43 protein-coding genes (1 of these 43 cut by a window edge) are annotated in these 57,671 nt (G+C 72.7%); 27 read left to right on the top strand and 16 right to left on the bottom strand.

The window, feature by feature from the left end; translation table 11 throughout:
• The first annotated feature begins 1,426 nt into the window (after positions 1-1,426).
• From uvrC to WME75_RS38190, 3 genes are all read left to right on the top strand, one after another.
• Positions 1,427-3,664 (top strand): excinuclease ABC subunit UvrC, encoded by a 2,238-nt coding sequence (uvrC, locus tag WME75_RS38200; protein WP_437481533.1) that lies wholly within the window; start codon positions 1,427-1,429, stop codon positions 3,662-3,664.
• A gap of 269 nt (positions 3,665-3,933) precedes the next feature.
• The gene (locus tag WME75_RS38195) at positions 3,934-5,256 is read left to right on the top strand and encodes a protein kinase domain-containing protein (protein ID WP_437481532.1); all 1,323 of its coding nucleotides are present in this window, start codon (positions 3,934-3,936) and stop codon (positions 5,254-5,256) included.
• Between the two features lie 65 nt (positions 5,257-5,321).
• Complete coding sequence (locus WME75_RS38190; protein WP_437481531.1) at positions 5,322-7,067, top strand: VanW family protein; 1,746 nt, start codon at positions 5,322-5,324, stop codon at positions 7,065-7,067.
• Positions 7,068-7,130: 63 nt separating this feature from the next.
• Here the strand turns inward: WME75_RS38190 and WME75_RS38185 are convergent, their stop codons facing one another.
• Positions 7,131-8,159, bottom strand: coding sequence for a tryptophan--tRNA ligase (locus WME75_RS38185; RefSeq protein WP_437481530.1), 1,029 nt, complete (start codon positions 8,157-8,159; stop codon positions 7,131-7,133).
• Between the two features lie 154 nt (positions 8,160-8,313).
• Positions 8,314-8,847, bottom strand: a complete 534-nt coding sequence (locus WME75_RS38180; protein ID WP_437481529.1) for a hypothetical protein — start codon at positions 8,845-8,847, stop codon at positions 8,314-8,316.
• A 146-nt stretch (positions 8,848-8,993) separates the two neighbouring features.
• On the opposite strand from WME75_RS38180, the gene coaBC reads away from it, so the two are divergent.
• Both coaBC and WME75_RS38170 read left to right on the top strand, forming a co-directional pair.
• Positions 8,994-10,283: a bifunctional phosphopantothenoylcysteine decarboxylase/phosphopantothenate--cysteine ligase CoaBC gene (gene coaBC, locus WME75_RS38175; RefSeq protein ID WP_437481528.1), complete on the top strand. Its 1,290-nt coding sequence runs from the start codon at positions 8,994-8,996 to the stop codon at positions 10,281-10,283.
• The gene (locus WME75_RS38170; RefSeq protein ID WP_437481527.1) at positions 10,280-11,062 is read left to right on the top strand and encodes a CPBP family intramembrane glutamic endopeptidase; all 783 of its coding nucleotides are present in this window, start codon (positions 10,280-10,282) and stop codon (positions 11,060-11,062) included. The genes coaBC and WME75_RS38170 overlap by 4 nt, the downstream gene beginning before the upstream one ends.
• 22 nt (positions 11,063-11,084) lie before the next feature.
• Here the strand turns inward: WME75_RS38170 and WME75_RS38165 are convergent, their stop codons facing one another.
• The 4 genes from WME75_RS38165 to WME75_RS38150 all read right to left on the bottom strand — a co-directional run bounded on the left by WME75_RS38165 (position 11,085) and on the right by WME75_RS38150 (position 16,000).
• Positions 11,085-11,834: a YebC/PmpR family DNA-binding transcriptional regulator gene (locus WME75_RS38165; protein ID WP_437481526.1), complete on the bottom strand. Its 750-nt coding sequence runs from the start codon at positions 11,832-11,834 to the stop codon at positions 11,085-11,087.
• Positions 11,835-12,143: 309 nt separating this feature from the next.
• Positions 12,144-13,358, bottom strand: coding sequence for an ammonium transporter (locus WME75_RS38160; protein ID WP_437481525.1), 1,215 nt, complete (start codon positions 13,356-13,358; stop codon positions 12,144-12,146).
• 70 nt (positions 13,359-13,428) lie between these two features.
• Positions 13,429-13,875 carry a universal stress protein gene (locus WME75_RS38155; RefSeq protein ID WP_437481524.1) on the bottom strand — a complete coding sequence of 149 codons (447 nt, stop codon included), beginning with the start codon at positions 13,873-13,875 and terminating at the stop codon, positions 13,429-13,431.
• The gene (locus WME75_RS38150; protein WP_437481523.1) at positions 13,850-16,000 is read right to left on the bottom strand and encodes a DUF2079 domain-containing protein; all 2,151 of its coding nucleotides are present in this window, start codon (positions 15,998-16,000) and stop codon (positions 13,850-13,852) included. The genes WME75_RS38155 and WME75_RS38150 overlap by 26 nt, the downstream gene beginning before the upstream one ends.
• 109 nt (positions 16,001-16,109) lie before the next feature.
• On the opposite strand from WME75_RS38150, the gene WME75_RS38145 reads away from it, so the two are divergent.
• A complete protein-coding gene (locus WME75_RS38145) occupies positions 16,110-16,748 on the top strand; it encodes a hypothetical protein (RefSeq protein WP_437481522.1) in 639 nt (212 codons plus the stop codon).
• 35 nt (positions 16,749-16,783) lie between these two features.
• Here the strand turns inward: WME75_RS38145 and WME75_RS38140 are convergent, their stop codons facing one another.
• The 4 genes from WME75_RS38140 to WME75_RS38125 all read right to left on the bottom strand — a co-directional run bounded on the left by WME75_RS38140 (position 16,784) and on the right by WME75_RS38125 (position 20,678).
• On the bottom strand, positions 16,784-17,755 hold the full coding sequence (locus tag WME75_RS38140) for a lysylphosphatidylglycerol synthase transmembrane domain-containing protein (protein WP_437481521.1): 972 nt from the start codon (positions 17,753-17,755) through the stop codon (positions 16,784-16,786).
• Between the two features lie 2 nt (positions 17,756-17,757).
• Complete coding sequence (locus WME75_RS38135; RefSeq protein ID WP_437481520.1) at positions 17,758-18,375, bottom strand: class I SAM-dependent methyltransferase; 618 nt, start codon at positions 18,373-18,375, stop codon at positions 17,758-17,760.
• Positions 18,372-19,337: a glycosyltransferase family 2 protein gene (locus WME75_RS38130; RefSeq protein WP_437481519.1), complete on the bottom strand. Its 966-nt coding sequence runs from the start codon at positions 19,335-19,337 to the stop codon at positions 18,372-18,374. The genes WME75_RS38135 and WME75_RS38130 overlap by 4 nt, the downstream gene beginning before the upstream one ends.
• Positions 19,338-19,859: 522 nt before the next feature.
• Positions 19,860-20,678 carry a hypothetical protein gene (locus tag WME75_RS38125; RefSeq protein ID WP_437481518.1) on the bottom strand — a complete coding sequence of 273 codons (819 nt, stop codon included), beginning with the start codon at positions 20,676-20,678 and terminating at the stop codon, positions 19,860-19,862.
• 310 nt (positions 20,679-20,988) lie between these two features.
• Here WME75_RS38125 and WME75_RS38120 point away from each other — a divergent pair, with 310 nt between their 5' ends.
• From WME75_RS38120 to WME75_RS38070, 11 genes are all read left to right on the top strand, one after another.
• Entirely contained in the window at positions 20,989-22,974 is a 1,986-nt protein-coding gene (locus WME75_RS38120) for a protein kinase domain-containing protein (protein WP_437481517.1), read from the top strand.
• A 56-nt stretch (positions 22,975-23,030) separates the two neighbouring features.
• On the top strand, positions 23,031-23,336 hold the full coding sequence (locus tag WME75_RS38115; RefSeq protein ID WP_437481516.1) for a hypothetical protein: 306 nt from the start codon (positions 23,031-23,033) through the stop codon (positions 23,334-23,336).
• Complete coding sequence (locus tag WME75_RS38110; RefSeq protein ID WP_437481515.1) at positions 23,333-24,136, top strand: sigma-70 family RNA polymerase sigma factor; 804 nt, start codon at positions 23,333-23,335, stop codon at positions 24,134-24,136. The genes WME75_RS38115 and WME75_RS38110 overlap by 4 nt, the downstream gene beginning before the upstream one ends.
• Positions 24,137-24,168: 32 nt before the next feature.
• Entirely contained in the window at positions 24,169-25,164 is a 996-nt protein-coding gene (locus WME75_RS38105) for a hypothetical protein (RefSeq protein ID WP_437481514.1), read from the top strand.
• 32 nt (positions 25,165-25,196) lie between these two features.
• The gene (locus WME75_RS38100) at positions 25,197-26,318 is read left to right on the top strand and encodes a PEGA domain-containing protein (RefSeq protein WP_437481513.1); all 1,122 of its coding nucleotides are present in this window, start codon (positions 25,197-25,199) and stop codon (positions 26,316-26,318) included.
• 14 nt (positions 26,319-26,332) lie between these two features.
• Positions 26,333-27,892: a PGRS family protein gene (locus tag WME75_RS38095; protein ID WP_437481512.1), complete on the top strand. Its 1,560-nt coding sequence runs from the start codon at positions 26,333-26,335 to the stop codon at positions 27,890-27,892.
• Positions 27,893-28,188: 296 nt separating this feature from the next.
• Positions 28,189-29,169, top strand: a complete 981-nt coding sequence (locus WME75_RS38090; protein ID WP_437481511.1) for a PEGA domain-containing protein — start codon at positions 28,189-28,191, stop codon at positions 29,167-29,169.
• 20 nt (positions 29,170-29,189) lie between these two features.
• Positions 29,190-30,779 (top strand): hypothetical protein, encoded by a 1,590-nt coding sequence (locus tag WME75_RS38085; protein WP_437481510.1) that lies wholly within the window; start codon positions 29,190-29,192, stop codon positions 30,777-30,779.
• A gap of 138 nt (positions 30,780-30,917) precedes the next feature.
• Positions 30,918-31,268: a hypothetical protein gene (locus WME75_RS38080; protein ID WP_437481509.1), complete on the top strand. Its 351-nt coding sequence runs from the start codon at positions 30,918-30,920 to the stop codon at positions 31,266-31,268.
• 321 nt (positions 31,269-31,589) lie between these two features.
• Entirely contained in the window at positions 31,590-32,420 is an 831-nt protein-coding gene (locus tag WME75_RS38075; protein WP_437481508.1) for a PP2C family protein-serine/threonine phosphatase, read from the top strand.
• 66 nt (positions 32,421-32,486) lie between these two features.
• On the top strand, positions 32,487-33,347 hold the full coding sequence (locus tag WME75_RS38070; protein WP_437481507.1) for a helix-turn-helix transcriptional regulator: 861 nt from the start codon (positions 32,487-32,489) through the stop codon (positions 33,345-33,347).
• A gap of 479 nt (positions 33,348-33,826) precedes the next feature.
• Here the strand turns inward: WME75_RS38070 and WME75_RS38065 are convergent, their stop codons facing one another.
• Positions 33,827-34,774 (bottom strand): NAD-dependent epimerase/dehydratase family protein, encoded by a 948-nt coding sequence (locus tag WME75_RS38065; RefSeq protein ID WP_437481506.1) that lies wholly within the window; start codon positions 34,772-34,774, stop codon positions 33,827-33,829.
• A gap of 359 nt (positions 34,775-35,133) precedes the next feature.
• Here WME75_RS38065 and WME75_RS38060 point away from each other — a divergent pair, with 359 nt between their 5' ends.
• Together WME75_RS38060 and cysK are read left to right on the top strand one after the other, a co-directional pair.
• Positions 35,134-36,204 carry a sulfate/molybdate ABC transporter ATP-binding protein gene (locus WME75_RS38060; protein ID WP_437481505.1) on the top strand — a complete coding sequence of 357 codons (1,071 nt, stop codon included), beginning with the start codon at positions 35,134-35,136 and terminating at the stop codon, positions 36,202-36,204.
• A gap of 52 nt (positions 36,205-36,256) precedes the next feature.
• Positions 36,257-37,213, top strand: coding sequence for a cysteine synthase A (gene cysK / locus WME75_RS38055; RefSeq protein WP_437481504.1), 957 nt, complete (start codon positions 36,257-36,259; stop codon positions 37,211-37,213).
• 33 nt (positions 37,214-37,246) lie between these two features.
• Here the strand turns inward: cysK and WME75_RS38050 are convergent, their stop codons facing one another.
• Complete coding sequence (locus WME75_RS38050) at positions 37,247-37,792, bottom strand: hypothetical protein (protein WP_437481503.1); 546 nt, start codon at positions 37,790-37,792, stop codon at positions 37,247-37,249.
• 103 nt (positions 37,793-37,895) lie between these two features.
• On the opposite strand from WME75_RS38050, the gene WME75_RS38045 reads away from it, so the two are divergent.
• From WME75_RS38045 to WME75_RS38015, 7 genes are all read left to right on the top strand, one after another.
• Positions 37,896-38,960 (top strand): AAA family ATPase, encoded by a 1,065-nt coding sequence (locus WME75_RS38045; protein WP_437481501.1) that lies wholly within the window; start codon positions 37,896-37,898, stop codon positions 38,958-38,960.
• Positions 38,957-41,077, top strand: a complete 2,121-nt coding sequence (locus WME75_RS38040; RefSeq protein ID WP_437481499.1) for a hypothetical protein — start codon at positions 38,957-38,959, stop codon at positions 41,075-41,077. Before WME75_RS38045 ends, WME75_RS38040 begins: the two co-directional genes overlap by 4 nt.
• Positions 41,074-42,303, top strand: a complete 1,230-nt coding sequence (locus WME75_RS38035) for an ABC transporter ATP-binding protein (protein WP_437481497.1) — start codon at positions 41,074-41,076, stop codon at positions 42,301-42,303. Before WME75_RS38040 ends, WME75_RS38035 begins: the two co-directional genes overlap by 4 nt.
• Positions 42,300-44,048 (top strand): ABC transporter permease, encoded by a 1,749-nt coding sequence (locus WME75_RS38030; protein ID WP_437481495.1) that lies wholly within the window; start codon positions 42,300-42,302, stop codon positions 44,046-44,048. The genes WME75_RS38035 and WME75_RS38030 overlap by 4 nt, the downstream gene beginning before the upstream one ends.
• A 229-nt stretch (positions 44,049-44,277) precedes the next feature.
• Positions 44,278-45,528: a serine/threonine-protein kinase gene (locus WME75_RS38025; RefSeq protein ID WP_437481493.1), complete on the top strand. Its 1,251-nt coding sequence runs from the start codon at positions 44,278-44,280 to the stop codon at positions 45,526-45,528.
• An 823-nt stretch (positions 45,529-46,351) separates the two neighbouring features.
• Positions 46,352-47,563 carry a hypothetical protein gene (locus tag WME75_RS38020; protein WP_437481491.1) on the top strand — a complete coding sequence of 404 codons (1,212 nt, stop codon included), beginning with the start codon at positions 46,352-46,354 and terminating at the stop codon, positions 47,561-47,563.
• A gap of 54 nt (positions 47,564-47,617) precedes the next feature.
• On the top strand, positions 47,618-48,565 hold the full coding sequence (locus WME75_RS38015; protein ID WP_437481489.1) for a hypothetical protein: 948 nt from the start codon (positions 47,618-47,620) through the stop codon (positions 48,563-48,565).
• 27 nt (positions 48,566-48,592) lie between these two features.
• On the opposite strand, the gene WME75_RS38010 is transcribed toward WME75_RS38015, so the two are convergent.
• The 4 genes from WME75_RS38010 to WME75_RS37995 all read right to left on the bottom strand — a co-directional run bounded on the left by WME75_RS38010 (position 48,593) and on the right by WME75_RS37995 (position 56,902).
• Complete coding sequence (locus WME75_RS38010) at positions 48,593-50,440, bottom strand: hypothetical protein (protein ID WP_437481487.1); 1,848 nt, start codon at positions 50,438-50,440, stop codon at positions 48,593-48,595.
• Between the two features lie 102 nt (positions 50,441-50,542).
• A complete protein-coding gene (locus WME75_RS38005; protein WP_437481485.1) occupies positions 50,543-51,055 on the bottom strand; it encodes a hypothetical protein in 513 nt (170 codons plus the stop codon).
• 556 nt (positions 51,056-51,611) lie between these two features.
• Positions 51,612-52,364, bottom strand: a complete 753-nt coding sequence (locus WME75_RS38000; protein WP_437481483.1) for a hypothetical protein — start codon at positions 52,362-52,364, stop codon at positions 51,612-51,614.
• 515 nt (positions 52,365-52,879) lie between these two features.
• Positions 52,880-56,902 carry a protein kinase domain-containing protein gene (locus tag WME75_RS37995; protein ID WP_437481481.1) on the bottom strand — a complete coding sequence of 1,341 codons (4,023 nt, stop codon included), beginning with the start codon at positions 56,900-56,902 and terminating at the stop codon, positions 52,880-52,882.
• A gap of 163 nt (positions 56,903-57,065) precedes the next feature.
• On the opposite strand from WME75_RS37995, the gene WME75_RS37990 reads away from it, so the two are divergent.
• Positions 57,066-57,671, top strand: partial view of a serine/threonine-protein kinase gene (locus WME75_RS37990; RefSeq protein WP_437481479.1) — the 5' end (the start) only. The gene runs 888 nt beyond the window's last position; only the first 606 of its 1,494 coding nucleotides appear in the window; its start codon is at positions 57,066-57,068; its stop codon lies off the right edge, out of view.

Genomic DNA, 57,671 nt, shown 5'->3' with positions numbered 1-57,671 from the left:
CCCACCCATGTTGCTGGCCGAACGCCACCTCGCCTTGGGTCTGGCTGCGTCTTTTTGCGGCTGTGCTGGAGCTGCCCAGCCTCCGGCCGTGTCCCCCAAACCGCTCGCCGCGCCCGCGCCCCGGTCGCCGCCCCGGCAAGCCGGAAGTCTGCCCGCGGGAGGTCACGAGGCCGCCGCTCCTGCTCAGCCGCTCATCCTGATTCAGGCGGTGACACTCGTGCTGGGCACCAGGGTGACGCTCGCCCGCGGCTCGCCCCCGCGAGCGGAGGCAGAGCGCGGCACCGCCGCCGCCGAGGGCGACATCGATCCCCCGAGCGGGGCGGCGGTGATGGACGCTGGTGGACAGTTCGTCACTCCTCGGCTGTTCGATGCACTCCCACCTCGGGGGCCACCCGACACCAGGCGCAGCGGCGCACCTGGACGGCAGCGAACGGGAACCAGAGGTGGGGCCGATGGCGCCGCAGGCTCAGTCCGTCGATGCCTTCTGGCGACAGGACCCGGGAATCGAACGGGCAGTCGCTGGTGGTGTTACGACCATACAAGTCCTTTCGGGTTCAGGCAACCTGATTAGATGGTGCGCGGTAACGATGGAGCCCCGGCCGGGCATCGGCCCCTCCCAGATGCTTCCCAGATGGTCCCCAGACGCGCGTCACCGTGGCGCCCGGCGGGCTGAAAGTGGCTTGCGGGGAGAACCCGAAGCGCAGCTACGGCGAGGACAAGCGGGCACCGTGGGCCGGCCCGGGCAACCTCGCTCTCCAGCGGGCGGCCTTTCTCAAGGCCAAGAAGCTCCAGACGGACTGGGCGCGATGGCGCGACGAGGAGTCGCGCCGGATTGCGACCGAGGCGAAGACGCCGTCGCCCGCGAGGGCACGAAGCACGAACGCGCGACACCGCAGACCTCCTCCTGCGAAGATCTTGCCGCTCGGTCCACTGGCCGATCGACGGCGTGTCTCGCGTCGAGCCGGGCGCGGTGAGGCATCACCGCTGTCCTCTCCGCCGCCCGTCCTACGGGCGATGGCGAGACAGCCGAGGGCGGCGCCACCGTGATCAGGAAGGCGTCGCCGCGGGCGCGGGCAGCGCACCACGCCACCGGGCGCCGCGAGCGTGCCCCAGACAAAGCCGCGCATTCGCCGCGCCGAGCCTGTCGCCGCGCTCACGCGAGTCGAGCGCGACGAGCTCGGCGGCGTGACTGTCGCGCAGGCCACCGCGCATCCACCGTTCGCGCCGTTCGCCGCTCGAGCGGCCGGCGTGAGATCTCGACCTGGGCGTTCCGCCTCTTCCGCCGCGGCGAGCGATGCCGCGCTGCATGACGGCGTTTCCGAGATGTAAAGGAGAGCCGGCGCGGGCCGCGTCGCCCCCCTGTGACGGAAGGGCCGTGATCGGAGCGCTTGCTGCCGGCGCGCGCGACTTCTAGATCGTTCCGGCCGTGGTCAACCCGAGCGCCAAGCAGGATCCCGAAGCCCTCCTCGCAGCCAAGCTCGCCTCGCTCCCGACGAAGCCTGGCTGCTATCTGTTCATCGACAAGACGGGCGCCGTCGTCTACGTCGGCAAGGCGAAGAGCCTGCGCTCGCGCGTCCGCAGCTACTTTCAGGAGAGCGGGAGCGACGACCGGTACTTCATCCCGATACTCCGGAAGATCGTGGCCGATCTGGAGACGGTGGTGACCGCCACCGAGAAGGAGGCGGCCGTACTGGAGAACGAGCTCGTCAAGCAGCACAAGCCGCGGTTCAACGTCAAGCTGCGTGACGACAAGGACTTCCTCTGCCTCAAGCTCGACACGCAGAAGGAGTGGCCGATGCTCGAGACGGTCCGCCGTCCCGCCCCGGACAAGGCCCGCTATTTCGGCCCGTACCACTCGGCGACGAGCGCGCGGCGGACGCTCCACCTGGTCAACAAGCACTTCCAGCTCCGCACCTGCTCCGATGCCGAGATGGCGTCGCGCCGGCGCCCCTGCCTGCAGTACCAGATCAAGCGTTGCCTCGCGCCGTGCGTGATGGATGTGGACCGGGAGCTCTATACGGAGATGGTCCGCTCGGTCGCGCTCTTCCTCGAGGGGCGCCATGACGAGCTCACGGGCGAGCTCACCGCGCGAATGCGGGACGCGTCGCGGGAGCTCGAGTTCGAGCGCGCCGCCATCTACCGCGATCAGCTCCGGGCGGTCGAGACCGTGCGGGAAGCGCAGCGCGTCGTCTACGTGAAGGACGTCGATCAAGACGTGGTGGGCCTCTACCGCGAGGGGACGCTCGTCGAGGTCGAAGTGATCATGGTGCGCCAGGGGCGCGTGACAGACACGCTGTCCTTCTCGCTCCGCAACATGGAGCTGCCGGACGACGAGGTGCTCGGCGGCTTCCTGAACGAGTACTATGGCGTCGCGTCCACCCTGATCCCCGATGAGGTCCTCGTGCCGGTGTTGCCCGACGGCGCGGAGGGCGTCGCGGAGTGGCTCGGCGATCGGCGCGGCCGCAAGGTGACGCTCTTCGTGCCTCAGCGCGGGCCCCGCGCCGATCTGCTCAAGATGGCGAGCGAGAACGCAGCTCACGCGTTCCGCGAGAAGCAGAGGAGCTCCGACGATCTCGAGGCCCGGCTCGAGGAGCTCAGGGAGCGCCTCCGCCTCCCGACGCTCCCGCGTCGCATCGAGTGCTGCGACATCTCGCATCTCGGCGGCGGCGACACCGTGGGATCGATCGTGGCGCTCCTCGACGGTCAGCCCGACAAGAAGCGCTACCGCACCTTCAACGTGAAGAGCGTGGCCGACGGCGACGACTACGCCGCGATGTACGAGGTGCTCGCGCGACGCTTCCGCCGCGGCAAGGCCGCTCGGCCGGCGAGCCCGCTGGCCCTCGCAGACGCCGTGGCCGGAGACTCCGAGGCGGCCGCGAGCGACGTGTTCGAGGGCGACGTGATGGAGGACGTGACCGAGAACGAACCGTCCGACGGCGATGTGACCGAGAACGAACCGCCCGACGGCGATGTGACCGACGGCGACGCGGCCGAAGAGACGAGCGGCCCGGTGAGCGCGGGCGACGCTCCGCCGGAGACAGAATCTGCGCAGGTGTTCGCGGAGCGGCAGGCGGCCGGGTCGGCCAGCGAGGCGCCGAAGAGCGCGCAGCCCGGCGGAGCCGAGTGGGATCTGCCGGACCTGCTCGTCGTCGACGGCGGGCGCGGCCAGCTCCAGGTCGCGCTGTCGGCGGCGCGCGACCTCGGCCTGCACGACCTACCGATCGTCGGTCTCGCGAAGGAGCGCGAGACGCAGGCCGGCGAGAAGCTCGTCGACCGCGTCTACCTGCCTGGCCAGAAGAACGGTATCCCGCTCCGCTCCACGAGCTCGGCCCTCTTCTTCCTGGCGCGGGCGCGCGACGAGGCGCACCGCTTCGCAAACCACGCACGCAAGCGGCTCGGCAAAGCGCGGCGCCTCCGCTCCGGGATCGAGGACATCCCAGGGCTCGGCAGCCCGGTGAGGACGGCGCTCCTCCGGGAGCTCGGTTCCCTGGAGGGCGTGCGCCGCGCGACCGACGCTCAGATCCTGGCGGTCACGGGCGTGACAAAGCGCCACCTGTCCGCGCTGCGCAAGGTCATCCCCTCTCCCGAGGCCCCGCCGCCCGCCGCGCCGGCGCCGGTCGAGGACGGCGGCGATCCCGACAAGGATCCGGGGCTCACCCGGTGAGCGCGAGCGGGCCCGCTCTGCGATGCACCGTGTAAAGATCACGCTGGGACCGAACCGCGTTCCGGGTTGAGCGCCAAGGCGTTCTCTGCGACGATCCGGACAGCAGGCGCCCGGCTTCGCTCCGGGCGCACGCTGTCGATCCTCGATCAAGAACACCACCTGGCACACCGAGCGCTTCTCGCGGATCCGACCTCAGGGGGGCCGCGCTCGGCGGGCTCCATTCCCGGCGGGGACTGCCTCGTTCCGGGGTTACGCGGCACGTGAGCACCATGGGAGAAGTACGCGCTGGCCACACGCTCGGTCGCTATGAGCTCCTCGTTCCTATTGCGCTCGGGGGCATGGCCTCGGTGTGGGCCGCTCGGACGAGCGGTCAGCTCCCGAGGATCGTCGCCGTCAAGCTGCTGCGGGCCGAGCTGAGCGACGACCCCGACTTCGAGGCGATGTTCCTGGACGAGGCCACGCTGGTCTCGCAGATCCACCACCCGAACGTCGCAGAGACCATCGATGTGGGCGAGGAGGACGGCGTCCTCTATCAGGTGATGGAGCTCATCGACGGCGAGCCGCTCAACCTGGTTCTCCGCGAGAACAAGGCGCGCGGCGGCGTCCCGCTCCCCGTCGCGCTCCGCATCGTGGGCGAGGCGGCCCTCGGCCTGCACGCGGCGCACGAGCTGCGCGGCCGCGACGGCAAGCTCGTCGGCCTCGTTCACCGCGACGTCTCGCCGCAAAACATCCTGGTCGGCTACGACGGATCGGTGAAGATCCTCGACTTCGGCGTCGCCAAGGCCGCCTCGAACCTGCAGCGAACCAAGGTCGGCCAGGTGAAGGGCAAGTACGCGTACATGTCGCCGGAGCAGGCGGGCAGCGAGCCCATCGATCGGCGCACCGACGTCTTCACGCTCGGGATCGTCTTCTATCAGCTCGTGACGGGCAAGCACCCCTTCCTCGCCGAGAACGAGCCTGCGACGGTGCGCCGCATCTGCGACAAGACCGCGGTCGAGCCGCCGCGCACCCTCGTCCCTTCGCTCCCGGAGGACGTCGGGCGCATCCTCATGAAGGCGCTCGCGAAGCCGAGGGACGAGCGCTTCGCCACGATGGCCGAGCTGCGCCGCGCCATCGAGCAGGTGTCGCTCGCGATGCCCCTCGCCACGTCGGACGAGCTCGCCGCGCTGATGCAGCAGCAGCTCGGCCCGCGCGGCGAGCGCCGGCGCGCCGCGATCCAGGAGGCCATGCAGATCGCGCGCGAGCGCCCGATCGGCCCCGACGAGCCGCCCCCACAGCCGAGCTCGGCAGAGGCCGTCGACCCGCCTGGGCGCGCGATCCTGGAGCGCAGCGCGACCGGGCCGCGGAGCTCTCCGCCGCCCGACGGGCGCGCTCGGCGCTGGCTCGTGCCCGTGGCCTTCATCGCCCTCGCGGTCGTCGTGGCGCTCGCGGGCGCGTACCTCCTGCGGTCCTCGCCGGGCCTCCGCCCGTCGCACGGGCGGGGCGGTCTGATCGTGCCCACGGCGGGCTCCATCCAGGCGCCGGTCCTCAGGGCCGCCCGCGCCGCGTCGAAGGCGCTGCGCGGGCGCGCCCCCGGGGGCGCCGCCCCGTAGCGGCCCGCCGGCGGCGGCGTTTCCTTGACGGTTCGGGGATGGCTTTCCAAGATGGCCGCCCTCCCATGGATCTTCGCCGCTCGCCGGAGCTCTGGCGGTTCGCCGCGCTTGTGGCGATCTTCGTCACGAGCGGCCTGGTCATCACCTACCTCGTGCTGCCGCCGCCGGCGGACGACGGCCCCAAGCCTCCGCCGGTCCTGCGCGTGGCGCAGGTGCCGGTGCCGGCGGGCGGCGACCTCGTGGCCAACGCGCTCGACCTCGTGCGCCGCTACGCCACCGGGGAGATCCGGATCGTGCTCCCCGACGGCTCCGCGCGCGCGCTCCGCCGCAACGACCTCGGCGTCGAGATCAACCGGGTCCGCCTCGCCGAGTTCGTCCGCGAGGCGCTCCGCCCGGCGAGCGCGCTCCGCCGCGCGCACGAGCGCGAGGACGAGGACGCGCCGCTCGACATCCCGATCCCGCTTCTTCTCGACTCCGAGCGGGCGATCAGCAAGCTGCTCGATCTGAAGGTCGAGCTCGATTCGCCGGCGGTCGACGCCTATGTCGACCTGGAGGCGAAGCAGCTCAGGCCCGAGAAGATCGGGTATCGGCTGGACGTCTACGGCACGCTCGCGCGGATCGACGCCGCCCTCCGGGCGGGCGAGGACACGGCGCAGGCCAGCGTCGAGACGATCGCGCCGAAGCTCGTCGCGGAGCAGCTCGGCAACGTCAAATTCGACCAGGTGCTCGGCTATTTCGAGACGCGCTACGCGACCGGGGCGAGGTCCAAGGAGAGGACGTATAATCTCAGGCTCGCCGCCTCGAAGCTCGATGGGGTGGTCGTCCTGCCGGGGGAGATCTTCGACTTCAACGAGACGGTCGGCCCGCGCGACGAGGCGCACGGCTACCGCGTCGCTCCGGTCATCGCCCAGGGGGAGCTCGTCGACGGGCTCGGCGGCGGGACCTGCCAGATCTCGGGCACGCTCCACGGCGCCGCGTTCTTCGCGGGGCTCGAGATCGTCGAGCGCTATCCGCACTCCCGTCCGAGCTACTACATCAAGCTCGGCCTCGACGCGACCGTCGTCTATCCGACGATCAACTATCGCTTCAGGAACCCGTTCGACTTCCCGGTCGTGCTCCACGAGACGGTCGCCGGCGGCGTCGTGCGCGCCGAGATCCTCGGCCCCTCGCGCAAGCTCACGGTCACGTACTTTCGCCGCGTCGACGCGGTCGTCCCGTTCGAGGAGCTGGAGCGCCCGGCGCCGAAGCTGCCTGAGGGGACACGGGTGCTCGCCCAGCGCGGCATCCCCGGCTTCAGGACGACGAGCTCGCGGGTCGTTCGCGACGGCGCGTATGGGGTGCGGGAGAAGTGGAGCGACAGCTACCCGCCGACCACGCAGATCGTCCATGTCGGGAGCGGCCCGCGCGACCCGGAGGTCAAGGCGGCCGACGACAATCACCCCGAGTACGTGGCGGACGAGTACCTCGTCGTCACGCAGGGCCCGGACGTCCGCACGCCCGGCGTGACCGGCCCCGAGCCGGGCGGCGGCACCGTCGAGAGCCGCGAGCCGGGGCTCACCGGCGAGCGCGGCTGGACCGAGCGCGCGGGGATCGGCACCTTCCGCGCGAAGGGGAATGAGCGCGAGGGCGCCCGCGCGCGGGGTGAAGACGCCCCGCCCGCCGAGGGCACCGCCATCATGCAGGCCGCGAGCGAGCCCGCGTCCGAGAGCAAAGCGGCGAGAGAAGCCCGAGACCAGAAGGACCCGGCGGGCGACGAGGCGAAGAGCGGCAAGAGCAAGAAGCGGCAGAAGAAGAAGGGCGACGACGGCTGAGCGACCGGCGCCTGCGTGGCGCCGGCAGCCGCGGTCGGCGCCTCCCTGCGCCGGCGGCGGCCTTCAGCGCGCGCCGACCGCCCGGCGTGTCTCCTGGAGGGTCGCGCTCGCGATCTGCCGCGCGCGCACCGCGCCCTCCGCGAGCAGGGCGTCGACGCCCGCCGGGTCGGCCATGAGCTCGGCGTAGCGCCGCCGCGGCTCCTCCAGCGCGCGGTTCAGCACCTCGAACACGGCCTCTTTCGCCTCGCCCCAGCCGATGCCGCTCCGGTAGCGGCCCCGGAGCGCCTCCGTCTCTTCCGGCGTCGCGAACTCCCGGTAGAGGTGAAACAGCGGCGACGCGTCCGGATCCTTCGGCTCGCTCGGGGGCGACGAGTCCGTCTTGTACTTGAAGATCGTCTTGCGCAGCTTCTCCGGCGGCACGAAGAGCTGGATGGTGTTGTCGTAGCTCTTGCTCATCTTGCGGCCGTCGAGGCCCGGGATCACGGCGGTGTCGGCGCTGATGCGCGCCGCGGGCAGGACCAGGGTCGGGCCGTAGATCGCGTTGAACCGCTGCGCGATGTCGCGGGCGATCTCGATGTGCTGGACCTGGTCCTTGCCCACGGGCACGACATTCGTCTTGAACAGGAGGATGTCGGCCGCCATCAGCACCGGATAGCTATAGAGGCCCATGTTGATCCCGGCGTCGAGGTCGTCCATGTCCTCCACGTTCGCGGCGCCCGACGCTCCGGCGCGGGACTCCATGTTCCTGGCGACAGCGGCCTTGTAGGCGTGCGCGCGGTTCATGAGCCCCTTCGCCGTGAAGCAGGAGAGGATCCAGGTGAGCTCGAAGATCTCCGGGACGTCGGATTGCCGGTAAAAGATGACCTTCTCGGGGTCGAGACCAAGCGCGAGCCATGTCGCGGCGACCTCGTGGACCAGGGCGCGGAGCTTCTGCGCGTCGTGGATGACGTTGAGCGCGTGGTAGTCCGCGACGAAGTAGAGCGCGTTCGATGCGGTCCCTGCGAGCGCGAGCGCCGGCTTGATCGCCCCCACGAAGTTGCCGAGGTGCGGCGTTCCGGTGGGCTTGATGCCGGTGAGGACGGTGCTTGCCATGGCTGTCGTGTTCCTCTGAGGGAGCCCATTACGAGCTCTCGGCGGGTGATGCTAGTCCTGCGTGCCAGAAATCCCGCCATGGATTTCTGGGCGTCGCGTCACGGTGGCTTTCGCGCGGCACCTGGGCGCCGCGTCGCGGACGCCGCCCGGCACACTAGCCCTTCGAGCGCCGCGCCGCCCCGCCGCGCGGGGCGCGGTAGGGGTTTCCGCGCCTCGGCGCAGCTGCCTCCGGGGCCCAGTAGGCGTGGCATTTGCGGCAGTGCCACCGCTTCTTCAGGATGAGGAGCGGCAACCCGAGCAGCGCGATGAGGGCGAGGATCTGACCCGGGGCCCACTCGCGGTAGGCGTAGCGCGCTCCGCACGCCGGGCACTTCGGTCCATCGAGCTCGGCCGTCTCGTCGTCGTCGTCGAGCTCGCGATCGTCGTCGACGGGCGGCGGCGGCTTCAGGATCTCGGCTGCCCGCTCCAGCTCCGCGCGCGGCACCTGGAGCCGGAGGCCGAGGGACCTGCCGATATAATGAGGGGTCAGCGTCGCCACGTGCTCATCGGCGAGGAAGGCGCGGATGCCATGAGCGGACAGGGCCGAGCGTCCCATTTGCGCCTCGACGGACTCGCTGTACGTCGCCACCGTGACGAGCTGCTCGGAGCCCGCCGGGGCGCGACGGCGCGGCCGATCGAAGGAGCGCACCCGGCGAGGGTAGCATCCGCCCGCGGCGCAGCGTGTACGGCTGCCGGTTTTCGTGCCACGGTGGGCGGAGGCGGATCGCGAAGCGGATCCCCCGACCGATGTTTGCCGGGACCGCGAAGCGGTTCCCCCACGCTGGCACCTGCGTCATGTCCGGCCGAACGCCGTCATCTCCTGCGCCTCACCCCGACACCCCCGCTCCGCCGGCCGCCGTCCACGCCTCCGCCGGCGGGCGACCGACCGTCGCGCTCGCGGTCTCCGGCAGCATCGCCGCCTACAAGGCCGCCGAGGTCGCCCGGCTCCTGATCCAGGGCGGCGCGCGCGTGCTCCCGATCATGACCCGCGCGGCGCAGCAGTTCCTCGGGCCCATGACGCTGAGCGGGCTCTGCGGCGAGCCGGTGCGCGACACGATGTGGGACCCGGGCTTCGCGGGCGAGCTGCACGTCGCGCTCGCCGCCGAGGCCGACCTCGTGCTCCTCGTGCCCGCGACCGCCGACCTGCTCGCCCGCCTCGCCGCCGGGCGCGCCGACGATCTCGTGACGGCGCTCGCCCTGTGCGCGAAGGGCCCGGTGCTCGCCGCGCCGGCGATGCACCCCCGCATGTGGGCGCACCCCGCGACGGCGCGGAACGTCGCCTCGCTCGAGGCCGACGGGCGCGTGCAGCTCGTCGGCCCGGTCTTCGGCGAGGTCGCCTCGGGCGAGCGCGGCCTCGGGCGCATGGCCGAGCCCGCGGCGATCGCGGCCGCGGCGTTCTCGCGGCTCGCCCCGCGCGATCTCGCGGGGCTCCGCGTCGTCGTCACCGCGGGGCCCACGCTCGAGGACCTCGATCCCGTGCGGTTCCTCGGCAACCGGTCGACCGGCAAGATGGGCTTCGCCGTGGCCGAGCGGGCCGCGCTCCGTGGAGCGCAGGTCACGCTCATCGCCGGTCCCGTGTCGCTCGCCACGCCGCCCGGCGCGGTGCGCGTCGACGTGCGCGGCGCGCTCGCGATGCGCACCGCGCTCTGGCAGGCGCTCGGCGAGGACCTGCGCGGCGCCGACGCGCTGATCATGACGGCCGCGGTGTCCGACTACCGCCCGGCCGAGCAGCACGCGACAAAGCTGAAGCGGACGCCCGATCTCGCCTCGCTGCCGCTCGTCCCGAACCCCGACCTGCTCGCCGAGGTCGGCCTCGCGCGCGCCGGCAGAGCGCGGCCGCCGGTGCTCGTCGGGTTCGCCGTCGAGACCGCCACGGACGACGGCGTGATCGCGTACGCCCGGCACAAGCTCGCGACAAAGCGCGTCGACATGATCGTCGCCAACCACGCGGCGGACTCGTTCGGCCGGGACGACAACCGCGCCACGATCGTGACCCGCGACGCCGCCGATTCGCTCGGCGTGTTGCTCAAGCCCGTGCTCGCCGACCGCATCCTCGACCGGGTCGTGCAGCTGTGCGCCCGATGATCCCGGCCGACGCCGCGCCCCCGCCGGCTGCCCCGGGCTCGCCCCTCCCGGCCCGGCCGCGCGATCCGGGGGCGACCGATCCGCGCGAGCCGCCGCGGGCCTCGCGCCGCGAGGCCGCGCTCATCGCCGCGTCCGTCACCGCCGGCGTCGCGCTCGCGGTCTCGTACGCGTTTCACCCCGATCGCGCGGGCGCGCCCGGCATGCTCGCGGCGCTCGGCGCGCTCTACGCCGTCCTCGCGGCGGCGACCGTGATGTGGCTCCGCCGGCGCGGCGAGCTCCGCGCCGCGCTCCGCCCCCTGTCGGGTGATCTCGCGCGCGGCGCCTTCGTCGCGGCGGTGCTCTACGGCCTGGCCATGGCGGTGCAGCTGGCGCTCGCCCCGCGGGGCTCGCCGCGCGAGGGGTGGCTCTTTCGCCTGTACCTCCAGCTCGGCGACCCCTCGGCCGACGCGCGCGTGTTCGTCGGCGCGGTCGTCTTCGTCGTGGCCGCGCTCGAGGAGATCGTCTGGCGTGGGCTCGTCATGCGCGCGCTCGAGGGGCCGTTCGGTCCGGTGACCGCCTGGCTGCTGTCGAGCGCGCTGTTCGCCGCCGCGCACGTCCCCACGCTCTTTCTGCTCGGCGATCCGCTCGCCGGGCCGAACCCGCTGCTCGTCGCGGCGGGCCTCGGCTGCTCGATCGTGTGGGGTCGCGTTGTGCACCGGACCGGCCGTCTGCCGCCGGCGATCTTCGCCCACGCGTTCTTCTCGTGGGCGATCGTGAGCTTCCCGATCTGGCGCCCGTGACGTCCGGGCGCCCTCGCCGGGATCACCCCTCGAGCTTCGCGAGCTCCTCTTCGGGGACGTCGAAGTCGGCGTAGACGTTCTGCACGTCGTCGTGGTCGTCGAGCGAGTCGACGAGGTTGAGGCAGACCTCGGCGTCGCGGCCCGCGACCTCTTTCTTTGTCTTGGGGACGTAGCCTGCGCCGCTCGACTTCACCGGGATCTTCGCGTCCTCGAGCGCCTTCACGACGGGCTCGATCATCTCGACGCTGGAGAGCACCTGCCACTCCTCGCCCTGGTCGCTGTAGTCGTCGGCGCCCGCGCCGACGGCGATGTCCATGAGCTGATCTTCGGTCGCCGCGTCCTTCGCGATGAGGAGGATCCCCTTCCGGTCGAAGGCCCACTGCGCGGAGCCGCCGGCGCCGAGCTGCCCGTTGTTCTTCTCGAAGATCTTCCGGATCTCGGCGACGGTGCGGTTCCGGTTGTCGGTCATCGCCTCGCAGAGGAACAGGGTCCCGCCGGGGCCGGTGCCTTCGTAGAGGATCTCCTCGTAGTTCGCGCCCTCGAGCTCGCCGGTGCCGCGCTGGATGGCGCGCTTGATCGTGTCGGCGGGCATCGCCTGGCCCTTGGCGTCGTTGACCGCCTTACGGAGGCGCGGGTTGCCGTTCGGGTCTCCGCCGCCCATGCGCGAGGCGACGGTGATCTCCTTGATGAGCTTCGTGAAGAGCTTGCCGCGCTTTGCGTCGAGGGCGCCCTTCTTCCGCTTGATGGTGGCCCACTTGGAATGGCCGCTCATGCCTGTCTGCTCCGTGATGACGGGGCGCTCGCTCGCGGAGCGCGCCCAGGGGAAAGGTTCGGCGCAAGCTGGAGCACCGATGGGTCCGAGGGGAGGGATCGCCGAGGCGCCGGGACCGTCAAGAGAGGGTCGATCTCTCTTTGGCGGTCCCGGCGCCCCCGCGTTTCGGACCGTCTGTCGCTCTAGCGGTGCGCCCGTGTGGAGGCAACCACGACGGCGCCTCGGCCGCCCGCACCCCTCCTGACCAGGAGAACGAGCGCGGCCGAGGCCCTTGACGACCTGGGTTCTGCGGGGGGGCCCGCCGTGTGACTACAGCGCGTAGCCGGTCTCGCCGTGCTCGGTGGCGTCGAGGCCCTCGCGCTCGTCGCTCTCGGCCACGCGCAGGCCGACCAGCTTGTCGACGAGCTTGAGGAGCAGGAAGGTCATGATCGCGGCGTACAGCCCCACGGCCACGATGCCGGCGAGCTGCGGGACCATCTGGCCGGGGTTGCCGGCGATCACGCCGTCGCGGCCGGCCTCGTTCAGGGCCTTCTCCGCGAAGACGCCGGTGAGGAGCGCGCCGAGGAGGCCGCCCACGCCGTGCACGCCGAACGCGTCGAGCGAGTCGTCGTAGCGGAGGCGCTCCTTCGAGACGACCGCGAAGTAGCAGACCGCGCCCGCGAGCAGGCCGATCACGACCGCGGCCCAGGGCGCGACGAACCCGGCCGCCGGCGTGATGCCGACGAGCCCGGCCACGATGCCGGACGCGACGCCGAGCGCTGTCGGCTTGCCCCGCTGCGCCCACTCGACGAAGAGCCACGCCGCGCCGCCGGCCGCCGCCGCGAGGTGCGTGTCGAGCAGCGCCAGCGCCGCGAGCCCGCCCGAGGTGAGCGCGCTGCCGGCGTTGAACCCGAACCAGCCGAACCAGAGGATGCCCGTGCCCGTCAGGGTCATCGTCAGGTTGTGCGGCACGTGCCGCTCGTGCGGGTACCCCGTGCGCTTGCCCAGCACGAGCGAGCAGATCAGCGCCGAGACGCCCGCGGCGAGGTGAACCACGGTGCCGCCCGCGAAGTCGAGCGCCCCCATCTCGAAGAGCCAGCCCTTCTCCGCCCACACCCAGTGGGCGACGGGATCATAGACAAGCGTGGACCAGAGCAGGATGAAGACCAGGTACGCCGGGAACCGCATGCGCTCGGCGAACGCCCCCGCGATGAGCGCGGGCGTGATCACCGCGAACATCATCTGGAACGCCGCGAAGGCGAGGTGCGGCACGGTTCCCCGCTCCACCCCCGCAAGTCCGCGCATGCCGATGTAGTCGAGCCCGCCGATGAGCCCACCCTGCGACGTGCCGAACGCGAGCGAGTACCCGATCGCCACCCACTGCACCGAGATCACCGCGAGCGCCGCGAACGAGTGCATCAGCGTCGCGAGCACGTTCTTGCGGCGCACCATGCCGCCGTAGAACAGGGCGAGGCCCGGCGTCATGAAAAGGACGAGGGCTGTCGATGCCAGGAGCCAGGCCGTATCCCCAGTGTCGATCTTCATGGCACGGGCGTAACGTGCCCGATGTTTCAACGAGGTTTCGGCGCCGCGGCCGGATGCATTTGACAGGGGGTCAGGAAATTTCTGACGCCCGAACCGACAGCACCGGGGCCTTCGCCGCGCGCACCACCCGCTGGGCCACGCTGCCGAGCAGCGCCCGCGCGATGGCGCCGCGCCGGTGCGTCCCGATCACGATCATGTCGGCGCTGATCTCGTCCGCGAGCCGGCAGATCTCCTCGTCGGGGACGCCGGCGCGCAGCACGCCCGAGAGCTCGACGCCGGCCACGCCGCGCCGGCGCTCGAGCACCTCATCGAGGCTCCGCTGCGCCGCATCGGCGAGGCGCGCGGCGTCCTCCGCCGAGGGGATCAGCGACGAGCCTTCCGGGAAGGTGTAGACGGGCAGGCTGTACACGTGCGCAACGACGATCTTCGCGGAGAGCTTTCCGGCGAGCTCGATCGCCTTGTCGAGGGCGAGCTCGGAGGTCTCATCGAAGTCATGGGCCAGGAGGAGGGTCTTCATCTTGCTCCGCGGTGCTGGTGGGCTCGGGCGGCGCGCCGCCGTCTTTCTTGTCCGGCTTTCGTAGCTCCGGACGCGGGTCGCCGGTAGGGGGCTCGTCGAGCGCCGCTGGCGCCGGCCGCTTCGACGCCGGCTTCACCCGCTTGAACAGCGCCATCTTCTTCAGCCGGCTGATCTCCGCGAATTCGCCGCGCTTCACCGTCGCGTTGTGGCGGTCCAGGTCCTTGCCCTTGAGCTCCCCCTCGTCGAGGAGCACGTACTGGAGGATCGCGGCGCGGTCCCCCGGGTAGAAATAGGCTTCCTTCCGGTTCGATATGTGCGGCCCCATCTTGTTCGTCGCGCCGACGATCGCGCCGGGCGGGATCGCCTCGACCTGCTGCCTCACCCACGCGTAGGTCGCTTCCTGCTCGGGCGTGAGATTGCGCGCCACACGCGCGAAGCCGCCCTTGAACGAGGCGTTGTCGATGAGGCCGCCGAACTTCCACGACACGAGCGCGCTCGCCACGAGCACCGCCGCGAGCAGCGCGCGCGAGAGGCGCCGCCCGTCGAGCCCGAGGTACGCGGCCGGCGCGGAGTCCTCGGCCTGCTTGAGCGCGATCGGCGTCAGCGCGAAGGCGATGGGGAAGAGGACCGACGAGTACTGGAAGTGGATCGAGAAGACCGCGTCGCGCGAGGCGAACAGGCAGAACACGAGCCCGTAGGCGAGCATCCACCGCCCGGGTCTGGCGAGGAAGGGCAGGAAGCCAAGGGGGACGAAGAGCTGGAGCAGGAAGAGGATCTTCGGCTCCTCCAGCATGACCTTGAGCACGAAGGCAGGGTTCGTGAGGAGCGAGACGAGGAGGCCGCCGAGCCCGCTCCGGTTCGGCATGAGGTCCTCGTAGTAGTAGGCGAACGAGTACGCGTCCTTGCCCGACATGATGATGCCGGCCGACGTCATGAAGAACAGCTTCACGATGACGAGGTAGACGAGGCTCGTCGCGATGGTCACCCAGCCGAGACGCGCCCTGCCCGCGCGCCGATCGAGGATGGCGTAGAGCCCGATGAAGCACATCAGCAGGGAGACGTCCTCCCGGCAGAGCAGCAGCGCGGCGAGGGTGACCCAGTACAGCCTGTCCCTGCCGGTCTCGTAGAAGTAGAGGAGCCAGACGACGAGCGGCGAGATCAGCGTGAGCGAGTGGAACTCGTACATGTTCGCGCCATGCAGCGCGGGATACATGGCCCACGCGGCGGCGAGCAGGAGCGCCTTGCCGCGGTGCTCGAGCTTGTCGAGCGCGAGCAGGTACACGGGGATGACGCCGGCGCCGAGCCACACCGACTGGAGCACGAGGAGGAACTCCGCCCTCGGGTAGATGAGGTAGAGCGGCGAGAGCAGGACGAGGAGGGGATCGAAGTGCGCGGAGCCGTGGTATCCGGCCTTGATCCAGGAGCAGCCGAGCGGCCGGCCGTGGATCGACTGGTAGAAGATGTTGTCGTAGTACCCGAGGTCCGTCGTCCGCGTGTGCAGCGCGCGGTGGTTGGTGAGCGCGAGCCGGGAGAAGAAGAGGCCGTAGCCTGCCCACAGCGCGAGTGCGGCGAGCGGCGCGAGCCACCTCCCCGCCCTGGCGAGCGCGCCGGCGCGCTCGGGCGCGTCGTCGAGCCCGGGCGAGAGCCGCGCGCCGCGGCCCCAGGCGTAGACGCCCGCGCCCACCGCCGCGGCGGCGAGGGCGGCGAAGAAGATCGCGGTCTTCGGGCTGTCCTTCTCGATGTTCGGCAGCTTGAGCGCGGCGACGAACGGGAGCGCGAGCAGGGGGAGCAGGGCGCGGTTGAGGCGGCCCGCCGTGCCCACCACGTCCCACGAGCGCGTCAAGACCCGCCGCGCCAGCATCACGAGGAAGTAGGCGAGCCCGACCCCCACGATGGCGGCGACGGCGCCGCCGGCCATCCAGCGGCGCTCCAGCTCGGTCAGCTTGTTCGTCGCGAGCGGGGCGAGGCGGCTCGGGTGGGTGAAGACCCAGGCCGTCACGGCGATGCACATGCCGAAGAGGATCGGCCACGGCGCCAGGGTCAAGGTGGCGCGCGCGAGCCGCTCGATAGCGCCGTCGAGCTTCGTGAGCGCGCTGTTCAGCCTGGTGCGATGGTTCTCTGGCATGGGCGAGGCCGGTCCTCGGCTACTTGACCCTACCCCCCGCTGTCAAGGAACGGTGCAGGGGGCGCAGGAAGGGCAGGGCGCCGCCCGCGGACCGCGGTAGAATGGGCCCATGTCGCACTACCGGGATCATCTCGATGCGGCCCGCGCCCGCATCGAAACCCTCGAAGCCAAGCTGAAGGAGCGGGAGGCGGCGCTCGCCGCCCGGGATGCGGAGCTCGCCGAGATCCGAGCCGAGGTCGAGCGGCTGCGCGGCGGATCTGGCGACGACGGCCCGCCCGACGGGCCTCACGGCCGGGGCGGAGGGCAGCGCGCCCTGCTGATGGCGCTCGCGGTGTGCGGCTTCGCCACCGCGACGGGCTACGCGATGGTGCGCCCCGCGCACTGCCCGCAGCGGGGCGCTCCGTACCCCGCGTCGGCCGAGATGCTGCCGCGCTCCCATGACGGGTACGATCACGGGTCGAACCGGGTCGACGCGGCGCGCCTGCGCGTGGGCAGGGCCGCGGGCGCCGCGCTCGAGCACGGCCGGGTCCGCGCGCAGCGCTGCTGGCAGCCGGGCGGCCCGAGCGGCGAGGGGAGCGTGACCGTCACCTTCGCGCCGAGCGGCGAGGCCCAGGTGGAGCTGGACGGCCCGCCCTATGCCGGGACCGAGGTCGGCGAGTGCGTGAGCGACGCCTTCCGCGCCGCCGCCACGCGCGTGCCGGCCTTCAACGGGGAGGCCCTCACCCTGACCACCCCCTTCTCTCTTTAGCGGGTGCGCGCCGCGAACGGCGTGGGGGAGGGGACTCAGGGCTGGGTGGCGGGGGCGGTGGGTGGCGGGGCGATCTGCCAGCTCACGAAGCCCAGGGCGGCGACGGTGAGATAGATGACGGCGAAGACGAGGAGGCCGAAGCTCACGCCGTGCTCGGCGGTGAAACCAAGCGACGGGAACACGAGGGAGAAGAAGAGCTCACGGACGCCGACGCCAGCGATCGAGATCGGCAGGAGGCTGAGCAGGTTCGCGATGGCGAGCAGGCACGTGGTGTCGAACAGCGAGAGCGGTAGCCCGAGCGCCCTCGCGAGCAGGTAGCCCTGGACGAAGTTGACGATGAACGTCGCCATCGTGACGGGGAGCGCGACCCAGAGCCCCCGCCCGACGTGGGCCCGCAAGGCCACGAGGAAACGGCGCGTCGCGCCAGGCTCCGCGTCCGCCGCGGGCTCCTTCACGAATTTGCCGGACACGGCGAGCATCAGCCGCTCGGCGAGCCCGGGGATGAGCAGCACGAGCGGCGCGAGGACCGTGAGCGCAATGCCACCCCAGGTCAGCCAGGCCAGGCGGCCAGCGATGACCGCGCTGTAATGCGCCACGCCGACGGCGACGAACGCGGCCAGCACATAGAGATCGCACAGCCTGTCCATCACGACAGAGGCCAGCCCCTCCGCGTAGGGCACGCCGAGGTCATGGCGCAGGTAGCGGATCCGGAGGACGTCGCCGATGCGCCCCGGGGTCAGCATGCCGACGTAGAGCGACGTCAGGAACGACGCCCAGGCGCGCCCGAGGGGGTAATGGATGCCCCGGGCGCGGAGCAGCGCGTCCCAGCGGACCACCTTGAGGTGGATGTTGACGAGGTTCAGCGCCGCGGCGAGCACGAGCGGGGCAGCCGAGGCCGAGGCGAGCACGTCGAGCACCGCGCCCCGATCGTCGATGCGCAGGATCACGACTGCGAGCAGGAGCGGTCCGACGAGGCGGACGAGCGCCCTGACGGCTGTGCGGCGCATGCTCAGCGCGGGGCTGCGAGGCAGAGGACCCAGGGATAGGAGGTCGTCATCCGCAGGATGTCGAAGCGCGGCTCGATGAGCCGGCGGAACGACGTCGGGTTCCAGTGGTTGAAGTGATCGCTGTCGTTGCCCAGGCGGAGCACGTTGTTCCCTGCGAGCAGGTTCGAGAGCTTGAAGAACGGCTCGTGCGGCACGGAGAGGATGACGCGCGCGGGTGCGAGCCGCTGGATCTCGGCGAGCGCCCGGTCGGGCGTGTGGAGGTGCTCGAGCACCTCGGCGCAGATCACGAGGTCGAACCCGGGCGAGAGCTCGCGCAGCTCGCCGAGCTCATAGGCGCTCCCGACGCGCGCCTGGATGTGCGGGAAGAGCCGCTGCAGCCGCTCGATATCGGCGGCGCTGAGGTCCACGCCGGTGAACTGCTTCTCCGGGAACTTCTCGGAGAGGTAGCCGGAGAGGAAGCCCTCCCCGACCCCGATCTCGAGCACGCGCTGGACCGGGTTCGCCTCGATGAAGAGATCGTGAATCGCGGAAGCGAAGCGCTGGATGAGCTTCCGCTTCAGCGCGCCTGCATTCCGGTATTTCGGGGTCTCGAAGCGGCCGAAGTAAGCGTCGGATATCACTCGAGCTCCTCGCGGACTGGCAGCTCGTCCGCCTGGTGCCGTTGCTGCATCTGGAAGGTGAGAAACTCGCCGATGAAGCCCATCGAGAAGAACTGGATGCCGAGGAGGATCATCAGCACGCCGAGGAGGAGCAGCGGCCGATCGCCGATCCTGTACCCGAGCAGCCAGAGGAGGCTCAAGTACGCGTTGATCGTCACCCCGACCGCCGCGAACACGAGGCCGATGAGGCCGAAGAGGTGCATCGGCTTCTTCGAGTAGCGCGTCAGGAACATGACGCTGAGGAGGTCGAAGAAGCCGCGCAGGATGCGCTCCAGGCCGTAGCGGGAGTTGCCGTACTTGCGGGGGTGATGGCGCACGGGGATCTCCGCGACACGGAAGCCCTGCCACGCGGCGAGCGCCGGGATGAACCGGAAGAGATCGCCGTAGATCGGGATGGTGCGCAGCACCTCGCTCCGGTACGCCTTGAAGCCGCAGTTCATGTCGTGGAGCTTCACGCCCGTGACCGAGCGGACCGTCCCGTTGAAGATGCGGGACAGGACAAGGCGGTTCTTGGGGTCGAGCCGGTTGACCTTCCAGCCGACCACGACATCGAGCCCCTCCTCGACCTTGGCGATGAAGCTCGGCAGATCGGCCGGGTCGTCCTGGAGATCGGCGTCCATCGTGACAACCACCGTGCCCCTCGCCTTGCGGAAGCCGGCCGTCAGCGCCGTCGCCTTGCCGAAGTTCTTCCGCAGCCGGATGCCCTTCACCACCGGGTTCTCCGCGCGGATCCTGGAGATGACGGCCCAGGTGTCGTCCGTGCTGCCGTCATCCACGAAGATGAGCTCGTAGGTGAAGCGCCCCCTCAGCGCCTGATCGACGCGCTGCGCGAGCTCGGCCAGGCTCTCCGCCTCGTTCAGCCCCGGGACGACCACCGAGACGTGCGGCGCTGTCGAGGCGGCCGGCGCAATGGAGGGCGCCATGAGGCTCGGACGAGGATCGAAGGCGGAGAGCCCGAACGTGACTCGGTCCTCCTGAGCCTCCGTAGGGGCAGGTGTGGGGGGTTGGTCCACAATCACGGCGGCGGAGGATAGCAGATCGCCACAGGAACGTGCGGTTCCGTCCCCGGGAAGCGTCACCGGATGCCGATCGCGCGAAGGCAAGGTGCTGCCGGTCACCGGCAGGGGGAGGGGTTCGGAGAAGGGGTTCGGAGAAGGGTTGCGGAGGCCCGGCAGGGGTTCGGAGAAGGGTTGCGGAGGCCCGGCAGGGGTTCGGAGAAGGGTTGCGGAGGCCCGGCAGGGGTTCGGAGAAGGGCTGCGGAGGCCCGGCAGGGGTTCGGGGAAGGGCTGCGGAGACCCGGCAGGGGTTCGGGGAAGGGCTGCGGAGGCCCGGCAGGGGTTCGGGGAAGGGCTGCGGAGACCCGGCAGGGGTTCGGGGAAGGGCTGCGGAGGCCCGGCAGGACGCCATGAGCCGCCGGCCGGTCGTGCGCCGGCCGGCGGTCGCGCTCATTCGGGCGTGCTCTCCGGCGCCTCGGGCTCCTCGGCGTCCTCCTCCGTGGCGTCCTGCTCCTCCTCCGGTGCGGCGGCCGCCGGGGCGCGCTGCGGGCTGCGCTCGAGCAGGGCGAGGAACGGCGCGTGGAGCGCCTGGAGGAGCTCGCGCTGCTTGCCGCTCGGCGTGTGCTCGATGAGCCAGCCGATGTCGTCGTGAATGGCGTTGAACGCCTGCGTGCACGCGACAACCGCCTCCCGGATGCGCTTCGACCGCGCGACAGCGCGCTTCTGGCCGGAGCTGCGGCCGAGCCCCTTGGCGAGCGCCTCGGTCGCCTCCTCGATGCGCTTCAGGTACGCCCCGGCGCCGACCTTCTTCACGTCGGCGGCGAGCGGCGCCTTGCCGGCGACCGAGAGCTGGTGCCAGCCGTGGTCGACCTCGGCGTCGTACGTGTACCGGGTCTGCTCGGTGCCGGCCCCCGCGAGCAGGGCGCCGCGGAGCCGGACGGCCGCGTCGCGCTGCGCAGGGTCCTTGCCCTCGACCGCCGACGCCAGGAACAGGTGCAGCGCCCGCTGGGCAGTGTCCCACTCCGTGTCGAGCTCGGCGAGCGCCGCGGCCGAGGCGACGCCGAGCGCCTCGTCGAGCGCCGCGATGCTCCAGATCGCGCGCGCCTTCCAGATCACCGGCTTCGGCGCTTCGAGGAGCAACGCCGCCGGGACGCGGTTCGGAACATCGTACTTGTCGATAGAGACGCTCTTCCACGCGCCTTGCGCGAGATCACGCGCGAACGCGCTGAACGCCTTGTCTGTGACGAAGCTGTATCCATAGGATGCCATCGTTCTCTCTCTCCGATCCTCCCCCAGGAAGCCGTGCATTCTAGCGAGAAGCGCGCGCGCTCCCGCAAGCGCTTTGCGCGAGGAGCCCGGTCGGAATCGTGCTCGGCGCTCGCTCGGTCTCCCTGCCGCTCTCTGCCGCTCCCTGCCGCGGCGGCGATCGCCGCGAGCGGTTTCTTTCTTGGGGCCCTGCAAATCGGGTGAGCACTCCGGAGGCGCTGCCCCGACATGAGAGCCGACGGCGGCGCCTCCTTCGGGGGGCTCGCCCGCGAGGCACCCGCCGATGGAGACCACGACAGCGAGGCACCCGCCGATGGAGACCACGAGACGGCCGACCCACGCCGCGGCGCCGCCGGACGTCACGGCGGCCCTGCCCACCGCCGCGCTGGCCGCCACCGACGCGTGCCCCCCGCCGCAGCTCACGATGCCGCAACTCACGATAACGAGTACCGTCGACCTCGGGAAGGAGCGTGCCAGCGACGTGAGCGACGCCGGAGAGCCCATCGAGCCGCAGGTGTTCCAGCCGGGTCAGGTCTTCCACCAAGTGGAGATCGTGCGCTTCATCGGCGCCGGGTACTCGGGCGAGGTGTACGAGGTCCGCCACCGGATCACCGGGGCGCGGTGCGCCCTCAAGATCATGCACCTGCGCGACCGGAAGGACGCGAGGAAGGCGGAGCGGAGCCTGGCCGAGGCGCACGGGATGTTCGGGATCCAGCACGCCAATGTGGTCGAGGTCTTCGATATCGGCTGCGAGGCCGACGGCACGGCCTGGATGCTCATGGAGTTCCTCGACGGGCCGACGCTGGCCACCGTCCTGGAGCGCCAGGGGCGGCTGTCGCCGCTCTTCGCGCTGCACGTCGCGCTCGAGGTCGCGTGGGGGCTCGACGCGGCGCACGAGAACCAGATCATCCACCGCGACGTCAAGCCGGACAACATCGCCTTCACGGTGGACGGGTGGGTGAAGGTCGTCGATTTCTCGATCGCGAAGGTCATCCCTTACGAGATGCGGACGACCCAGCGCAACGTGCGCCTCGGGACGGCCGCCTACATGGCGCCGGAGAACCTCGCCGGGTCCGAGGCGGACGCGCGCTTCGACGTCTACTCGCTCGGCCTCGTGCTCTGGGAGATGATGGCCGGCCGCCACCCGTTCTGCGACGCCTTCCAGGACCGGACGATGCTCGTGAACTGGCAGTTCTTCGCGGACCCCGAGCCGCTGTCGGGGGTGACGGGGCTGCCTGAGTACGTGGACGAGGTGATCCGGCGCGCCACCGCGAAGCAGCCCGTGGCGCGGTACCTCTCGATGGCCGAGATGGCGCAGGCGATGATCGCGCTGCGCAGCCGCCTCGCGAAGGACGAGGCCGAGGGGCGGATCTCGCTCGTGGCGCCGCCCGGCGAGCCGCCGATCCCCGGCCGAGCGGGCAAGCGCGCGGTCTACCAGCCGCCGGCGACGGGGCCGACGCTGGAGGTGCCGCGGCGGGAGCCGTCCGCGAGGGTGGTGGTGGCCTCGCCGGTGCCCGCCCTGGGGCCGTGCGGCACGGCGCCGGTCGACTGGGAGAGCGTCCGGGCGGCGGGGTTCGGGCCCGGACCGTGGCCGGCGGAGCGCGCTGGGGACGGCCGCGCGCCGGGCAGCGCCGGGAGGACGGCGCGGGGGACGGAGATCCTGCCGGTGGCGGAGCGCTCGTCGCTGTCCCGGCCGCCTCCGCCGGGGTCCTCCCCGCCGCCCGCGGCGCGCACGACGAGCCCGATGCTCCGGCAGCTCCCCGCGGCGCGCGCCGGGGCGGTGGACGAGCGAGGTGCCGGGGCGCGCGTCCGGCGCGAGGTGCGCATGGCGCCGTGGGTGCTGATCGCCCTGGTGCTCTCGTCCTCGGTGGCGAGCGCGCTCGCGGTGCGCTGGCTCGCGCCGCCGGGGGCGCCCGCCGCGCCCGCGAGCTCGGTGGAGGCCGCCGGTGCCGCCGGCGCAACCTCGGTCTCGGTCGGGTCGGCCGCAACCCCGGTCGGGTCGGCCGGCGTGGCCGCAACCTCGGTCGGGTCGGCCGGCGTGGCCGCAACCTCGGTCGGGTCGGCCGCAACCCCGGTCGGGCCGGCGGCCGCAACCCCGGTCGGGCCGGCGGCCGCAACCCCGGTCGGGCCGGCGGCAACCCCGGTCGGGCCGGCGGCAACCCCGGTCGGGCCGGCGGCAACCCCGGTCGGGCTGGCGCCCGCGCGCGCTGGGGCGTCGCCCGCGCCACGCCGGCCTGCGGCGACGGCCGCGCCGAAGCGGCAGGAGGCCGCGCCTTTCGGGGCGTCGCCGATCTTTTGAGGGCGCGCGGGCGGACGGACAGCTGGAGCGCGCGCGAGCGCGAAAAGGACGCCGTGATGTCACACGAGGACGAGGAAATCGACGAGGAGCGGCTGCGCACAGCGCGCGTCGTGGCGGAGACGGTCGAGCGGAGCCTCGCGCCGTACCGCGGGCTTGTGCCCGAGGAAATGCTCGCGCAGCTGCGCGAGGCGATCGAGGACGAGCTGGTCAAGAACCCCTATTCCGTCGCGCTCCTGCGGCAGCTCATGGCGCGGCCGGCGCCCGAATCGAGCGGGGAGGTGCCGCGCGAGGGCGCGCCGCTCGACGGGCGCGATCCGGGCCGCACGGGGGGCGCGGCGGGCGGCGGGAGGGAGGGGGCGTGACCGGCGGCTCGGACAAGCATGCCGAGGTGCTGCCGCTGCTCACCCCGAGGCAGCGGGCGCTCGTGGAGCACGCGTTGCCGAAGGTCGAGGCGCGCGCCCGGTGGCACGCGCGCCGGTACGCGGGGCTGGTCGACCGGGCGCAGCTCGTCGCGGAGGGCAACGCGGCCGTGGTGGACGCGGTGCGCCGGTACGACGAGGCGCAGGACACCTCGTTCGAGGGCTACGCCATCGCGCGGATCGACGGCAGCATGCTGGACCTCGTCCGCGCGGAGACCACGGCGCGGCAGCGCGACGTGGCCATGCGCCGCGCGATGGCGGCGCTGTCGGCGCACCACCGGGGCGGGTTCGACGTGCTGCGGGACGGGCCGGAGGAGATCCAGGCGCGGCTGCAGGCGTTCAGCGACGCGCTCGCGGTGGTGGGCGTCGTCGCGGGCGTGGGGGTGGCGCAGCGGTCGCCGCCCGGCGAGGACGCGGCCGAGCGCGCGGAGTACGCGGTGGCGGTGCGGGCGCTCGGGGAGGCGCTGGCCGAGCTGCCGGAGGACGAGCGGCGCGTGATCGGCGCGGTGTTCGTGGACGGCATGGACATGCACGAGGCGGAGGCGTTCCTCGGCGTCGCGTACATCACGGTGCGGCGGCGGCTCGAGCGGGGCCGGGAGCGGCTGCGCAAGGCGCTCGTGAAGCGGGGGGTGACGTCGGCGCCGCCGCCGCGGGACGAGCCTGGGGTCGGCCCGGTGCTGCGCGGGGTGCTCGAGGATCCACCGGCGGGGCCGGGGGCGAGGGAGCGGGGGCGCGGGCGGTAGGCCGCGCGGCGCGGGCGGCAGGGAGCGAGGCGATGGCGAAGCAGGACGGCGAAGCGCCGGGGGTGCCCCGGCCGATCCAGAGCCAGGGCGAGGACGCGGCGAGGGCCTACGCGGTGGGCGAGGTCGCGCCGCGGCCGCTGCACCCGACGCTGGAGATGGAGCGGGTCCACCTCGAGGATCCGCGGCGGGTGCCGCCGCCGCAGGCCGACGCGCGCCGGGGCGGCGGGGCGCGCAACCCGGCGCAACGCGCGCCGCTCGCGGACGTGGGGGCGCCGAGCGTGTCGATGCCGGAGGGGCTGCCGGTGACGAAGCGGCAGCCGATCGTGATCGACAGCGAGATCCTGGCGGAGTGGCACGGGGGACGAGGCGAGGGCGGCGGGGCCGCTGGGAGCGAGGCGGCGACGGGGGATGCCGCGGCGGAGAGTGCGCCGGCGGGGAGCGCGGGAGCAGCGGGCGGGGCACCGCGGCTCGCGGAGATCGCGGCGGCGCGGCGCGCGGCGCGCCGGGCGGGCGGGCGGCGCGCGGCGGCGGTGCTGGTGATGGGCGTGCTGCTGGCCATCGCGGTGGCGGTGGTGCGATCCGGGTGGGGAGCGAGAGACGGTGCGGGCGAGGTGGCGCGTGGCGCAGGCGGTGCGGCGCAGGCCGCGGCGGCAGCGGTCCGGCGGGCGGAGGGGATGGCTGCGGCGAGCGCAGGGGTGCCGGTGGCGAGCGCGGCGGGGCCGGTCGCGAGCGAGGCGGGGCCAGTTGCGAGCGAGGTGGCGCCGCCGGTTGCGAGCGTGGCGCCCACAGCAGCTGCCGTCTCCGCGCGGCCGGTGCCGCGCGGAGAGGCGGCGACAGCAGCGGCGATGACCGCGCAGCAGAGCAGGCGGGGGGCGCCGGCCGGCTCGCAGCGCGCGTCGCCGGTTGCGAGCGCTTCCGCGGCGCAGGCGCGGGACGCGCCGAAGCGGCCGGCGGGCGCGGCGCCTGCGCGGGAGGGACCGGACGCGCCGCCGCCGCCGAGCCCCTACGACACGCCGAACTTCGATTGAGCCGCCGGGATGGATCGACGATGGAACACGCGATGAGGAACCTGACGATGCACTTGACGGGCGCGGCGCTCTGCGCGCTGTGCGCCTTCGCGCCGGCCGCGGCCCTCGCGCAGGCCTCGCCGCCGAGCGCGGCGGCAGCGGCCGGGGAGGACGAGGCGCGCGGCGACAACGCCCGCGCGGCGCAGCTCTACCGGGAGGGGAACGATGCGTTCAAGCAGAAGCGGTGGTCGGACGCGGAGCTTTTGTACCTGAAGGCGTGGTCGCTGGTGAGGTCGTTCGACATCGCGGCGAACCTCGGAGAGGTGCAGCTCCAGCTGAAGAAGCCGCGGTCTGCGGCGACGTTCCTGTCGTTCGCGCTGAGGACGGCGCCGCCGTCGGCGAAGGCGGAGCAGATCGCGCGGATGCGGCACTTCCTCGACGAGGCGAAGGCACAGGTGGGGACGGTGCGGGTGCGGCTGAAGAACGTGGCGGACGTGGAGGTGTTCGTGGACCTCGAGCGCGTGCCGGCGGAGGAGGTGAAGCACGAGCTCTACCTGGAGCCAGGGCCGCACCTGCTGGTGATCCGGCGGGCCGGGTACGAGGACGAGCATGTGGGGGTGCTTGCGGCGCCGCGGATGACGGAGACGATCGAGCCGGAGCTGAAGCCGAAGGCGGAGAAGGCGCCGGTGGCGACGGGGCCGGGAGCGGCGGGGCCGGGAGCGGCGAGCGCGGCGGGGATGGGGGGCGCGAAGCCGAAGGCGCCCGCGACGGGGGCGCAGGTGGACGAGCGGCGGAGCTGGGTGCCGGTGATCGCGCTGGGGGCGGCGAGCGTCGTCGGGCTCGGGGTGGCGGTGGGGTTCACGGCGGCGTCGAACGGGGCGAAGGCGGATGGCGAGGCTCAACAGGCTGCAATCTGGAATGCTCCTGGCGCATGCGTGGACGCTGCGGGCGCCTACGCGGACGTGTGCGAAGAGCTTCGGAAGGCGGCATCGCGTACTGACACGTTCGCAAACGCTGCGCGTGTGGCCTATGTGGCATCGGGCGTCCTGGCTCTCACTGCGGTGACCTACGCCCTTTGGCCGCACGACAAGGGCAGCGGAGCTGCCGGGCGTGTGCTGGCGGTTCCGCGGCTTCACGCGTCCGGTGCCGAAATCATCCTGGCAGGCGCATGGTAACGAGCGAGGAAGCAATGAGAGTGCGACGAACCCGCTGGCTGCTCGGTGCGTTGGGGATCGCTGTCCTCATCGGCGGCTGCGATGCCGTGTGGAGTAACCTGGAGGAGGACTGCTCCTTCACTCTGATGTGTGAGGAGTACCGGGGGCGATGGAGGATCAACGAGACGCCGCTCAAATGCGTCCCGAGCGAGAACGGCGGCGTGGTGGTGGACGACGGGTGCGGGGTGTTCGTGTCGTCGTCGGGGAGCGACGAGAACGCGGCGACGAAGGAAGCGCCTGTGAAGACGCTGGCTGCGGCGCTTCTGCGTGCGCAGGAGAACGAGACGCGGCGGGTGTACGCGTGCGCGGAGGCGTTCGAGGAGGCGGTGGAGGTCGCGGGGAGCGTGACGATCTACGGGGGGCTGGACTGCGCGAGCGGGTGGGGCTGGGCCGGCGAGCAGAGGAAGACGGTGCTGACGGCGACCGCAGGCGAGATCCCGCTGGTAGTGCGCGGCGGGGGAGCTGAGGCGAACGTGCGCGTGGAGGACGTGCACGTGCAGGCGCGCGGGATCGACGCGGACGACGTGACGCTCGCGGGAGCGTCGTCGATCGCGGCGGTGGCGGAAGAGGCGAACGTGGAGCTGGCGCGGTGCGTGCTGGAGGCGGGAGATGCGGCGGCGGGAGCAGCGGGAGCTGCGCACGAGACGAGCGCGATGGGGGGAGCCGAGGGCAAAAGCGGCGGCGAGGCGTGCTCGGCGGAGATCGTGGTGCCGGGCGGGAGCGTGAAGAACGACTGCGGCACGCCGGACGACCCGAGCGACGATTCGCGCGGAGGCTCAGGCGGAAACGGCGAAGCGGACGCCGCCGTCGCCGGTTCGCCCGGTGCTCCAGAGTACTTGGTCAACGGAGGCAAGGGCGAAGGTGCAGACCTGTGCTTCAACGGGACCGCAGGAGAGAACGGCCCCGAGGGCGGCCCTGGTGCGGGCGCGACGGGTCTCGGCAAGATCAGCGCCAGCGGCTTCACCGGCGCCTCCGGCCGCGATGGCGTGAAGGGCGGCACTGCGCAAGGCGGAGGCGGAGGAGGCGGAGCGAAGGGCGGCGCAGGCACAGACAAGTGCCCGAACGAAGCGTTGGCCGGCGGGGCGAGCGGCGGCTCTGGAGGTGCGGGCGGTTGCGGCGGGGCCGGCGGGAGAGGTGGCGGAGCGGGCGGGTCGAGCATCGCGCTGATCAGCCTGAACGCGGCGCTGAGCTTCGAGGAGGTGACGCTGAAGACGGGGCGCGGTGGAGCCGGGGGCAAGGGCGGGGCCGGTCAGGATGGCGGCGAAGAAGGAGCGGGCGGCCCCGGCGGCAAGAAGCCCGAGGCAGCGACCGCGTTGAACGACGCCTGCTCGGGCGGGGCTGGCGGCAAGGGAGGTCCAGGCGGCTCCGGCGGCGGCGGTCGGGGCGGTCACGCGATCGGGATCGCGTACACGGGCGCGGCGCCGCCGGTGCAAGGAGCGACGGTGGAGCTGGGCGAAGCGGGCCAAGGCGGCACGGGCGCGGATGCAGAGGGCGAGGGGGCGGCGGGCGTGAAGGCCGAGGTGCAGGCGTTCTGAGGTGAGGTCGTGAGCGGCGCTGCTGCTGCGGCGGAGCGTGCGCCGCGGTAGCGGCGCGGAGCGGTGCGGAGAGGACGACGGGCGAGACGGCGCGCCACGGCAGGCGTGGCGAACGGCGGACGTGTGCGCGCGCGGCAGGACAGCGAGCGCGAAGGAGCGAGCACGTGGATGGCGGACGTTGCACGGATGATGAGGAAGCGACCGTGAGGCGAGCGGTGCGCGCGGGATGGCTGGTGACGTCGGTGCTGCTTGGCAGCACGGCAGCGCCAAGCAGCGTCCGGGGAGAGGAGCGAGCGATGCCCGCGTCGAGCGAGAGCAGCGAGCGTGACCGCGCGGTGCGGGACTTCGAGGAAGGCCGCAGGGCGCACCTCGCGGGCCGGCTGGAGAAAGCGGAGCTGTTCTACCTGCGGGCGTGGGCCCGGATGAAGTCGTACGACATCGCGACGAACCTCGGGCAGGTGCAGCTGCTGCTGAACAAGCCCGCGTCGGCGGCAAAGTACCTGGCGTTCGGCGTGCGGACGGTCGGTCCGGAGATCGAGCCGGAGCGGCTTCTGCGGATGCAGGCGATGCTCGACGAGGCGAAGGCGCGGGTGGGGACGCTGCGTGTGCGGGTGACGAACGTGGCGGACGCGGAGGTGCTCCTGGACGGCGGCCGCGTGCCGGAGGAGGAGGCGAAGCACGAGCTCTACCTGGAGCCTGGGCAGCATGCGCTGGTGATCCGGCGCGCGGGGTACGAGGAGGCGGTGATCCCGGTGGCGGCGGTGGCGGGATCGCACGAGGAGATCACGAGGGAGCTGAAGCCGAAGGCGGCGACGCGGTCAGGAGCGGCAGGCGCGCTGCTGATCGGGGACGCGAAACCGAAGGCGCCCGCGGCGGGGGCGCGGGTGGAGGCGCAGCGGAGCTGGGTGCCGGTGATCGCGCTGGGGGCGGCGAGCGCGGTGGGGCTCGGAGTGGGGGTGGGGTTCACGGTGGCGTCGAACAGCGCGAACGACGAAGCGCACGCACAGAGCCGCTCGATCCGGGACGCTGGAGGGCAGTGCGTCGCGCCGTCGGTTGCATTCACCGCGCGGTGCGCTGAGCTGGATCGATTGGGAGCTGAGGCCGACGGCCTGGGTACCGCCGCGTTCGGCAGTTACATCGCGTCCGGCGTGTCCGCGCTCGCCGCCGTGACGTGTGCGCTCTGGCCCAGGCGAGCAGGGACCATTTCGACGGTGCTGTCGGTACGACCCGACCTCCGTCTGAACGGCGGTGGCATCGTCGCAGTGGGCACGTGGTGATGAGGCGGAGAGGTCACATCATGACACTTCGAAGAATGCGGGCGCTCACGGCAACCACGGCGCTCGTCATCGGCGCAAGCGCCTGCGATGGGCTCTGGTTCTACATCCACGACGATTGTGACCTGACGCTCACGTGCGAGCACTTCCGACCGACGAGCAGCAGTAGCGGGACGCCTGATGCGTGCGAAGCGGACCCGACCGAGGACGCGAGCACGGCGACGGACGAGTGCGCGGTGTTCGCGAGCGCGAACGCTCTGCGCGGAGGCGACGGCACCAAGGCGACGCCGTACGCCTCGCTCGCCGAGGCGATCGTCCACGCGCACGGCAAGCGGGTGCTCGCCTGCACGAGCTCCGCCTTCGCCGAGAGCGTGACGATCGACGCCGACATCGAAGTGATCGGCGGCTTCGACTGCGCGGCCGGGTGGACGTGGAGCGCCGAGGCGCGCAGCGCGATCGAGGCGCCCGCGGATCAGATCGCGCTCACGCTGACCGAGGCCGCGAACGGCGCGAAGGTGCGGAGCTTGAAGGTGAACGCCGCAGACGCGACGCTGCCGGGCGGGTCGTCCATCGGCGTGGCGGTCGCGGACATCGAGGCGGAGCTTTCGCAGGTGGACGTGACCGCAGGCGGCGCGATGGACGGCGCGAAGGGCGAATGGCCAGCGGAAGCGCCGCAGGCGGGAGCGCCGGCTGGGGCGATGGGGAACGCCTGCGGCGTCGTCCTCGGTGGCGAACCCGGCACGACCACGTGCGAGGACGGCGAGACGACCGGCGGCCGAGGCGGTCGCGGAGGAAGCCCAGGGATTGAGGAATGCAACGGGCTGCGCGGGGAGGACGGCGCGCCGTTGCCGAAGGAGAATCCTGACGAATACGGGCTCGGCGGCATCGGTGAAACGGATGCCGAGGAGTGCAGAGATGGCGAGTACGGCAAGCGCGGCGACCCCGGCACCGCCGGCGCCGCGGGCATCGCCACGACGCTGACGCTGACGGGCATCGCGGGCGGCGACGGCGGCACGGGCACATCGGGCAAGCGAGGTCAAGGGGGAGGAGGAGGCGGCGGCGCGAAGGCGGGGCCGTTCTGCACGGTCGGCGAGGAGGTGGTGGTGGGCGTTGGGGCGAGCGGCGGCGGAGGCGGAGCCGGCGGGTGCGGGGGCAAAGGCGGCGGCGGCGGCAAAGCCGGCGGGTCGAGCGTCGGGATCCTCAGCCTCGGAACGAACCTGCTCCTGACCGACGTGAGCGTCGCCGTGGGCAAGGCGGGCAAGGGGGGAGAGGGAGTGCTCGGACAGAGCGGTGCCGCTGGAGTCCGTCGCGGTGCCGGCGGCGCCGGCTCGGGACTCGCCCCCTCAACCTACGGCTGCGGCGGTGGCGCTGGCGGCTATGGCGGCTGGGGCGGCCCCGGCGCTGGCGGTCGAGGCGGCCACGCCGTGGGTATCGCCTACGCGGCAGCGCCGAGCGAAGCGCCTGCGATACAGTTCACGCCCGGCACCGCCGGCGACGGCGGCGCCGCCGCGCTCGGTAGTCCGCCGGCCGGCGGCCCGCCCGAGAGCGCCGGGGCGCCTGGGGCGAGCGGCGTGTGCTGGAACTTCGCGACCGGCGAGCGCTGCGGACAGTGAGGAAGAGCATGTCATCCCGTGAGAATCTCAGACGCCCAATGGCAAGTAAGCGTGATGTCTATGATTTTCGCGATGGAACCCTGGGCGAGCAGCTTCGTCGACGGCAGAATGGGCGGCCTCATCCGAGAAGGAGCGCCCATGTCCACACGTCGGCCGATCAACACCACCAACATGCCCCGCTCGGGAAACGTGATCCACGTGAGCGCGCGGGAGATGTGGGAGCTCGCGTGGTTGCGGAAGCTGGGTCTCGAGGACGTCGCGTGGGACGCGGGGCGCTTCTGCGAGGAGTGCAGAGCGGAGCGAGCCGCTCAACGGGAAGACGTGGAGGACATCGCGCCGCCCTCCGGGATGCGGTTCAACTTCCTGATGCCGGGCGGCGAAGACACCACGCCGTCCGCCAACGCTCCACGGACGCGCAGCGAGAGCGACCGCAAGCCGACGCCGCTGACGCTCGCGCGGCCGCGTCGTCCGGACTCAACGGAAAACTGATCGACGGGCGTGTGAGCGCCGCGCGCGCTCCGATGACCCACGGCAGCGCCGCGGTGCGCGGCCTCGGAGGACGGACCGGGCGCCCTGCCATCGCAGCGCGCCACGCAGCGCGCCAGCGAGTCCGCTCGTCCTCGCGACGGGCGCGGGTGATGGATTCTCATGTGCGGCGTGGTGCTGGCGGCGCTGCGGCTGCGCTGAGGTAGCGACGTAGCGAAGGCCGCGCGCGGCGCGGCCTGAGGACATCGAGGGAACCGCGCGCCGCTGTCGACGGCGCGCCATGGCTCGGCTCGTCCTGACGACGAGCGCGCGAGGAGGACGAAGGTGTATCCAACGCTCGCCATCGAGGCAGCAGCGCAGTCGGACGTAGGCCGGCGCCGGAGCAACAACGAGGACAGCTTCGCGGCGCTGCCGTGCCTGGGGCTGTTCATGGTGGCCGACGGCCTGGGCGGCAACGCGGCTGGCGAGGTCGCGTCCCGCATGGCGATCGAGGTGGTCAAGAGCTGCTTCGAGGTGGACGAGGATCTCGAGGAGACGTGGCCGTACGGCACGGGGAGCGCGCACGACCGGGACGAGGTGCGGCTGGTGATGAGCGTGCGGCGCGCGAACCGAGCGATCTACGAGGCGAGCCAGCGGCGAGAAGAGGTGCGCGGCATGGCGACGACGTTCGCGGGCGTGCTGCTCGGAGCGGGGATGGCGTACATCGCGCACGTGGGCGACTCGCGGGTCTACCGGATGCGCGAGGGGAAGATGGAGCGGCTGACGCGGGACCACACGCTGCTGGAGGAGCTGCTGAGCGAGGGCGACGGTGCGCTCGCGGCGCTGGAGGCGCTGAGCGGTCGTGCGGACGCGGTGACGCGGGCGCTGGGGTGCGACAAGAGCGTGGAGATCGAATCACGCGTGGAGGCGACGAAGCCGGGCGATCTGTTCCTCGTGTGCTCGGACGGGCTGTGGGGCCCGGTGCCCGAGGCGCGGATCGCGGGGGTGCTGGGAAGGCACCGGGATCTGAGCCTTGCCGCGAGCCTGCTGGTCGACATCGCCAACGAGCACAGCGGACCGGACAACGTGACGTGCGTGCTGGCGCGGCTGGGAGGCGGGGCGAGGCGGCGCGCTGAGGCAGGCGCGACGAACGGCGTACTCGAGGGGATGCCTTAGGTCGGGCAGCACGAGGCCGGGCTCCGCGGCGCATCGGACAGGAGTGCTCACGGTTCAGGAGGGAACATGGAAGACATGCTGGGTGCAATGTGGCTCGTCTCGCCGATCGGGCTCGCGATGATCGCGTGCGTCGCGATCGGCTTCGCGGTCACCGCGCGCGAAGCGCTGGGACGCGAGCGGGGGTTTCGTGAGGCGCGCGAGCAGGCGCATGATGAAGAGGAGGCAGCCCTCACCGACGCGAAGGAGCAGGCAGCGGGGGAGCGGGACCGTTGCCGGCGCCTCCTGGACTGTCACGTCGATGCGGCGCTCGCCGAGCTGAGAGACGCCCGAGGGCGCCCCGTCCCCTGGCCAGGAAGGGTCCTCGAGTCGTTCTGCGCGACGACGCCTTCGTGGAGGAGGAAGCTGGCCGAGAGCACGGGGTTGGAACCGAGGGAGGTGGAGCGGCTGCTGAGGAGCGACCTGCCCATGATGCCCGGCCTCGCGCGGCAGCTGGAGACCTTCACCGGCACGCCGGCGCGGTACTGGGAGCGCCTCTGGCGGCTGCACGACGACCGCCGGACGGACGCGGAGGACACCGTGGCGATCCGGGTCGGGGCGCCCGTCACCGAGCGCGAGACGGCGCTGCCGGCTCCGCCGACGGTACCTCCCCGCGCGCTCGACACTCCTCCGCCCGTGGTGCCGTCTCCCGAGCTCGCGGCCAGTAGTCCGCGGGCGAAGCTCCCGCCGCCTCCCCTGTCGCAGCTCCGGCCACCGCGCCCTGTCCGCGCGGTCGCGGGGGAACAGCTCGCCCGTCGCGCTGCCACCCTGACGAGCTTCCCGCTACAGCCCGACGAAGGGGGGACGAGCGCTGCCAGTGCGTCCGATTGGGAGGAAGCAGAGCGCTCTCCCCTGAACACGACGCTCCCGGGAGTAGGGCGCCATGGGTGAGAAAAGCGTGCTGGTGCGGCTGGGAGACGGGTGACGCGATGGACGGCAACCGCGACGCGGCGCACGGCGCTCGGATTGAGAATCGAATTGAGAAAAATACGACACCCATCGTAATGGCGTCCGCGACGCAAATTGCGCGAGCCGAGACCAAAGAGCGATCGACACGCACCGGGATCGAGCGCTAGGGTTCTGCCGCCGCGGCGACGCGGGTCGGTGGGCTGTCAGGCGTTTGCAACACCGCCACAACCATGCGGGTGTGACGTGCGAAGACGCCGGCGGAGAAGCCGATGATCTGCTGAATAGACCCGATCCGTACCGGACCTAAAGTCTGGATGTTATCCAAAGGTCGCAGACGGCAGCCCAGCGCAGCAGATCCTCCTTTTTTGCGTCTTCAACGCAACGCTCGTGGGAGCGGCGGCGCACGTCGTCGCTCTCGTCCCCCCATCGGAACCCCCGGCCCCTGAGGGCGCCGGGCCCCGCTACCGGGTGAGCCCGAGCCTCCTCGACTGCCAGGCCACCTGCGCGGCGAGCCCCTCGCGCAGGGGCACCCGGGGCACATACCCGAGCGCCGACCGCGCCGCCGCCGTGTCGGCCCAGGTGTGCCGGACGTCGCCGGCCTGCGGCTCGCCCCGCTCCACGCGCACCGGCCCGGCGAGCTCCCCGAGCAGCCCGAGCGCCTCGTTCAGGCTCACCCGCGAGCCGCCGCCGATGTTGAACACGCCGACCGCCCCGCCCTCCATCGCCTCGACGTTGGCCTGCACCACGTCGCTCACGTACGTGAAATCGCGCGTCTGCTCGCCGTCACCGTGCACGCGGACCGCCTCGCCCTTCAGCACGGCGGCGATGAACCGGTGAAACGCCATGTCGGGCCGCTGCCCGGGGCCGTACACCGTGAAGTACCGGAGCGAGATCGTCGGCAGGCCGAAGTTGCGCCGGTACAGCTCGCACAGGTGCTCGGCCGCGAGCTTCGTCACCCCGTAGGGCGAGTGAGGCGCGGTCCGGCTGGACTCGTGCATGGGGACGTCCTCCGCATCGCCGTACACGGAGGACGACGAGGCATAGACGAGCTTGCGCACCCGGCCGTGCGCCCTCGCCGCCTCCAGCAGCCGCTGCGTCGCGAGCACGTTGTCGCGCAGGTAGCCCTCGAAGCTCTGCCCCCAGCTCGGGCGCACGCCCGCCTGCGCCGCCTGGTGGAAGACCACCTCGCACGCCGAGAGCAGCGGGCGCAGGTCGTCCGTCGCGAGATCGGCCGTCGAGAGAGAGAAGCGCGGCTCGCCGAGCAGCCGGGCCAGGTTCCCTTCCTTGAGCTCGCGGGCGTAGTAGTCGGTGAAGCGATCCACCCCGAGCACCTCATGCCCGAGCTCGACCAGCCGCTCCGCCAGTCGGGCGCCGATGAATCCGGCCACCCCAGTCACCAGACAACGCATCCGCCTCCCGTCCTGGTCCCGCCGCGCCGCGCGGCCCGCCGCCATCGTCCTGCCGCCCTGCGGCCTCCCGTCCCGGTCCTGCCGCGTCGCGGCGCGACGATGCTAGCACTTCAGCCCGTCCATTGGACCGGCTGCCGCCCCGCTGCGCGACACGCGCGCCCGCCGTCGAGCGAGCTCCAGCAGCGGAGGCCGGAGCGCAAGCGACGCGCTTTTTGCAAATACACCCACCTTTCCGATGTATATTTCTGAATCTGGTTGCGCCTCCCCGTCCGGCGGGCGACGCTGGACCGCGCTCGGGCGCCCTTGTTTTTTTCTGTTCGAGGCGCGCGCGAGACGGGGCAGAAGGCTAGCTGTCGCTTATGGGAATTGTTGTCGAGCAGCTCACGAAGCGGTTCGGTCCGAACAAGGTGGTCGACGACGTCTCGTTCGAGATCGAGGGCGGCGCCCTTGTCGCGCTGCTGGGGCCGAGCGGAGGGGGCAAGAGCACCGTCCTGCGCATCATCGCCGGGCTGGAGAGCCCCGACTCGGGCGAGGTGATCCTGAACGGCAAGAACGCGACGCACACCCGGGTGCAGGACCGGAACATCGGCTTCGTGTTCCAGAGCTACGCGCTGTTCAGGCACATGAACGTGCGCGACAACATCGCCTTCGGCCTCACGATCCGGAAGCGGCCCCGCAAGGAGATCGTGGCCACCGTCGACGAGCTCCTCGGCCTCGTGCAGCTCGAGGGGCTCGGCGGCCGGTTCCCGCACGAGCTGTCCGGCGGCCAGCGGCAGCGGGTCGCGCTGGCGCGCGCGCTCGCGCCAGGCTCGTCGCTGCTCCTGCTCGACGAGCCGTTCGGGGCGCTCGACGCCAAGGTGCGCCTCGAGCTGCGCGAGTGGATCCGCAGGCTCCACAAGGAGCGAGGGATCACGAGCGTCTTCGTGACCCACGACCAGGAAGAGGCGATGGACCTCGCCGACCGGGTCATCGTGCTGCACAAGGGGCGGGTCGAGCAGATCGGCACGCCCGAGGAGATCTACGACCGGCCGGCGACCGAGTTCGTGGCGAGCTTCGTCGGGTCGATCAACGTGCTCAAGGGCGAGGTCCGCGACGGCCAGGCCGCGCTCGGGACCCTCGCGGTGCACGCCCCCCCCGGGACGGGCAACGGCGCGAGCGTGCACGCCTTCGTGCGGCCGCACGACATCGAGCTCCACGCCCGGCCCGACTCGTCGCGCGCGGGCGGCGCCGACGACGCCAGCATGGCGCGCGTCGAGCGGCTGTCACGGGTCGGATGGATGGTCAAGGCGGAGCTCCGCCTCTCCGATGGCCAGCCGCTCTCCGTCGAGCTGACCAAGGACCGCGTCGCCGAGCTCGCCCTGTCCGAGGGAGACAGGGTGCTTGTAAATCTCCGTGACGCGAAGATCTTCGTGCAAGACTACTCCATCTAGCCACCCGGCCGGCGGTCCCGCCGGGCCCGGGGGCGATCACGGAGGCGGGCACGTGAGTTCAATCTTCGACAACATCGCGGCGACGATCGGGCGCACCCCCCTCGTTCGCCTGAGCTCTGCGGGCAAGGGGCTGCGCGCCGAGCTGATCGGCAAGATCGAGAGCCGGAACCCCGGCGGCAGCGTCAAGGATCGCATCGGCCTCGCGATGATCGAGGACGCCGAGCGGCAGGGCCGGCTGACCCGGGGGAGCGTCCTCGTCGAGCCGACGAGCGGCAACACGGGGCTCGCGCTGGCGATGATCGCCGCGGCCAAGGGCTACCGGCTGATCCTCACGATGCCCGAGTCGATGAGCCCGGAGCGGATCGCGCTGCTCCGGGCGTTCGGGGTCGAGGTGCTGCTGACGCCCGGGTCGCTGATGGTGCAGGCCGTCGCGCGGGCGCGCCAGATCGTGGAGGAGACGCCGGGCGCGGTGATGCTCCAGCAGTTCGAGAACCCGGCGAACCCCGCCGCGCACCGGGTGACGACCGCGCGCGAGATCTGGGACGACACGGACGGGGGGGTCGACGTCGTGGTCGCCGGCGTGGGCACCGGCGGGACGATCACCGGCGTGGGCGAGGTGCTCAAGCAGAAGAAGCCGGGCGTGAAGATGATCGCGGTCGAGCCGAAGAACGCCGCCGTGCTGAGCGGCGGCCGCCCGGGGGCGCACCTCATCCAGGGCATCGGCGCGGGCTTCGTCCCGAAGATCCTCCGGCGCGAGCTCATCGACGAGGTGGTGCCCGTGTCCGAGGACGAGTCGTTCGAGGCCGCGCGCCGGCTCGCCAAGACCGAGGGGATCCTCGTCGGCATCTCCGGCGGCGCGGCGATGGCAGCGGCGCTGTCGATCGCGGCGCGCGACGAGATGCAGGGCAAGAAGATCGTGGTGATCCTGCCCGACGGCGGGGAGCGGTACGTCACCTCGCCGCTCTTCAAGGAGCTCGTCGGCTGCGCGCGCATGACCGTGTCCCGCTGAGGGCCTGGGGAAGGCCGCCGCACAGCGGCGCGATCACTCGACGCGGATGGCGATGATGACCCGCATCCACACGCCCTCGGCCGGGATCGTCTTCTTCAGATCGACCTCGCCGTGCCAGTCGACGTGCACGGTGTAACCGTCATTCTCGGCGTCCTCATAGAAGAATTCCCGGATGTCGCCGTGATAGGCGCGATCCAGCGGGACGATGCGCTCGCCGGCAGGCATCGGCGCCTTCTTGGCGACCACGGTCGCGACGCCGTCGACGACGGCCTCGGCCGTGATGCTCTTGATGAACGTCAGGTCGGGCACGTTGTTGTCGCGCGCTTCGAGCCGGATGAACCTGAGCTCGGCGCCGTCGACGGAATTCGGGTCCTGCGCGATGGAGACCTCGCTCCATCCGGAGAAGGTCGACTGGGAGGTCGGCTTGACGAGGAATTTGGCCTCGACCTCATGCTCGCCGGCCACCGTGGCACAGGCGCTCGCGCCGAGCGCCAGAGCCGCGGTGAGGGCCGCGCCGGTGCGCGCGGTGAGGAAGAGCGAGGCAACGGCACGGCGACCGATCCGGATAAGCATGCTCATTCATGAAACATAGCATGGCGGCGTCCGCCGCCTCGTCGCGCGCCTCGGCCCCGATCGACGCCCGGCGCGGGGCCGGCTATGGTCGTCGCCCGAGGACGACCAGATGGCGGCGGAATCAGGCGCAGGGAGTGACGGAGAGCAGGGCGCGGCCCCGGCCTCCTTCGAGGCGAGGCTCGAGCTCGCGCAGCGGACGAGCGCGCGGCTGCGCGAGGCGATCGGGCAGGCCGTCGTCGGCCAGGGCGACGTCATCGAGCAGACGCTCTGGGGGATCATCGCGGGAGGGCACGTCCTGCTGGAAGGGGCGCCCGGGCTGGGCAAGACGCTCCTCGTCAGGACCATCGCCGGCTGCCTCGATCTCAGGTTCTCCCGCCTCCAGTTCACCCCGGATCTCATGCCGAGCGACGTGACCGGAACGAACGTGCTCGTCGCGGCCGCGGACGGCTCGCGCCACTTCTCGCTGCACAAGGGGCCGATCTTCGGGCAGGTGATCCTGGCCGACGAGATCAACCGGGCGACGCCGAAGACGCAGAGCGCGCTGCTCGAGGCCATGCAGGAGCACGCGTGCACCATCGCGGGCACGCGGTACGCCATGGAAGAGCCGTTCTTCGTGCTGGCCACCGAGAACCCGATCGAGATGGAGGGGACGTACCCGCTGCCGGAGGCGCAGCTCGATCGGTTCCTGCTCAAGGTGCTCGTGCCGAGCCCGACCGAGGACGAGCTGACCGAGATCCTCGCCCGGACCACGGGCCACGATCGCGGCCCGCCGCCGCGAGTGCTCACCCGCGACGACGTGCTCTCGCTCCGCTCGCTCTGCCGCGACGTCGCGGTCGCCGAGCCCGTGATGCGGTACGCGTCGCGGCTGACGCGGGCGAGCGATCCGGCCGTCGAGGGGGCGCCCGAGATCGTGCGGAGGGCGCTCCGGTTCGGCGCCGGCGTGCGCGGGGCGCAGTCGCTGGTGCTGGCCGCGAAGGCCGTGGCGTTGCTCCAGGGCAGGGCGCACGTCGCCTTCGCCGACGTGCAGCGGGTCGCGAGGCCGGCGCTCCGCCACCGCATGATCCGGTCCTTCGAGGGCGAGGCGGAGGGGATCACGACGGATCAGGTGGTCGCCGCGCTCCTGTCCGCGGTCGAGCCGCGGCCCGAGCCCGTGGCGCAGGCGATCCGCCGATGAGGCGCGGCGACGAGGCGCGGGCGCTCCGGATCGCGTCGCCGGCGAGGGGCGCGGCCGGCGCGGCGTGGGTCGCGGCGCTCCTCGCCGCGGGGTCCGCGTCCGGGCAGGCGCCGCCGCCCCGCGCGCCGGAGCTCGCCGTCGACGCGGCGCCGGTGTTCGGGACGAGCGGCGCGATCCCCTGGGGGTGGAACCAGATCATCGTGCGCATCCAGAACAACGGCGGCAGGACGGCGAGAGGCGAGGTCGAGGTCGAGTCGAGGCGCACCTCCGAGCAGCGCGTCTTCGTCGCGTCGGCGCCGTACACCGTCGGGGCGGGCGCGTCGGTCAACGTGCGCGTGCCAGTGCAGGTGTCGCCCTTCGGCGACGTGCAGGTGCGCGCGCTCGACGAGGGCGGAGCGGCGGTGTCGTCGCACGCGCTCTCGTCGACCTCGCAGCGCGCGGTGGTGCTCTTCGACGTCAGCGAGACGTCGCTCCTCCGGGCGGGCCTCCACGAGGCGCCGGTCGCGCCGCTGTACATGCCGACCGGCCGCGGGCCCGGGTTGTCGCCGGACGCCGTCCTGTGGGTCGGGCAGCCGCGCTACGACGGCGCGACGGGCGATCCGCTGCTGCCCGACCGGGCGGCGCTGTACAGCGCGGCGGACGCGGTGCTCCTGCGGACCGACACGCTCTCGAGGTTGAACGGCGCCGAGCTCGACGCGCTCGCCGGCTACGTGCTCTCCGGCGGCACGCTGGCGCTGTCGGTCGCGCGCCCCGAGGATCTGCGGCACCCGACGCTCGCGGCGCTCGTCGGCGGCGAGGTCTCGAGGGCCGGCATCGCGCCGCCCACCCTCGAGGAGATCGTGCCGCCGGGCGTGCCGAGCGGCCTCGGCAAGCAGGGCAACGTGCTGCTGCCCGCGCCGAGCGCGAGCCCCGAGGTGGCCGAGGCGCTCTCCGGCTGGTCGGGCGGAAACCTGCGGGCGAGCCCGTATGGCAGCTCGGCGTTCTACGGCCTCGGCGAGGTGCACCTGCTCGCGTTCGACCCCACGCGCCTGCCCGCGGCCGGCGACCCGTGGGTGAAGATCCGGGTGGCCGATCTCGCGCGCCGCGCCCACGATCGCCGCTCCACGGTCGCCTTCCGCCCGGGCGAGGAGGCGATGGGCCTCGACCTGGATCCGGTGCGGCGGGAGCTCGATCCGAACGAGGGCGCGCGCTGGGCCATCGGGGTCTCCGCGCTGCTGCTCTGCATCTACGCGGTGCTCGCCGGCCCGATCAACTTCGCGCGCGCCGCGCGGCAGGGGAGGCCGCTCCGCGCGCTCCGGCACCTGCCCGTGTACGCGGCGGTCGCGTTCGCGGCGATCGTCGGCGTGGGCCTGCTCGCGAAGGGGGTGCGAGGCAGGGCGCGGCACCTCACGCTGATCGAGGCGGGGGCCGGCATGACGAAGGGGGCGGTGCGCCGGTTCCGCGGCTTCTTCGTCTCGAGCGCGGAGGAGCTCACCGTCCGCACGACCGACGCGAGCAGCGTCATCAGCACGGCGGTGGTCGCCGAGCTCTCGGGGCGGCGCGACCGGCTCGTCGTCGACCGCGACGGGGCCCGGCTGACGAAGGTCGCGGCGCTCCCCTGGCAGACGGTGATCGTGCGCGAGGACGGCGCCGCGCCGCTCGGCGACGGCATCGCGATCGTCGCCGAGCCGAGCGGCGAGGTCGTCGTGAGCAACCGGAGCGGCCGCGATCTCCGGGGCGGCGTCCTGTGGCTGCCGGAGGGCGCGGCCCGCTACTTCGCCCGCATCCGGGACGGGGAGAAGGTCTCGTCGCGCGCGGGGGTCGATCTCGCGGCGCGGGCCGAGGGGCAGCGCTGGCTCGCGCACGCGGGCTTCGGGCGGCGGGTCGGCGGCATCGACATCCACGATCTCGGCGGGAGCCTGCTGGTCCCCTTGCTCGAGCCCGACGCGCCGGGGCTCGGCGCCGCGTGGCTCGCCATCGAGGAGGCGGCCGGCACCGCGGTCGACTGGTTCCCCGCCGGCGTGCCCGTCCTGTTCGGCCAGCTCGACGGCGGCGAGGGCCGCGCGAGCGACTCCGGGCTGCGGCTCGAGAGCGACCGCGTGCTCGTGCGGATCGTCGGCCTCGGAGGCCGGCCGTGAGCGCCGCGTCCGGCGGCGCCCCGCCCCCCGCGGCGCAGATCGAGCGGCCTGCGCCGACGATCCGCGTCCGCCACCTCTCGCACCGCTTCGGCTCGCTCGACGTGCTCCGGGACGTCACCTTCGACGTCGGCCCCGGCGAGATCTTCGGCTTCATCGGGCCGAACGGCGCGGGCAAGACGACGACGATCCGGGTCATGGCGACCTTGCTCGAGCCGATGGCGGGGCGGGTCGAGATCGACGGGGTCGACGTCACGATCGACCCGGCGGCGGTCCGCCGCAGCATCGGGTACATGCCGGATCACGCCGGCGTCTACGACCGGATCACGGTGCGCGAGTACCTCGAGTTCTTCGCGGATGCGTTCCGCGTGCCGTCGCTCGACGTCGTCGACGCGGTCCTGGAGCTGACCGATCTCGGCAAGATCCAGGACCGGATCGTCGCAACGATGTCGAAGGGCATGAAGCAGCGCCTCCAGCTCGGGAGGATCCTGCTGCACGATCCCAAGGTCCTCATCCTGGACGAGCCGGCGAGCGATCTCGATCCGCGCGCGCGCATCGAGATCCGCGACCTCTTGCTCGAGCTCCGGAGCCTGGGGAAGACGATCTTCCTCTCCTCGCACATCCTCACGGAGCTCTCCGACGTGTGCACCTCGATCGGCATCCTCGAGAAGGGCCGCCTCGTCGTCGCCGGGCCGATCGGGGAGATCGCGGCGCGCCTCGAGGCGCTGCGCGGCGCGCAGGCGCACGGGCACGCGCCGCCGCGGTACGCCGCCGCGCCGGGCGCGTACCCGGCGCAGGCGCATCACGCGCCGCCGTACGGGCCCGGGGCGCCCGCGCCTCCCGAGGCGCCGGGGGATCCGGCCGCCGTCGATCCCCTGCAGGCCGCCGGTCCGCCGCCCGGATACGGCCCGCACGCGCGTCCCGCCGCCGGTCCCGCGGGCCCCGCGGCGGGCTATCCCGGGATGTCGCAGCTCTCCCGGCGCAAGGTCAAGGTGCGGGTCCTCGGCGATCCCGAGGGCGCGGCCTTCCTGCTCCGGGGCGGCCCGGGGATCACCGACATCGAGATCGTCGCGGGCGCCGTGCACGTCGGCTACACGGGCAACGACGTGAAGATCGCCGAGATCGTGCAGCACCTCGTGCAGCGCGGGATCGGCGTGATCGGGGTCGAGCCGGAGCGCAACGAGCTCGAGCGGATCTTCCTGGAGGTCACGCAAGGAGAGGTGCAGTGAGCGTGCAGACTGGCTCATCGCCGCCCGGCGGCCCGGCGTCTCAGCGGCTCGTCGATCGGGCGCGGCGCCGCGTGGGTCGCCTCCTCGGCGAGCCGAACCCGATCTGGATCCGCGAGCTCAAGCAGGCCGCGCGCCTCGCCCGCACGCCGATCATCCTCCTGGTGCTCGCCGTGCTGATGACGCTGCTCGTGGCGTCGATCGGCGGCATCGTGGCGAGGGACATCGCGCCCGCGAAGACGGGCGTGATCCTGTTCCAGGTCTTCTTCTCGCTCGCGTACTTCGTTGTGGCGCTGGTCGGTCCGGCGGTCGCCGCGAACAGCATCGCCTCGGAGCGCGAGGGCCGCACCTGGGAGGCGGTGCTCCTGACGGGCATCCCGCCCGGCGAGATCGCGCGCGGCAAGTTCCTCGCCGCCTACACGGCGATCTCGATGTACGTGGTGATGCTCGCGCCGGTCGGGGCGCTGCCGTTCCTGTTCGGCGGGATCACCGCGATGGAGGTGGTGATCGCCTTCCTGTTCCTCTTCCTGATCGCGCTGCTCAGCGTCGCCTTCGGCCTCGCGATCAGCTCGAAGATGGCGAGCCTCCGCGGGGCGATCCTCGTCACGCTGCTGCTCGCGTTCCCGCTGTCGATCTGCCTGTTCTCGGCGGGGGGCACGGGGCTCTCGTACGCGGCCCACCTGGCGTGGCCGGAGGTGCCCGAGGGCCCGCCCATCTGGCTCCCGGTCGCGTACCAGCGCGCGCCGCTCGGCCTCGATTACGTGCTCTTCCTGATCCTCCTGCCGATCGCGGCGGTCGTCGTCCCCGCGTGGTTCCTGTACCAGGTGACCGTCGCGAACCTCACGAGCGAGAGCGACGATCGCTCCTCCGGCCTGAAGACGTGGTTCGCTGCCTGCACGCCGGTGGTCGCCGCCGCCGTCGCGGTGCCGGCGTTCGCGGTGGACCCAACCGAGCGCCTGGCCGCGATCCTCGCGGGCATGTGCGCGATGTTCTCGTTCCTGATCTTCTGCGTGTGCCTCTTCGCCGGCGATCCGATCGGGCCGTCGCGCCGCGTCGAGGTGACCTGGGCCCGGGGCCGCGCCAGCCGCTTGCGTCGCTTCTTCGGCCCCGGCGTGACCCGCTCGGCGTACCTGCTGCTCGCGGTGGGGATCCCTTCCGTCGCCGCGCTCTGGGCCGCCGGCCACCGGCTGCTCCTTGGCGTGACGCTCGGGCCGCCGGAGATCCAGGTGCGGCAGCTCCAGTACTTCGCCGTCTACGCGCTCGCCTTCTACGTGTTCCTCGTCGGGCTCGGCGCCTTTCTTCGCGCGCGGATCGCCGCGCCCATGGTGGCGCGGGTGCTGCTCCTGACGCTCCTCTTCTCGATCGCGGTCGGCCCGTGGATCGTCGCGGCCATCGCCGGTCTGGTCACGGAGCTCAGCGTCAGCGAGAGCGCCCTCCTCATCGCGGCCCCCTCGCCGTTCTACGCCTTCATGATGCTCGACAGGGCCACGCAGAGCGATCCGGGGTCCGTCGTCGTCGCCGGGCACACGGCCGCCGTCGTCTGGGTCGCCGTCGGGCTCGGCCTGCTCGCCGCGGCGCGCTCGCGCTGCGCCGCCCTCATCGCGCAGCGCGAGGCAGCGCTCGCCGTGACGGACGCGCTCCTCGCCCAGGAAGACGAGGCGGCGCTCGCGGCCGAACAGGCGGCTCCGGCGCATCCAGCCGCTCCGGAGCACGCCGAGCCAGGGAGCGCCGCAGACCCCCTCGCGTGAGCGCGTCACCGCGACGTGCTCTGAAATCGTACGCGCCGGGTTCATTGTTTGGAAATTTGGATCGACGCACGGGAATGCTTCACGATGCGCCTGCGCGCGGATCTGTCGAAATCTTGAGCGCTTCCTGAGGGCGTGTGAGAAGTGCGCCCGCGCTCGAGGTCCGGGAGCGAGAGGGGATCTCGATTCTCGCGTCGTGTGACGACAGCGGCACCACCTCGACCCGCGGGGGATGGCCTTGCCTTCGCACGACGACCGCCGGTGCACGACGCTCGAGCTGAGCGATACCCTGCTGTACGGAACGCCGTACCGGCCCGTGCGCCGGCTGGGGCGGGGCGGGATGGGCGAGGTGATCGAGGCCGCGCACGTGGGCCTCGACAAGCCCGTGGTGGTGAAGCTCCTGCACCGCGATCTGAACCGCGAGCCGCGGCTCGTGGAGCGGATGCGCGTCGAGGCGCAGTCGCTGGCGCGGCTCGCCCATCCCAACCTGGTGACGGTGACCGACTTCGGGCGGACGGCCGAGGGGCGGACGTTCCTCGTGATGGAGCGGCTCTACGGCTGGACGATGCGCGACGAGCTCGCGGCGCGCGGCGCGCTGCCGCCGCTGGAGGCGCTCGACCTCGTGACGCAGACGCTCGCCGGCCTCGCGGCGGCGCACGGCGCGGGCATCGTCCATCGCGACGTGAAGCTCGAGAACCTCTTCGTGTGCGACGCGGACGCGCAGGGGCGGCGCGTGGTGAAGGTCCTCGATTTCGGCATCGCCAAGGTGGTCGCTCCGCGCGGCGACGGCCGCGCGCCGGCGCCGTCGCTCTACCAGACCGAGGAGGGGGTGCTCGTCGGTACGCCGCGCTATCTCTCGCCCGAGCAGGCGTGCGGGCTCGCCGTCGACGCCCGCACCGACGTGTATGCGGCCGGCGTGGTGCTCTACGCGCTGCTCGCCGGTCGCGATCCGTTCGAGCACATGAAGCGCGTGCACGAGCTCGTGCGCGCCCACGCGAGCGAGGTGCCCGCGCCGCCGTCCTGTCACGCGCCGCGGCCGGTGCCGCCGGAGCTCGACCGCGCCGTCATGAGGGCGCTCGAGAAGCGCCCGGAGCTCCGCTTCCCGGATGCCGCGGCGTTCGCGGACGAGCTGTCGCGCATCGGCGCCGCGCTCTCGCGAGGGGCGACGCCGGCGCCGACCTTGCCGGCGGGGTCGTGCTGGCAGAGCACGGCGCCGCTGACGGTGCCGCCGGTCCGCGCGCTTGTCGCACCGACGTTGAGCGCGACCGTGGAGGCGTTCGGCCTGACGGCGTTTGGCGGGGCGGCGCAGCCCAGCTCGGGACCTGCGCTGCCGCGCGGGCCGGAGGCGCGGCGGGCCGGGGGGAGGCGCGCGCGACGGCGGGCGGCGCGCGCGGAGCCCAGCCTGGCGGCCATGGCGATGCTGGTGGTGAGCGTGGTGCTGTTCGGCTTCGCCGTGGCGCTGCTGGTGAGCGTCGTGGGCTGACGGGCGGCCGCGACGTCGCCGCAGTTGCAAGGAACCTCACCCGGCGCAGCGAAACCGCTACCCTGCGGGGGTGGATTGGACGGGTAGCGCTGGCGCTGGGTGGGGTGGCTCAACCTGGGTGGGGGGCGGCTCAACCTGGGGGTGGCTCAACCTGGGTGGGGGGCGGCTCAACCTGGGGGCGGCTCAACCTGGGTGGGGGGCGGCTCAACCTGGGGGCGGCTCAACCTGGGTGGGGGGGACAGGTGCAGGGCGGGTGTAATAAATCGAGGCTGCGGCATCGAGGAAGACACGACAGCGTAGCCATGGACAACACCCACGGGGTCCAGGGAGGCGGCAGGATGGTGGCCAGGGTCAACTTCGCGCTCGGTCGGCCCGCTGGGCCGCGCCTCGCCCGAGGTCGCGGTCCGGGGCCTCGGCGCACGCGGCCACCGAGCGGCGCCGTCACGCCCATGACGGCGGTGGCTCCCGATCCCGGTGCATCCCTGGACGCCGCCGTTGTATCGCTGCGGAGGGGTCGTGATGCTTGGGTGCGTGGTGGCGACGGCTGGGTGGGGTATCTTCGGGGCTATGCCGTGGCCCTACCCCCGAGCGAGCTCCCACGTATCGCGCGCTGGCCAGCGCACGTTCGACGCTGGGCCGCGGCGCGCCCGCGCTGGCCGGAGCGCTGCCGCGGCGCCCGCCGCGCCGTCTACAGAGCAGCGGTCGAGGCAGGTCGCCTCGGGAGCACGTCCATGACGACGCGGAGCTTTGGACCGGATGCTCGATGCGCTGCTGCCCACGCGGGGCAGCGGCGCGCCTTTTGCGCGTGGCGAGAGGGGCAGGCATGACCAACAGGAACGCGAACAAGAGCTCGCCAGGGCAGCCGGCGGGTCAGGGCGCTGCGGGCGACGCCGCGCCGCAGCCGCCGGCGCAGCCGCAGCAGCCGCCGCGCGGCTACGACGCGCCGAGCTTCGCACCGCAGGAGCACCCTTCGCTGGCGCACCCGCGGGCGCATGCGCAGGATCCGCGCCGCAGGCCGGACGAGGCAGCGCCGGCCCCCGCAGCGCCGCCCGCCGAGCGCATGATGCAGTGGGGCGAGCCCAGGCCGCGGCGCCGCCAGGACCGCGAGGCGGGGCCGAGCGAAAAGCAGGTGTATGTTCCCCCGGTCACCCTGCCCCCGAACCGGGAGCACCAGGCGATGGACCTGCAGAAGATCCAGGTCGCCCCGTCGCTGTTGAAGGGCGTTGACGAGCGGAACCGGCCGACGATGCGCCGGATCCCGGTGCACGGCATGCCGAGCCCCCCGCCGGGGGTTCCCGAGGGGCCGGGCGGCGCGCGCCCCGGCGGCGTGCGCACGGCCCGCGTCGGCGTGGGCAGCGGCGTCTGGCCGCCGCCCGAAGAGCCGACCCGCAAGCAGCGGCCGGCCGCGTCGGCCGCTCCCCAGCCCGCCGCAGCCGTCCATCGAGCGGATCTGCCGCCGGCCGCAGCGCCCCCCGATGCCGCCGTCGCCGCCGCTGCTTCCGCGGCAGCGCTCGCGGCGCGCCGCCGCGCGGTGCCGCTCGGCCTGTTCGCGCTGCTCGTGTTTCTCGGCAGCGCGACGGTCGCGGGCTTCTGGGTGCTGTGGCGCGCCGCCAACCCCTCGGGCCCGCGCGACGCCCCGGTCGCCGAGGACGCCCGCGTCCCCGAGCCCGGCATCGCGACGCCCACCCCGAACGCGCTGCCCGAGCCGCCGCCGCCGCCTCCGGTGGCGGCCAGCGCGCAGCCGCTTCCCACCGCGGAGCAGCCGGTCCCCACCGCGCCGGACGTACCGTCCGCGTCGCCTGCCGCGGAGCGGACCCCGCCGCCCGCACACTCCGGGGCCGTGGCCGCTGCCCGCCCGCCGTCGGTGCGCCCTGGGGGGCAGGTGAAGCGTCCCCCCAAGCCGCCTGTCGCGCCGGAAGACTTCTACGAATCGTCCGTGAGCCCTCCGATCCCACCACCGGTCCTGCCGTCCGCGACCCCTGCGTTGCCCACGACGCCCCCGGGGACGACCGCGCCCCCGCGCCCATTCCCCTGAGGCGTCGCCTCTCCGGATTGCAATCCTCCGGCAGCCCCCATGCGAAAGCCATTCTTGAAATACGCGCCTCTGTTCCTCCTGTGCTCGACGGTCGCTCTGGCGCCGGGCGTCGCGAGCGCGACCGGCAAAGCTCGGCTCATGCCCACCTCTCCGGCCGACGCGCCGGCCGCGAACTCGAGCGCGGGCGAGCGCGCCGCGCAGCTCTACCGGGAGGGGAACAGGTTCTACGACGAGGCGCGGTTCGTCGAGGCCGAGGCGCGCTATCAGGCGGCGTGGGACCTCCAGCAGAGCTTCGACGTCGCGGGCAATCTCGGCAACGTCGAGCTGGAGGTGGGCCAGCCCCGCGAGGCGGCCGAGCACCTCCTGTACGCGCTCAACACATTTCCTCTCGGCGACACGGAGGAGAAGAAGCTCTTCTTGCAGCAGCGGCTCGCCGCGGCCAAATCGCAGGTCGGCGCGCTCCGCATCAACGTCAATGTCGACGATGCCGAGGTGCTGATCGACGGCAAGGTCATCGGCCGGTCGCCCATCGAGGCCCAGGTGTTCGTCGATCCTGGCAAGCGCACGATCGAGGCGCGCCGCTCCGGCGTCCGGACGTCGACGTCGCTGCTCGTGGCGAGGGGCTCGGACCAGAGCATCGCCCTGAGCCTCGACGCCGGCTCGAACCTCCCGCTGGTGGTCGCGGGCGGAGCGGTCGGGCTGCTCGGGGTCGCATCGGGCGTGACCTTCGCGATCCTCTCCACCGCGAAGGGCAAGTCCGCCGCGGCGGAGCCTTCGGGCAGCGCGCGGCGCATCGACCTGCGCGACACCCAGACCACGCTCGCCAACCTCTCCTTCTGGAGCTTCGTCGGCGGCGGCGTGGTGCTCGCCGGGACGGCCGCGTACGCGCTCCGCACGTCGGGCCGCACGCCGCCGGCGCCGCGGGCCGCGCTCACCCGCTTCCACGCCGCGCCCCTCGTCACCGCCGACGCGAAGGGCCTGCTGGTCGGCGCGAGCTTCTGAGCCCGCCGCCAGGAGCCCGAGCCGGGCTCACCGCGGTCGAAAGTAGCGACCGACCTGCTCGCGGTACTCTTCCGGGACGTCGCTGCGCTCGACGCCGCCGATCTCCTGGGGACCCACGACGCCGAGCGCGCCCTCGCCTTGCACGTTGGCGGTGTCTCCGGCGCGTCCCGCTGTCCGGCCCATCGCGATCCCGGGCATCGGCCTGCCCGGATTGAGCCTCGCGCCGGCGCGTGACCGCAGCTCACCCCCCGCGATCGCGCCGGTCTGCCCCTCGTGGCTGCCCGGCCCGCCTCCCTCGGAATGACCTGGCTGCCCGGGCCCTTGCTTGCCTGCGCCGCCCGCCTGCGAGCCCTGGCCGCGCTCTCCGCTGCCGGATCCCGGGCTGCCCGAGCCACCGGCGACCGGCATCGGGACGGGCGTCCCCCCGAGCTGCCCCTCGGCCTCGCCGGCCCCGCGCTGCGCGTCGTCGAGCGCGCCCTGGCGCTCCGCCTCCTCGCTGCTCGGGCCTCCCTCCTGGGCCATCCGGCGCAGCTGCTCCTCGAGCTGCCGCTGGCCCTCGGGCGTCGCCAGCTGCCGCGCGAGCTCGCGCATCTGCTCCTCGGACGCGGGCTCCCCGGGCGCGCCCTCGGGCGACCGCGCCACCCGCTGCTTCAGGCGCTCGGCGAGCTGCTTGCGCTCCTCGGGGCTCAGCTTCTCGAGCGCCTTCTCGAGGCTGTCGGCGAGCCGCCGCGCGTCCTTTCCGCTCCCGGTCCGGCCGAGCTCGCCGAGCGCCTCGCGCCCCTCGTCGCCGAGCGCCTCGCCGAGCGCTTCGGCCAGCTCCCGCAGCTTGTCGGCCTGCTTGCCGCGCTGATCCAGCAGCTCGCGCTGCTCCTCGAGCGCCTTCGCCACGCCGGGGGCGCCGGCCCTCTTCGCTGCCTCGGCGGCCTCCTCGAGCGTCTTCCTGGCCCGCTCGCGGTCGGTCTTTTCGACCCGGTTCGCGAGCCGCTCCATCTCTTCGTCGAACGCCACGAGATCGCGGTCGCCGAGCGCCTTCGCCGCCCGTTTCAGCTGAGGGTCCTCCCCGAGCTTGCCGAGCGCCGACTCCATCCCGTGACGCTGCTCGCCCTCGCCGAGCGACAGGCGCTCGGCCGTGATCGCGTCGCGGAGCCTGCCGATCTCGGCCTGCGCTTCGCGGCGCTCGACGCCGCTCCTCAGCTTTTCGCGGAGCCGCTTCGCGTCGTCCGCGAGCTGCTTCAGCCGATCGCGCTGCGCGGTGTCCCGAGCGTCGACCTCGGCCAGCTGGATCACCCGTTCCAGCCCGGCGATCTCGGCCAGGCGCACCTGCTCGGCCCCGGGCGGGGGCGCTGCTGCCGCGGGGGCAGGCGGGAGCGGGAGCCAGCTGAGATAGCCGATGGCGGCCGCGGCGAGCGGCGCGCCCGCGTGCCAGGGTCGCCACAGCGGCGCGCGGACCTGCTCGGCGGTCGCCCGGCCGAGGGCCGCCGCGGCGTGCGCGAACACCACCTCGTGGGCCGCCGCTGCGCCGGCCCGGGCCGCGCCGTCGCCCGCGCGCTCGGCGGCCGCGAGCTCCACGGCCGTGGAGACCGACTCGGAGGCGCCGAGCTTGCCGTCGAGGAACAGCGCGACGTTCGGATCCGACCACCGCCGCCGCCGCGCCACGGCAGCGCCGGCCACCGCGCCGAGCATGCCGCCGCCCGCCATCCAGGGGCGCAGCGCGCCGTACCGCGTCTGCCAGGCGGCCGCTGCGCCCGCCGCCCCGAGCATCAGCCCCGCGGCGGCGCCGGTGAGGATCAGCTCCAGCGCGAGCCGCCGCCGGACGCGGCGAGACCAGCGAGCGAACGCGGCGTTGAACCGTCGCCGGGGGGACGCATCCACCATCGTTCGATGTTTACCCGCGGGCAGACGCGCCGGCCAGCGCTGCCTCGGACACACCATCGCGACGCATCGCGACGTGGGGCGACGCATCTCGGGCGCGCCGGCTCACGGGACGAAGCACCATTTCAAGTGAAATGAGGCGAAATCGAGGCGCGCCGGGATAACGTCCTGGTCACCGCCGAGCACGTTCAAATCGCACTTGGCGAAAGAGAACTTGCATTCGTGCGGCCCCTGTTGAGACGTCCGGAGCGTGGCCGGACAGGAGCCATGAAAAAGCGCGTCGTCAACGTACATTCGCATGTTCACGACAGCGGCGTCGCCGCCCTCGTGCTTGCTGCCGAGCAGGTGGAGATCGAGGTAGTAGAAGCCCCTCCTGCCCTTCGAGTGATCCACCAGCGCCAGATTGGTTTCGCCATTGAGGAGGGAGCAGTCAACGTCCCAGCTGTTGTCGAATCGGGGGACAGGCAATTGGCCGTCATCGCCCGTGTCAAGCACCAGCTCCTCCCCGTTCACGGTCATGATCGCCTTGCCGTAGGCTTCAGGAATTTCCGGGCTAGCCGAGCACCCGAACGGCGCGAGCGACAGCACGAGGCCTTGGGCGAGGAGGGGTCGGTGCATGGGAGCTCTCCAGCAGCATGGCGGGCGAGAGTATCGCACGAGGTCGACAACCATGAACGCGCTCAATTTGGTTGATCCATGCGTCGTGACGGATGTCAACTGGAAACGGAGGGCTCGGCGTGAGGACCTTGTTGAACCTGATCCACGCTGCCTTGGAGGCCTGGAGATCCGACCCACGTTGTCCACGGATCGGTCACATGCACAGGCACAGGCGCCGGCCCCGCGCCGTCGTCGCAGATGCCACGTATCTCGTCACCTGACGCGCATGGCGGCAGCGCCTCCGATTCCGATTCCGATTCCGATTGGACGCCGCCATTGCCCGGTCGAGCATCGCCAAGCAGCATTGACCTGAGAGGCCGCCATTGCGATCTCGCTCCCGCCCGAGCTGGTGGAGGAGGACACGGCAATCACCTGCGCCCGGGGGCAATTGAAGAGCTCATCCCCCCGTCTCTCCGCCCTGCATGCCAGCCCAGTCGACGGCGGTGTAGCCGGTCGGGCGGATGAGGCGCGCCGGCCCGCGGATCACGCGGTCGCACGGCGTGGCAGGCGGGCTCGCTCAGGGGAACAGGGGCGTGCAGAGCGGATAGAAGGAGGAGAAGTCAGGCCGCTGCAGAAACACCGTGACGACCTCGTCGTAATGGGTCGTCCTGGGCTTGTCCGTCGGGCTGCTCGCTGCGGCCTCGCAGCGCTCGTACCCGTCGGAGGAGGCGTCCTTGCACACGCTGCCCTTCAAGTCCGACAGGTCGCGGCACGGGCCAAGGAAGTCGATGCTGCAGTCGCTCCTCGACGCGCACGTCCGCTCCGGCACGAAGGCGGTCTCGTTGCCGGCGCACGACAGCTGGAGCAAGGCGCCGCCGCACGAATACATCCGCGCGCCGATGTCGCCGAGCTCGTCGCGCTTGCCGAGCGGCTGGAATGCATTGCCGAAGAAGGAGATCTCCTCCTGCCGGTAGATCCGCCGCTCCGCGCTGTCCGTGGCCAGCGCGGGATGGCGGCCGCGCAGCGAGATGGCGACCTCGACGCCGTACCCGTTCACGTGCGCCAGCAGGCACGCCGTGACCCATCGCTGCGACTTCTCGGGGAGCGAGGAGCGCAACCAGCCGGGCGCGAGGCCGAGCCGCCCATCGAACCTGTACGTCGTCGCTCCGACCTCGCCGACGAGCGACTGCCCCTCCGGGAGCGCACAGGCGATCGTGTAGCGGAGGAGCTCACGACCGTCCTCGTCGAGCAGCAGATCCGTGGTGGTCAGCGCGCGGCCGTCCGCGGTGAGGCGGCTCATCGAGAGGCTGTTCATCGAGAGGCGATTCATCGAGAGGCGATTCATCGAGAGGCGGTTGGCCGATACCATCGCCTCTTCCGACGTGCCCACGGTCTCCTCGGAGCCCGGCTCGGCGCTGGATGCGCAGCCGAACAACGCGAGACATGGAATCGCAACGACCGTCCGTAGCGCGGTGAGCCTCATGGGGTGCCTCTCTTTTCGAGTGCGGTGGGGTTTCCTTGAATCCTTGCAACCGTCGGGCCATGCCTGACCGCTTCCACCCCCGTCGCACCGAGGCGGAGCGCCGCGAGGTCGAGCTCCGCACGCCGAGCACCCGGGTCGAGCTCCGCAGCAACCCCACCATCGGCGTCCTGCCGCGAGCTGAGGCGAAATGTCTCAGATCGAGCGATCGATCCAGCGCCCGCCGCATTGCGTGATTCCCACCCGGATTCTCGCCCGCGGGGGGCACAATCGAAACCCCGGCGCCGCGACACCCTCTCGCCACGCTGAGGCGTTTTGCACCGGGGTTCCGGGCGCACTCCGGGCGCACTTGGACGCAGCTTTCGTCATTCGCTGCGCGCCAGCGCGCCCGGGTGCGATCCGCCCTCGGACGGCTCGGGAGGCGCCGGCAGCAGCGCCGCCACCGCCTCGAAGCGAGGCTGCCACATGCGGCAGCCGGCGAGCACGGGCCGCGCCCTGTCGAGCACCGCCGACGCCTCCGGGTGACGCCCGGCGGAGGCGGCCGCGCGCGCGCGGAAGTAAAGCACCTCGAGCAGCTCCTCCACCGGCAAGGTCCGCTCCGCGAGATCGGTGAGCGCCTCCCAGCTGTCCCCCTGCTCCTCCGCGCCCGCGGGGATCTCGAGCCCCTCGGCCGCGAGCAGCAGCTTCAGCGTCCGGAACAGCGCGAACAGCGCCGGCGCCGAGGCGTCGGGGAGGCACCGCTCGGCGACCCACGCGACGAGGCGCGCCGCCTCCCTGAAATCACCGCGCGCCGCCTGGATGCGGGCGATGAGCAGCGCGTCGTCCGGGGCAGCGCGCTCGCCGAAGCGCTCGTCGAGCACGCGCGAGCGGCGCGCCAGCGCGAGCGCCTCGTCCTCGCGCCCGCACCAGTGCAAGAGCTCGGCGAGGTTGTGCGTCGCGACATGCTCGGGCCCCGGGTTGCCGATCTCGCGCGCGAGCTCGACCGCGCGGCTCAGGTCCTGGAGCCCGCGCTCGGGCGCGCTCAGGGCAGCCCACAGGTACGCGCGGTTGGCGTACGCCGAGCAGAGGTGCAGCCGATCCTTCATCTCCCTGGAGAGCGCGATCACCTCGCAGAAGCGCGCCTCCGCGTCGCCGAGCCGGCCCGCGATCACGAGCGCCATCGACAGGAGCAGCAGCGCGATGACCCGCGTCTCCTGGTCGCCCTCCGCCGCGGCGCCGGCCGACGCGCGATCCAGGAGCTCGATCGCCTCCGCCACCCGCTGCTGACGCCAGCACGAGCGGCCGAGCGCCATCCGCAGGCGGTTGTCCAGCCTGCGATCCCCGAGGCGCTCGACGAGCGCGCGCGCCTCGGACGCGCGCTGCGCCGACGCCGCGTAGTCGGTCGCATGATCCAGCGCCGTCGCCTCCTCGAACAGGAGCTCCGCGGCGAGCCGGTCGTCGCCGAGCCCCCGCGCGAGCTCCCGCGCGAGCGCGAGATCCGCGAGCGCCTCGGGGATCCGGTGCAGGCAGTACCGCGCCTTGCCGCGGCCGGCGAGCGCGTGGGCGCGCCGCCGCGCGTCGCCCTCTTCCAGCAGCGCGAGCGCGGCCGTGTAGCGCTGGTCGGCCTCGACGCTGTCGTGGCTCGCCGTCGCCCGGTCGCCGAGCGCGAGGTGGGCCGCCGCCGCCGTCGCGCGCTCGCCGCACGCGGCCGCGTGCTGCCCGAGGTGCCCGAGCCCCCGCCGGTCCGGGGCGCCGGGATCCACGCGCGCTCGCCAGAACGCGAGCGCGTGCGCGTGGATCGTCTGGCGCTGCAGAGGCGCGAGCGCGTCGTAGACCGCATCCCGGAACGTCGCGCTCTCGAACGCGTGGATCCCCCGCTCGCCGCGCACGAGCAGGGACAGCGAGCACAGCGCGCCCAGGCCGACCCCGGCGTCGATCGGCGTGCTCGCCCCGCCCTCCTGCTCGATCGCGTCCTGGATCGCCTCCACCTCCTCCCGGGTGAAATCGGGGCCGAGCGCGGAGCAGAGCCGCACGCAGGCCGCGAGCTCGGGCGAGAGCGTGTCGAGCCGGCGCGCGGCCAGCCACTGCCGCACGGGCAGCGGCGGGAGCTCTTCGAGCGCCGCGGTCGCCACGTAGAAGGCCCCCGTCGGGCGCCGCTGGACCGCGCCCGTGCGCTTCAGCGCGCGGACGAGCTCCGTCAGGCAGGACGGGTTGTACCCGGACCAGCGCGCGAGCTGCCGGAGCGCGGCCTCGGGCGGGTACTCCGCCGGCAGCAGGAGCTCGGCCGCGAGCCGCATCGCGTCCTGCTCCGAGAGCCGCTCGAGCACCGCGCGATCGTGCCGCTCTGCGCGCGCGCCCCAGCTCCGGCGCATGTCCTCGAACCTCGGGTGCGCCGCCACGAGCACCCAGAGCGAGCAGCCCGGCGCGTCGAGCGTCGCGAGCTCGAGCGCGTCGAGCGCCGCGTCGTCGGCCCAGTGCGCGTCGTCGAGGAGCACCGCGACCGGCGCCTCGCGCGCGCGGCGCCGGAGCCCCTCGGCGATCGCGCGCATCGTGCTCTGCCGCAGGGACCACGGCGACACGCCCGCCTGCTCCGGAGGCATCCATCCGAGCGCCGCGGCCACCGCCGTCCACGCCTCCTCGGCGAGCTCCTCGCCGAGGCGCGCCGCGCAGAGCGCCCGCACGTCGTCGGGCGGCGCGGCGGCGTCCACGTCGAGCACGCGGGCGAGGAGCTGGCTCGACGCGCGCTCGCCCGCGAGCGGCTGCGCCGCGCGCAGGGCGATGAGCTGCGCCCCCTCCTGCATGCGCCGGACGAGCGCGACCGCCTCGTCCGTCAGGCGCGACTTGCCGAGGCCCCCCTCGCCGATCAGCGTGAACAGGCCAGGGCACCCGCCGGGCAGGCTCGCCTCCATGCTCACCGCGAGCGCGCCGACGATCTCGTCACGACCGACGAGCGGCACGGCGCTCGCGGAGCCCGGCGGTGGGCGCGAGCGCGCGGCGAGCCGGTAGAACATCGCGCCGGGCGCGGGCGAGAGCGCGGGGTCGCGCGAGAGCCCGCGGAGCTCGCCCTCGGGCAAGGCGCGCACGAGGTCCGCGGTGAGCGCGACGCCGTGAAAGTCGCCGCGGGGCATCCAGGCGTCGGGCTGCTCGACCGGGGCGCCGTAGACCGCGGGCGGCCCCTGCTCCTTGCGGCGCACGATCAGCCCGGCGATGTGCACGGCCGCGCGCCCCGCGTACCGCTCCTCGACCTCGCGGGCGACCGCGATCGCGGCGCTCACCGGATCGTCCGCGTCGAGGCCCGAGAACACGCACACGAGCCGGCCCCCGCGCTGCCTCGCCACGAACCCCTTGCGCGCGGCCACGGCGCTCATCACGGCGGCGGACGCGCCCTTCGCCTCGGCCACGAGCACGACCGCGGGCTGCCGGCCCTCGGTGAGCAGCGCGCCGCGCGCGGGTTGCGCGTTCGGCGCGGGCTGTGCGCCGCCCGGGCAGGCCTGCGCGAGCGCGCGCCTCAGCGCGGCGACGTCGGGCGGGCGGCGCTCGGGCTCCTTCGCGAGGCAGGCGAGGACGAGCCTCTCCAGCTCGTCGGGCACCGCGGCGAACTCGTGGGGGCGGTGCGGGCGGAGCGCGAGGTGCCCGTGCTCGATCTCGCCCCGATCGCCGGTGAACGGGAGCCGCAGCGTCAGGAGCTCGTAGAGGATCACGCCGAACGCGTAGATGTCCGTGCGCTCGTCCTGGATCGGGTCGCCGCGGATCTGCTCCGGGGCCATGTACTCCGGGGTGCCGACGACCGCGCCGCGGGGCGTGATGACGTCGTCCACCTCCCGCTCCCGCGCGCGCGCATGCTTGGTCAGGCCGAAGTCGAGGAGCGCGATGCGCTGCCCCCCCTCGGCCAGGAGGAGGTTCTCCGGCTTCAGATCGCGGTGGATCACGCCCTTCGCGTGCGCCGCCGCGAGCGACTCGAGGAGGGCCGCGCCCATCGCCACGACGTCGGCGGCGCCCGGCGGGCCCTCGAGATCCGCGAGCACCTCGGCGAGCGTCCGGCCGCGGAGGAGCTCCATCGCGATGAAGGGCCGCCCGTCGCGGAGCGCGCCGCTCTCGATCCACCGGGGTACGTGCGGCGGGCCCACCTGCTCGAGCGCCTCCGCGTCGCGCCGGAAGCGCTCCACCATGAGCGGGCTCGTCCACCGTCCCACCTTGAGCGCGACGGGCTCGCCGCCCTCCGCCCGCGCCGCCTCCCACACCGTGGCGAAGCCCCCCGCGCCGATGCGCCGCAGCGGCGTCAGCCCGGGGACCGACGGGGCGGGCTCCTGCGGCTCGTCGAGGGGGTGGCCCGGCGGCGGGAGCCATGCGTCGCGCGGGCAGGGCTTCGTGCCGGAAATGCGGCGATGGCAGACCTGACAGCGGGGCAAGCTGCCTCCTTGGGCAAGAGCTTAGCCCGTTCGACGCCCCGGACGAGGGCCTCATCCACCCCCGGCCACCCTGATGGCACGAGGTGTGCTTCTTTCCTCGAGGGTGTGGCAAGAGACCGTTCGCTCGTTGGTCCTGACCGAGGACGATGCGGCGCAGAGAGCCGTGTCGGACAGGAAGGCCGCGCTCGACACGGCGTGCGGCGGCGACGCCGGCGGGGCGCTCCTGCACGTGGAGACCTGCGGAGCGCCTGCGTCGTCGGGGCGACCGCAGACGCTGCCCGCGGGCAGCCGGGTGGGCGACTACCTCGTCGAGGAGAGCATCGCTCACGGCAGCTTCGGCGTCGTCTACCGCGCCGTGCACGCGGAGAGCGGCAAGCGCGCTGCGGTCAAGGTGCTCCACCCGGAGCTCGCGTTCACCCGCGAGGCGGTCGTGCGGTTCGAGCGCGAGATCCAGACGATCCGGCGGATCGACCACCCCAGCGTGATCCGCATCCTCGATTGCGGCGAGATCGCCGGAGGCCGGCCGTTCTTCGCGATGGAGCTCCTCCGCGGGGTCGATCTCCAGTCGTATCTCATCTCGCGCGGGCGGCTCTCCGCGGAGGAGGCGCTCGAGATCCTGGAGCCTGTCTGCGAGGCGCTGTCGGCGGTCCACGGGAGCGCGATCGTCCACCGCGATCTCAAGGCCTCCAACGTGTTCATCGCCGACGAGGGCCGTCCTGCGCGCGTGGTCCTCCTCGACTTCGGCGTCGCCAAGGTCCTCGACGACGCG

This window comes from Sorangium sp. So ce1014 (genome assembly GCF_051521505.1).
Lineage (GTDB): Bacteria > Myxococcota_A > Polyangia > Polyangiales > Polyangiaceae > Sorangium.
Note: the sequence above shows the minus strand (reverse complement) of the source record. Positions and strands in the feature narration are given on the sequence as shown.

Bases quoted from the DNA above. Each gene is read 5' to 3' on its own strand.
- WME75_RS38125 (WP_437481518.1), bottom strand. From the start codon at position 20,678: ATGGCATCCTATGGATACAGCTTCGTCACAGACAAGGCGTTCAGCGCG.
- WME75_RS38020 (WP_437481491.1), top strand. From the start codon at position 46,352: ATGACCAACAGGAACGCGAACAAGAGCTCGCCAGGGCAGCCGGCGGGT.
- WME75_RS38040 (WP_437481499.1), top strand. From the start codon at position 38,957: ATGAGGCGCGGCGACGAGGCGCGGGCGCTCCGGATCGCGTCGCCGGCG.
- WME75_RS38085 (WP_437481510.1), top strand. From the start codon at position 29,190: ATGACACTTCGAAGAATGCGGGCGCTCACGGCAACCACGGCGCTCGTC.
- WME75_RS38005 (WP_437481485.1), bottom strand. From the start codon at position 51,055: ATGCACCGACCCCTCCTCGCCCAAGGCCTCGTGCTGTCGCTCGCGCCG.
- WME75_RS38155 (WP_437481524.1), bottom strand. From the start codon at position 13,875: ATGAAGACCCTCCTCCTGGCCCATGACTTCGATGAGACCTCCGAGCTC.
- WME75_RS38100 (WP_437481513.1), top strand. From the start codon at position 25,197: ATGAGGAACCTGACGATGCACTTGACGGGCGCGGCGCTCTGCGCGCTG.
- WME75_RS38010 (WP_437481487.1), bottom strand. From the start codon at position 50,440: ATGGTGGATGCGTCCCCCCGGCGACGGTTCAACGCCGCGTTCGCTCGC.
- WME75_RS38000 (WP_437481483.1), bottom strand. From the start codon at position 52,364: ATGAATCGCCTCTCGATGAACAGCCTCTCGATGAGCCGCCTCACCGCG.
- coaBC (WP_437481528.1), top strand. From the start codon at position 8,994: ATGTCCGGCCGAACGCCGTCATCTCCTGCGCCTCACCCCGACACCCCC.
- WME75_RS38115 (WP_437481516.1), top strand. From the start codon at position 23,031: ATGTCACACGAGGACGAGGAAATCGACGAGGAGCGGCTGCGCACAGCG.
- WME75_RS38045 (WP_437481501.1), top strand. From the start codon at position 37,896: ATGGCGGCGGAATCAGGCGCAGGGAGTGACGGAGAGCAGGGCGCGGCC.
- WME75_RS38195 (WP_437481532.1), top strand. From the start codon at position 3,934: ATGGGAGAAGTACGCGCTGGCCACACGCTCGGTCGCTATGAGCTCCTC.
- WME75_RS38025 (WP_437481493.1), top strand. From the start codon at position 44,278: ATGGCCTTGCCTTCGCACGACGACCGCCGGTGCACGACGCTCGAGCTG.
- WME75_RS38105 (WP_437481514.1), top strand. From the start codon at position 24,169: ATGGCGAAGCAGGACGGCGAAGCGCCGGGGGTGCCCCGGCCGATCCAG.
- WME75_RS38170 (WP_437481527.1), top strand. From the start codon at position 10,280: ATGATCCCGGCCGACGCCGCGCCCCCGCCGGCTGCCCCGGGCTCGCCC.
- WME75_RS38065 (WP_437481506.1), bottom strand. From the start codon at position 34,774: ATGCGTTGTCTGGTGACTGGGGTGGCCGGATTCATCGGCGCCCGACTG.
- WME75_RS38090 (WP_437481511.1), top strand. From the start codon at position 28,189: ATGCCCGCGTCGAGCGAGAGCAGCGAGCGTGACCGCGCGGTGCGGGAC.
- WME75_RS38130 (WP_437481519.1), bottom strand. From the start codon at position 19,337: ATGGCGCCCTCCATTGCGCCGGCCGCCTCGACAGCGCCGCACGTCTCG.
- WME75_RS38080 (WP_437481509.1), top strand. From the start codon at position 30,918: ATGTCCACACGTCGGCCGATCAACACCACCAACATGCCCCGCTCGGGA.
- WME75_RS38150 (WP_437481523.1), bottom strand. From the start codon at position 16,000: ATGCCAGAGAACCATCGCACCAGGCTGAACAGCGCGCTCACGAAGCTC.
- WME75_RS38140 (WP_437481521.1), bottom strand. From the start codon at position 17,755: ATGCGCCGCACAGCCGTCAGGGCGCTCGTCCGCCTCGTCGGACCGCTC.
- WME75_RS38050 (WP_437481503.1), bottom strand. From the start codon at position 37,792: ATGAGCATGCTTATCCGGATCGGTCGCCGTGCCGTTGCCTCGCTCTTC.
- WME75_RS38145 (WP_437481522.1), top strand. From the start codon at position 16,110: ATGTCGCACTACCGGGATCATCTCGATGCGGCCCGCGCCCGCATCGAA.
- WME75_RS38160 (WP_437481525.1), bottom strand. From the start codon at position 13,358: ATGAAGATCGACACTGGGGATACGGCCTGGCTCCTGGCATCGACAGCC.
- WME75_RS38070 (WP_437481507.1), top strand. From the start codon at position 32,487: ATGGAAGACATGCTGGGTGCAATGTGGCTCGTCTCGCCGATCGGGCTC.
- WME75_RS38190 (WP_437481531.1), top strand. From the start codon at position 5,322: ATGGATCTTCGCCGCTCGCCGGAGCTCTGGCGGTTCGCCGCGCTTGTG.
- WME75_RS38185 (WP_437481530.1), bottom strand. From the start codon at position 8,159: ATGGCAAGCACCGTCCTCACCGGCATCAAGCCCACCGGAACGCCGCAC.
- WME75_RS38165 (WP_437481526.1), bottom strand. From the start codon at position 11,834: ATGAGCGGCCATTCCAAGTGGGCCACCATCAAGCGGAAGAAGGGCGCC.
- WME75_RS38095 (WP_437481512.1), top strand. From the start codon at position 26,333: ATGAGAGTGCGACGAACCCGCTGGCTGCTCGGTGCGTTGGGGATCGCT.
- WME75_RS38120 (WP_437481517.1), top strand. From the start codon at position 20,989: ATGGAGACCACGAGACGGCCGACCCACGCCGCGGCGCCGCCGGACGTC.
- WME75_RS38060 (WP_437481505.1), top strand. From the start codon at position 35,134: ATGGGAATTGTTGTCGAGCAGCTCACGAAGCGGTTCGGTCCGAACAAG.